The sequence below is a fragment of the Burkholderia sp. JP2-270 genome (assembly GCF_003233675.1).
Lineage (GTDB): Bacteria > Pseudomonadota > Gammaproteobacteria > Burkholderiales > Burkholderiaceae > Burkholderia > Burkholderia pyrrocinia_C.
Window position 1 is genome coordinate 1,207,428 of record NZ_CP029826.1, and the last position, 56,826, is coordinate 1,264,253.

The window sequence follows — 56,826 nt, forward strand, 5'->3', positions numbered from 1 at the left end:
AAGTCGACCCGGCGGGGTGGCTCGAGGCGGCGCGCGTCGCGCGCTCGGAGCGGAGCCGGCTCGTCGCGATGTGGGGCGGCGACGCGCGCGACGCGGGTTTTGCGGTGAACGCCGCGTACGAATGCGACGACGGCATCCTGTGGGTGCGTCTCGCGACCGGGCGGCAGCCCGACGCCAGCGGGGATTTCCCCGATCTGGCGCCGCTGTTTCCGTCCGCCGCCCGGATGCAGCGGGCGATCTTCGACCTGACCGGCCTGAGCGCGCGCGGCGCGCAGGACACACGGCCGTGGCTCAATCACGGCAACTGGCCCGACGACTATTTCCCGCTGCAACGCTCGGCGAGCGGTGTCGAGGCGTTCGAATCGAACGAGGCGAACTACCGGTTCGTGCCAGTGGCCGGCGACGGCGTGCACGAGATCGCGGTCGGGCCCATCCACGCCGGCATCATCGAGCCGGGACATTTCCGCTTCTCGGTCGTCGGCGAGAAGGTGCTGCGCCTCGAGGAGCGCCTCGGCTACGTGCATCGCGGCGTCGAGCGACTGTTCGAGCGGACGGCCGCGTCGAACGGCCATCGGGTCGCGGGCCGGATCGCCGGCGATTCGACCGTCGCGTTCTCTTGGGCCTATTGCATGGCGCTCGAGCACGCGTGCCGCACCGCAGTGCCGAAGCGCGCGCTGTATCTGCGCGCGCTCCTGCTCGAACGCGAACGCGTGGCGAACCACCTGGGCGATCTCGGCGCGCTCGGCAACGACGCCGGGTTCGGGTTCGGTCTCGCGCAGTTTTCCCGGCTCAAGGAGGACTGGGTGCGGATGAACGATCGCGCGTTCGGGCATCGATACCTGATGGACCGGATCGTGCCCGGCGGCGTGGCGGTCGACGTCGGGCCCGACAGCGTCGCGAGCCTGGCGGACACGTGCGAACGCATCGAACATGACGTGCGCGTCATGCGGACGATCTACGAAGACCAGTCGGGGCTGCAGGACCGGTTCGTGGGCACCGGCCGATTGACCGCCGAGGTCGCCGCGCATTTCGGCGTGCGCGGCCTGGCCGCCCGCGCCAGCGCTCACGCGTTCGACGTGCGTGCGGCGATGCGGCCCGCGCCGTACGACGAGGTCGCCGTCAACGCGGCGAGCGATCCGCGCGGCGACGTCGCCGCGCGCGTGGCCGTGCGGTTCGCCGAGATCGACGAATCGGTGCGCGTGATGCGCGTGCTGCTGGCGAATCTGCCGGCGGGCGAGGTTGCCGTCGACATGGCGCCCGCCGCGGCGCCTGCCCGCGGGATCGGCTGGGTCGAGGGATGGCGCGGCGATATATTCGTCGCGCTCGAGACGGAAGCGGGCGATGCGATCGCGCGGTGCCATTGCCACGATCCGTCGTGGCAGAACTGGCCGGCGCTCGAACATGCGATCATCGGCAACATCGTTGCCGATTTTCCGTTGATCAACAAATCGTTCAACCTGAATTACGCGGGGCACGACCTCTGATGTGGCAGCTTATCCGGCAGTTTGCGCGCACCGATTTTCCCGACGAGCCCGTGCCGGCGGCGGAGGATGCGTGGCGTCGCGAGGAGGGGCGCATCCGGCAGGACATTCTCGATCTGCTCGGGCGCGCGCTCTGCATCCGGCAGATCGACGCGGGATCCTGCAACGGCTGCGAGCTGGAGATCCATGCGCTGAACAACGCCTACTACAACATCGAGGGGCTCGGCATCAAGTTCGTCGCGAGTCCCCGCCATGCGGACCTGCTGCTCGTGACCGGGCCCGTGACGCTGAACATGCGGGCGGCCGTGCTCGCCGCATACGACGCGACGCCGGCGCCGAAGCTCGTCGTCGCGGCCGGCGAGTGCGCGTGCACGGGCGGCATCTTTGCCGAAAGTTACGCGGTGTGCGGCCCGGTTGCGTCGATCCTGCCGGTCGACGTGACGATTCCCGGCTGCCCGCCGCCGCCTCGCGACTTGTTGCGCGGGATCCTGACGGCCTGCCGGGCGCGCGGTGTTTGACGTGGCGGGGCCGTGGCGACTTTCAGCGCGTTCGTTCGGAGGTCCTGCGATCATCGTGCCGCGACCGGGCCGTGCGGCGCGACCGGCGCCGGGAGCGCGGCCGAATCCTGTGTTTATCCCCGCTTTTATCGGCTGACGAGCCGGATATCCGGCTCGCTCGCCATGACTTCGACTCCTGCTTCATGACACCCATCAAATTCATTCTTCGCTACACGGCGATCCCTTTCACGGCCATCGTGGCCGTGGTGATCTGGACCGTCATACCATCGTCGAAAGAGATCGATGCGAGACAATATGCGGCGCTGTCGCGTTCGTATGCAAGTTTCCCGCTGCCGTTCCGGCACGAGATCTCGGAAGCGATGGACCACGGCCGGATCAACGACCGGCGCTACCAGGCACTCGTGCGCGATTCGCTGGGCAACGGCGTCGCGCTCGACTGGCCGGCATCAGGCGTCGGCGGCATCGCGGACGAACGACAAAAACTGGCCGAACTGATTCAGGCCGATTCGGATCTTCAAAGGCAACACCCATGAAAACTCTGCTGGTCTCCGTGGCATTCGCGATGATCATCGCGAGCCTGATTTTCGCGCTGTATTTCATGAATCACGATCGCGGCAAGTCCAAGCGGATGGCGTGGTCGCTTGCGGCACGCGTCGGGCTGTCGGTCACGCTGTTTCTGTCGCTGCTGATCGCGTACAAGCTCGGCTGGATCGAGCCGACCGGGTTGCCGATCGGGCGTTGAGCAGGACACGCCCCGCTGCATGCGGGGCGTTTTCTCAAATGCAAGTTTTATTCTGGAATAGAGGTGTTGTGATAAGAATACTTATCCCGATACGGTTGATGCGGATGAATGCGGTCAGTGGGATTGCAACGTCGAAACGGTCATTTCGTATCACCGGGCCGCGATGAAATCGCAGCCCGGTGTGCGTGCGCCGGCGAGGGCAGCGGCATTCTGCCGACGCGCTGTCCGCGTGCAGCCGCTCATCCGCGCGCCTGACGAAGCGCGCGGCTCATCTCCGCGATCGGCATCGACGCAATCGAGTTCAGCAGGCGGATTTCCCCGGCATCGGGGCGGGCGATCTCGCGCACTTCATCGAGCGTCTGCGCGACGCTGCGATCGAGCGGTTCGAGAAAGCGCCGGAGCTCGCTTTCGGCCGCCTTCTCCTTGAGCCCGAGCGCGTTGCCGAACGCGATCAGCGCGCCCATGTCGATGTCGGAGAAGCGCGTCGCCGTGCCGAGCGGCATCGTCAGTTCGCAGTGCGGCCAGTGGTCGCCGCGATGGTCTGGCCGGTGCGTGGGCGTGTGATAGACGACCGTGCTGACGATGTCGTAGAACGGCGCAAGCCGGTAGCCGCGCGCGTCGACGAAGAACGACAGGTTTTTCAGGTGCGCGTCGCCATTGCCGACCACCACGTTGAAGATCGTCCAGCGGAACACCGACAGGCGCGCGAGTGCGCGCGTGCTGGTCTGCCCGATCGCGCGGCCGAGCTCCTCCGCATTCGCGCGCTGGTACTTGAAGCCGCGATCGTAGTTCAGCAACTGCATCGCATCGATCGTGTGCAGGCGTCCGGCCGGCTCCGACGCGGTGTCGCGGTCGAAGCGGTCGATCACGTAGCACGCGGACGGCGCGCGAAGAAAATGCACGTCCGGAACGTCGAGGCCCATCCGCTTCGCGAGCTTCATGCAGAAGAACTCGTTGATCGCCGAATGCGGATAGCCGGCGGCGCGCATGTCCGGTTTCAGCAGATGCATCGACGGCTCGCTGCCCACCGGTTCGAACAGCGCATAGTTCGGCGCGTCGCCGCGCAGGATCAGCAGCAGTTTCTGCTGCGCGCCGGCCGCAGACATGCGCTTGGGCGCGGTGGCCGTCAGTGCGTGCTCGGGCATCGCCTGGATGCGGCGCTCGAGCTCGTCGAGCCCAAGCGGCTGCATGCTGCCGGCCGCTTCCTGCTCGCCTTCGGCCAGCAGCGTGAGCGCGCCGGCCGATTCGCGCCCGAAGTAGGCGAGCAGGCCCCACGCATCGGCGGCATCGACCTTCGCCTCGCGCGCGAGCGACGTCCGCATGCCTTCTTCGGGCAGCAGGTTGTCGAAGAACCACTGGACCGGGCGATCGGTCGAGCTGTCGGTGAAGGTGCCGGCGCGCAGCGCGAAAGCGGGCGACAGCGGGTACGCGTGCGGCGAGGTGAGCCACTGTGCATCGTACGTGAACGACCAGATGCCTTTGTCGTCGGTCAGCCTGCCCATGCGCAGCCCGTTCGCGGACGCGATCAACGTTCTAGCCGCCATGGCTGCTCCTGCGGCGTCGCGCGGCCTTGAGCGCGTTTTCCGCCGAAATCTCGATCGACGACTGCGCGAACAGGCTCACGCCCAGTTCGCCGAGCAGCAGCAGCACCTTGCCGATTTGCGCGGTCGGCTTCCCGGCTTCCACCTGGCTGATGAATTTCGGCGAGAGCCCCGTGGCGTTCGCGAGTTCGTCCCGCGTGAACCCCTGCTGGAGCCGCACGGCGCGAATGAGGTTGGCGAGGGCGCCGATCGTGTTGACGGACCGAGTCTCCGGCATGACGTTCTCCGTGCTTCGTATCTGAGCGGGAACAGTATTGCACAATTTACGGGTTCGGGCATTGATTCGTATCCGTTCGGAAACGGAAGCGCTCCGTGGGCGGCTGGATGATCGTTCCGTTCCCGATCGGGAACCGGATGGCGTGGAATTGCGGACAACGGCATTTCCGTATCCGAACGGATACGTGAATGGCGTGCGGGCGGAGCCGGCCGGCCGCGCGTGCAACCCGGGCACGGGACGGCGTGCATCGACGCTGACGCTACCGTTGTGCGCGTCCGGACCGACACGTCTGTCCGACGATCGTACGGCGCGCGTCAACGCCGCTGTGCAGCGGTCGGCAGCGCGCGTCGACATCGTTAGAATGACCGCGGCACAGCGGTCCATTCCGTGGCCCGTCACCCGATCGACATGAACCCATGACCGTACAAGAACTCGAAAAACTGATGCGAAGCCTGTTCGACGACGACAGTCTCGACGTCTTCGGCGAGACCGGCTACAGCCTCTCTTTCGTCGTGCCCGGCAAGGTCAAGGACGTCAAGGCGGCGCTGCTCGCGCGCACGGACCCGGCCGGATGGGACGGCGAGGCGGGGCACTGGTTCTACCGATGCGACGACGAGGACTGGGCACTGTATCTGCGCTCGATCCCGCATGCGGTGTCCTGCATCGCGACCGTGCAGTCGCTGCATGCGCTCCACATGCAGCGGCATCTGGAGGCATCGGCGGTCACGCCGGAGCAGCAGGCGAGCTACGACGCCGAGGAGGCGCAGCGACAGCAGGAGGCCGAAGCGCGGCATGAGCGCGACACGCGGACGGAGCCGCTTGCGCCGCTCGGCGGGCCGTTCCATACCGATGGCGAACGCGTATGGGCCCGCATCGGCAGCGGGCATCGGTATCGTGCGCTCAACAATTTCGATCTCGGCAGCTTTCGGCATCTGGTCGACAACTTTGCCGTCGATGCGTCGGGGCTGCGCTACTACGCGAGCGGCGCCGCGTTCGGCTACGACGACGAAGGCGAAGGGCTGATCACCGATGGCGATGCCGCGACGCTGGAATCGCTGGGCGGCGACTGGTATCGCGATGCACGGCAGGCCTACTATTTCGGCCCCGATATCTACGATCGCGGCGAATGGCATCTGACCGTGGTCAAGGCGGACGTCGCCAGCCTGACCCATATCGGCGGCGCGTACGCACGGGATGCGAAGCACCTGTTCTGTGCCGGCGTGCGCAAGCGCGGCATCGCCGATCCGGCCCGCGTGGTCAGCCTCGGTTACCGGTATGCACGGCTCGGCGCGCAGATTCTTTACGACGGCAAGATCGTGACCAAGCCGGGGGGGATCGACGTCGAGACGGCGCGCGCCGTCTTTCACGACGTGCTGGTCGACGATGACGGCCACGTGCTGTGGGGGCAGAGCTATCGCAAGCCGTTGCCGGGGATCGACGCGAAAAGCCTGCGCTTTCTGACGCGGTTCTATGCGGTCGATGATCATCGCGTCTACTACCGGACCAACACGAACCTGGCCGTTTGCGACGGCGTCGACCGCGCGAGCGTGGACGTCGTGTCGTCGATGAGCATCCGCGACAAACACGGGTTGATCGACCTTGGATATCCGGATGGCGTCGTGCGCGTGCCGGATTCATCGACGCAATCCTGAAAGTCTCGATCGGACGGTTTCGCGCGCGGCGCAGCCGCCCGTTGCTGTAGAGCAAAGCAAAGATGTCAATTCGAGGTACCCGTCGCACGTGGCTCTTGGCGCCCGAGTTGACGACATTATCGACAATCTCACCGAAATAATGTCGTCACTTCGTCTATGTCCGAAGCAAAGTCGTCAATTCGCGTCGTACACTCCCCTGCACGACCGTAGAGGCATGATTTATATACGATTCTCGGTATGCGAATCGTTCAGTCGCGACGCCCCGCCCCGGACACGCCCTGGACGACTGCATGGGCGGTGTCCATTCCATCTCGGCCAACAAGAGCCGGTCGAGTTTGCATACAAAACGGTACAAAACTGTCGATTGCGTTGCGCCGCAATCGAAGACGCCAAGATGCCCCGGATGACAGTAATACGACGACGTTGCAAATCTCACACACAAAAAAGAATACGGGGTTGACGGTTTTTTTACGTCGATGATGCTTCATCATACGAATTTCGCACCCCACTCAAGCCCTCAAACGCGCCAGATCGGCACAGTGGCGGCATGACGGTGACGGAGCCGCGGAAATCGGCCATCGATGTGTCGCCTATATCGTGGTCGCCGCGGCGGCTGTTGTCGGTCCGATCGAGGTGCGGCCCTTCGTGCGGGATGCGTGACCGCGTACGCAACGTACTGGGCCGAGCGCATTGCACAGCCGCGACGAACGGCAAGGTTTCTCAGCAAGTCGTCCTTTCGCTCGACGTCCGTTTCATTCGCTATGCCACAGGAGGTATCACGATGAAATTGCATCCTCGCCTCGCCATTACCGCTCTTGCGCTCGCTGCTGCCCTAACCCATGCCGCGCTGGCCGCTGATGCGCTGCCGTCGTACCACGGTGACCCGTCGCAGACGTCGGTGTCCGGCCTGTCGTCGGGTGCCTTCATGGCGGTCCAGTACCAGGTCGCGTACTCCGGTTCCGTAGTCGGGGCTGGCGTGGTCGCCGGCGGTCCGTACTACTGCGCGGCAGGGAACTTGTTTAACGCCTCGATCTGCATGGGGCAGGTACCGTTCGTTCCGCCGAACTCGACGCTGATGGTAACCGCCGCCGCAGGCTTTGCTTCGCTGAATCAGATTGACCCACTATCGAACCTTCAGAAGGCGCGGATCTACGTGTTCAGCGGAACGAAAGACACAGTTGTCTACCAACAGGCAGTCGACTCGACAGTGTCGTTCTTCAAGGAGGCCGGCGTCCCTGCGTCGAACCTGAAGTACGTGAATAACGTGCCGGCTGGTCACGCATTCATTACACCGTCGTTCGGCAACGTGTGTGCTGACAATGCGCCTCCATACATCAGCCACTGCGAGGTCGGCAAGCAGAGGTACGACCAGGCCGGCGCGTTGCTGCAGTACATCTACGGCCCTTTAAAGCCGCCAGCGAAGAGCCTGACCGGGAGAATCGTGCCGTTCAGTCAGCGCGAATTCGCAGCATCTGCGACCGGCATGGCGGACACGGGATTCGTCTACGTGCCTAAGTCGTGCGATCAGGGAGCGGCGTGCAAGGTTCACGTCGCATTCCATGGATGCAAGCAGTCGGCAGCTGTGGTTGGCGACGATTTCTATGAGAAGACCAACTACAACTACTGGGCCGACACGAACAACATCCTCGTTCTGTATCCGCAGGTGAATGCGTCCACGATCCCGTTCAATCCGCAAGGTTGCTGGGACTGGTTCGGTTATACGGGTCCCGATTACGCGGTGAAATCGGGTTCCCAGCTTACTGCGGTTAACGCCATGGTCGGCCGACTGCTCTCCAAGCCGTAACGCGCGAGCACGTGTGTGCTCACACGGTGAGTTCAATGCCATACAGAAGAATCCGGACACGGCGAGATTTACGATTCTCATGAATCCTTCCGCGCCGCGACGTCAGTCATCTGTACGACCGCATCGGAGCGGATTGACCGTCGCTTGTGGGTCGATCTGCGCCGGTCGCGCGTCACAGGGCGGCGGCCGGCGGCGTTCGGCCAAAAAGGGACCTTGACTCGATTAAGGCGCGAGACATTCAGGGGGCTCGTCAAGCCAACAAGCGGTCTTTCAGCACAGAGCGCCGACCTGAGCTGTCGACCTTAGCCGACGTAGTCACGGGGCCGCAGCACTTTTCAATGCGCTTCACTCTCTCCGACGCTGCGGGACTTTCACTTCTGCATTCGAAATACGCCCGCCTGCTCCGAGCGCTGGCGAAGTTCTGCGAGCGTGTATTGGACAGAGCGTGCCTGCTCGGTTGGATGGGCGCTCGTGGTGTTCAGAATGTATTTCTAAGAGGTCCCGCGGCAAAGAAGTATCGCGCTCATTTCGCCCGCGAGACGTCCGGAGTCAGCTTGACGATTGCGTCGAGCGCACCATTCACCATGCCGCGTACCACCGGCTCCACTTTCTTCGCGACCTCGGGCAGATAGTCGAACGGCGCGTTCTCGCTCATGTAGGTGGACTGGCACATCTCCAGTTGCACCGCATGCACGCCGTCATGCGGCGCGCCGGCGTGCCGTGTGATAAAGCCGCCCTTGAAGCGGCCGTTCGCAATCCACGTGAACGGACTCGCCGCGGCGACGCGCTGCACCGCTTCCTGCACGGAAGGCGCGGCGGTGCGGCCATCCTGGGTGCCGATGTTCAGGTCCGGCAGCTTGCCTTCGAATAACCGTGGCAGCACGCTCGCGATCGAGTGCGCTTCCCACAGTAGCACGTTGCGATGCTGGCGGCGCAGGCGCGTCAGTTCTTCATGCAGGGCGTCGTGATACGGCTGCCAGTAAGTGGCCACGCGGCGATTGCGTTCGGCCGCGTCCGGCGCGCAAGCGTCGCGATACAGCGGCTCGCCGCGAAAGGTCTCGGTCGGGCACAGCGACGTGGTGGTCTGCCCCGGATATAGGCTTTCGTCGTTCGACGGCCGGTTCAGGTCGATCACGTAACGTGACACGCGCGCACCTAGAATCGTTGCGCCGAGCGCGCGGGCGAATCCGTAGAGGCGGTCCAGATGCCAGTCAGTGTCAGCGACGGTCAGCGCGATATCGGTGTACCGGTCGCGCAGCGCAACCGGGATGTGCGTGCCCAGATGGGGAATGGAAATCATCAGCGGCGCATCGCCGCGGTCGAGTGAGAAGAGATCGTTCATGGTGCCTGGGATCGGTTGACGGTTGCGCTCAGGCGTCGGCGAGAAGCTGCGCCAACGCCCGGCGATAGTCCGCGTAAAGCCTGGCTTCGTCGCGATGACGGCGCTCGTGGATCACGCGCTCGCCGCTGACGAAGACGTCGCGCACCGGTGTTTCGCCGTGCTCGCAAAAGACGGCGGACGACAGCCACGTCGCGCCGGTCTGCTCCGCGAGATCGGGATGGTCAGGATCGAGCACGATCCAGTCCGCTCGCGCGCCCTGCTTGAGGGCGCCGGCCGCGCGGCCGGTCGCACGTGCGCCGCCCGCAAGCGCGCCCTGGAACAGGCGGTCGGCGACATGCGATGCCTGCGGCGAGGCCAGCACGTTGCGCTGACGCCGCGCGAGCCGCTGGCCATATTCGAGCAGGCGCAGTTCCGCGCGCCAGTCCACGCCGATATGGCTATCCGAGCCGACGCCGAATGCGCCTCCTGCATCGAGGTAGTCGCTTGCGGGGAACAGGCCGTCGCCGAGATTCGCTTCAGTCGTGAGGCACAGGCCCGCTATCGCGCCGCTCTTCGCGAGTGCAAGCGTTTCGCGTTCGTCGACGTGCGTCGCATGCACGAGGCACCAACGCGCGTCGACGTCGAAACGCTCGAGCAGCCATTGCACGGGCCGTGCGCCGAGCGCCGCGACGCAGGCATCTACTTCCGCGGTCTGCTCCGCAATGTGGATATGCACCGGTGCGCCGGGCGACATCGCGTCGAGTCCTTCGAGCGCGGCGCGCAATGAATCCTCCGATACAGCGCGCAGCGAGTGCGGCGCGATTCCGTAACGCAGCGCGCCGTGTTCCGGACGCGCGGCGCGCAGCGCGCCGAGAAGCTCCAGAAAGGCGTCGGTCGCGTTGATGAAGCGGCGCTGGTCGGCGCGCGGCGGTTGTGCGCCGAAGCCGCTGTACTGATAGAGCACCGGCAGCATCGTCATGCCGATGCCGGTCTCGCTCGCGGCATCCACGACGCGCTGCGCGAGTTCGGCCGGATGCGAGTGACGGCCGCCGTCCTGCGCGTGGTGCACGTAGTGGAACTCACAGACGGACGTATAGCCCGCCTTGAGCATCTCGACATACAGCCAGCGCGCTATCGCACCGAGCATCTCGGGCGTGATGCGTGCGGCGAAGCGGTACATCAGGTCGCGCCAGCTCCAGAAGCTGTCCGTGGGATTGGCGCGGTATTCCGTGAGGCCGGCCATGGCGCGCTGAAACGCGTGCGAATGCAGGTTCGGCATGCCCGGAATGACCGGCCCCGCTGCGACCCCGGCATCCGCCGGCGCGGTGGTTGTGTCGGGCGTAACGGCGACGAGCGTACCCGCGTCGTTCCACTCGATCAGAACGTTGGTGCGCCAGCCGTCAGGCAGCAGCGCATGGGCTGCGAAGAGCGATTTCGGGGATAAATTCAAGAGTCGGCTTCCGTATTCAGCGACGTGCACACCAGCACGCCATCTCCTTCTATGGCGATCTCGACGGGATTCGCCCGGTCGATGCGCAGCGTGTCGAGTGGCGTCAGCGCGATGCACGCCGGCCCGGCCCGCACCTCGACCGATCCCTGCGCGCAAAGCAGCAACGCCGTATCCGCGGCGAAGGTCCGGCGCCCCGGCGCGCGCACGATGTCGACCGAGGCGCGCGCCGCGCCGCGGTACGTCATCAGGTTGAACACCCGCACCGTGCCGTTTGCGAGGTGCGCCGTCACCGGCGCTTCGCCGGTGAAGTGCGCAACGTCAAACGCACCCAGGACGCCTGCGCCACCGAGCGTCATCCCTGCGCCGTCGAGAACCATCAACAGGCGGTCGATGCCGTCGAAACGCGAGAACGGCCCGTCGCGATCGATATCGGCAATGCTCACGCGCCACGCGTGCGCACAGGACGCGACTTCGCGCGTGATGCCGCCGCCGTTTTTCCACGGCGACGCCACGAGCGCGGCGCCGCGTATCAAGGTCGAGTTCACGCGCGCGACAGCACGGCCTGCAGGAACGAGCGGGTGCGGGGTTGCGTGGGCGTCGAGAAAATCTGCGCGGGTGGCCCCGCTTCAACGATCTCGCCGCCATCCATCACGACCACGACATCGGCCACTTCCTTCGCGAAGCCCATCTCGTGCGTAACAACGAGCATGGTCATGCCTTCGGAGGCGAGCAGCTTCATCACCTGCAGCACTTCGCCCACGAGTTCGGGGTCGAGCGCGGAAGTCGGTTCGTCGAAGAGCATGACGCGCGGCTGCATCGCCAAAGCCCGCGCGATGGCGACGCGCTGCTTCTGGCCGCCCGAGAGGCTCGCAGGCATCGCATCCGCCTTGTGCTCGAGACCCACCTTCTTGAGCAGGGCAAGCGCAGCGGCTTCGGCGTCGGCTTTCGAGGCGCCGCGCAGCATGCGCGGACCCACCGTGATGTTGTGCAGCACCGAGAGATGCGGGAACAGGTTGAACGACTGGAACACCATGCCCACTTCGGTGCGCAGCGCGTTGAGTGGGCGGTCCTTGAGCATCGTGCCGTGATCGACGAGCCGTTGGCCGCAGATATCGATCGTGCCGCGCTCGGGCTGCTCCAGCCCGTTGCAGCAGCGCAGAAACGTACTCTTGCCGGAACCGCTCGGTCCGATCACGACCACGACCTGGCTCGGCTGGATGTCGAAGTCGATGCCGTTCAATACGCGATGCGCGCCGAACGACTTCGTGAGTTCGCGAATGCTGACGATAGGTTGAGCGTTGCTCATTGCACCATGCCTCCTGCGCGTAACCGACGTTCAGCGCGATGAAGAATGAAGTTGGTCGTTTGCGTGAGCACGAGATACACGAGCGCGATCACGATATACACTTCGAGCGACCGGTAGGACACGCTGATGATCTTCTGGCCTTCGTGCATGAGATCGTGAATTGTCAGCAGCGACACCAGGGCCGAGTTCTTGATCAGTGCGATGAACTCGTTGCCGAGCGGGGGAATCATGCGCACGATGGCCTGCGGCAGAATGATCGCGCGCATGGCCTGTCCCGACGACATGCCGATGGAGCGCGCCGCTTCCATCTGTCCGCGATCCACGGACTGGATCGCGCCGCGCACGATTTCCGACACGTAGGCCGCCGAATACAACCCGAGCCCGAGCATGCCGCAGACGAACGCGGGCAGCAGGATGTCGAACTGCGGCAGGCCGAAGAACAGCAGGAACAGCTGCACGAGCAGCGGTGTGCCGCGGAAGAAGATCAGGTAGCCGGTGCAAAAGCCGTAGACGAGCCGCCGTTGCGGATAGAGCCGGCCGATGCCAATCAGGAGGCCGAGCAGGCACGAGAGCACGAGCGCGGCGGCGGTCACTTCAACTGTGACCAGCGCGCCGTGCGCGATGTCGGCCCAACCGGCGAATGCCGGCGTGAAGTCGAGTATCATGAGTCAGGTCCGCCGGATTACTTCGCGTTTGCCGAGGTGCTGGCGCCCGTGCTGAACCACTTCTTCACGATGGCGTCGTAGGTGCCGTCCGCCTTGATCTTCGCGAGCGCGGCGTTCATCTTGTCGCGTAGTTGCGGTTCGTCCTTGCGCACCGCGATGCCGTACGCTTCAGTCGTCAGTTCCTTGTCCAGCACGCGGAAACCGGGGCGCGTGCGCACGAACTGGTACGCGGCGGGCTTGCCGGTGACGGCGGCGTCGGCACGGCCGATACCGACGAGATCGAACATCTCCTGGTTCTTTTCAACTTCCACGCGCTGCACCTGCGGATAGTTGTCGCGCAGGAAATTTACCGACTTCGTGCCGACCTGCACGGTCACTTTCTTGCCGTTGAGATCGGCGAGAGTCTTGATCGGCGAGTCCGCCTTGACCAGCGCGGAGAGACCGCCCGCAAAGTACGGCTGCGTGAAGTCGACAACCTGCGCGCGCTCAGGCGTGATGTAGATGCCCGAGATCGCCGCGTCGAACCGCCGTGCCACAAGACCCGGAATGAGCCCCTTGAAGTCGATGTCCGTCCACTGGACCTGCTTACCCATCGCCTTGGCCAGCGCGTTCATGATGTCGATGTCGAAGCCGGTGCGCTGGCCCTTGTCGACGAATTCCATCGGCGGGAAGGTCGCGTCGGTTGCAACGTTGAGCACGTTCGAATCCTGCGCGGATGCCGTGCCGGGCGCGATCGCCGTCAGCAGCGCCATGCCGAGGCTTGCAGCGGAGAGAAGGGTTTTCAGTTTCATGGTGCGGGCTCCAGAGTGTGTGGTCGTGGTTGAGTGAGGTTCAGGCAGATTGCAGTCGGGTGGAAATGCTGTTGGCCGTTCGCACGGTCCAGTCGGCGAGTTGTTGTTCGCGGCCCGCCGCGCGCGAGGACGGGGCCATCAGCGTGATCGATGCGCTCGCGCCCGTGCCGCGCGACATGCGCCGGAACACGGGCGCACTCACGCCCCAGACGCCGGGATCGACTTCGCTGTCGCTCACGGCGTAACCGCGCGCGCGAATGCGCTCGAGCTCCGTTTCAAGAGCGGCGCGCGCCGCGTCGTCGCCGGCGAACTGGCGCTCCAGCGCTTCGTTGCGCGTTTTCTCCGCCATGAAGGCGAGCAGCGATTTGGCGGACGCGCCCGCGCGCAACGGCACCGCGCGGCCTTTTTCGAACGAGCAACGCAGCGAGTGCGTGCTCTCGACCATCTCGAGGCAGATCACCTGATCGTTCACGGCGATGATGAGCCCGACGCTCTCCTGCGTCGCGCGCGAGAGCTCCGCCATGCCGTCGCGGCTCGCTTCGACCAGCATCGAATTGATGTCGAAGCCGAGTGCGAGCTGCAAGCTCACGGGACCGGGGGCATAGCAGCCCGCGTCCTCCGTCACGAAGCCCCAGCGCTTAAGCAGCGTGATTTGGCGATAGAGCGTGCTTTGCGCGAGGCCGGTCACGCCGAGCATGTCCTTCACGGACATGGCTTTACCGTGGCTCGCGAGCGCAGTAAGTACGAGCAGCAGGCGCTCGGCGCCGATGACGCTGGATTCCTGATTCACCTTGAGTCTTGCCCGAAGAGATGCGATTCCGATGGCGCAGAATGCCACGTCGCTCCCGCTGGACAAAAATGCGATTCCCATTCAGTGGGAATGCTGAGTTAGGGTTTACACAATCTCATACCTAAAACCATGTTCAGCCGCAGCAGTACCGCAATGCGAACGTCGCAATCGTTACGCAGGCGAGCAGACGCAACAGCGCCATCGTGTATTAGACGGCAACGCCAACGTCGCCTCGATCGCACTGCGCTAGGCACTGAAGTTAGCTCTTTTGAATTTGGACCTGCCGGCTTGAGCCACTCGCATGGCTCGTCGACTGGTCGGACGAAAGCAGCCATGGTTTCTTCCGACACATGGCCTCGTTTGACGCGTCGTTTGATCAGGGCGCGGCCACCATGACATCGCGTTCTGTGATTTTTTAGATTTCGGCCCTGCGGTTGAATCCGCATTCATTACCCGACGCCAAAATCATGATCCAGCGACCGGCGGTTCAGGGTCGATCACGGCCCTTGATGAAGTGACGGTGAGCAGGCCCATCCGGAACGACGACGGACCCATCACCGACACCGTGACCAGCATCAGGTTGCGCCGAGCGTGCCGCAGATCACCGCGCCGAGCGGACGGGCCGCGAGTCCCGCCCAGAAGCTTGCCAGCGACGCGGTCGGGTCGAGTGACGGAAAGAACAGCTTCGGAGATCGTCGCCGCGACGACACCGTACAACGCGAAGTCGAACCATTCCAGCGCCGTGCCGAAGGTGGCGCGCGCCACCGCGCTACGGACCATCAGGTGAGCCTGGGGGGGGGCGCTCGGGCACAGTTCGAGCGCCGATTGTGGACGCGATCTGCAGGCCAGCCACGCCACAGCCCCCGAAGACGATCCGATAGTGTTGCCCCTTGCTCGCCATAACGTGAAATTTCTCGATGCGCTGCGGCGGCTAGATGACGAGATGCCCATACTCGCGGCAATCAAAAGCTTTTGGTCAGGCCTACCCCCAGGGTACGGCCGCGACCGACCGAAACCAGTTGCATGCCGGAGTACAGGCTGCCGAAGGTTTCATAGCGTTTGTCGAAAAGATTGCGGCCGAACAGATAGACTTCGAGATCCTTGTTTTTCCATCCAATCTGAGCATTCACTAGACTATAGGCATCAAGGTAATAAGATTTGTCGATGTCCGCGGTGCGCTTGCCTGTGTATTGGTATTGAAGGTCGGCGGAGAGCTTGCCGGGCAAATGAATCGCCTTGGCTGAGGTTTCGTATTGCAGCCCGGCCGTCGCCGTCCATTTCGGTGTGTTCGGAACAGGATTGCCAGCGACTATATTGACCGCGGCGCCGTTGGCTCCTAGTTCGCTATGGATGTAGCCGACGCCCCCGGAGAAGCTCAAGCCTTCAGCGATGAGCGCGCGCGCCTGCAATTCGAAACCACTGGTCTTGTAGTCCTGGTATGTTGTCCGAAAGGCGCCAAGCGAAGGATCGAGATAGGACATGACACCGTTCTTGATGTCGTTGTGATAGACGCTGGCATCGATCTGAAGACGATGGCCAAGAAGATCGGCCTTGACGCCCGCTTCGTAAGTCCACCCCAAAGCGGCCGGATAGGGGTTGCCCACGATGCCATCGACCGGATAGCTAAAGAGCGGGTACACCCGTGACGCGTGACCACGAGCAACCGACACGTAGCTTTGAATGTCGTTCGTCCACTTGAAGGACAGTGCTACCCGACCTGTCGGATAGGTTTGCGACGTTGAGTTGGAGCCGGTCAGCGAAGCGAGGCCCAGGGAGTTGTCCTGCTTCATCTCGATATTGTCATGGCTTACCCGACCGCCGATCGAGAACTCCCAGCGGTTCGCAAAGGGGATCGAAACGTCCCCGAACAGTCCTAGATTGGTCGTGTCGAGATTGCTTTTCATCGCGACTGAGCCGGAATACGGAGGCGGCGCGCACTGCGTACTGCTGCACCAGCGTATGCCGTTGGTTCGCATGGCACTGGCACCGACGACCCAGCGAACCGGAGCACCCTCGAGTGAATTCAGCCGAATCTCCTGGCTGAAGATGTTCTCCTGATCCGTCGAGTGGCCCACGTTACTGGATGCGGGAAACCCGATCGCGTCATAGACAAGTTTATCCACGAGATCGAGTTCGCTTTCCAGCTTGTTGTGCTGGTAGGAACTGATGGAAGTGAGCTGGAAATTCTTGAAAAAATGCTCGACGGTCACGGTGGCGCCCGCTTGCGTTGTCTTCAAGTCCGGCTCGGTCAGGATGCCACTGGTCGGAAACTGACTGGCGCTACGCAGGATATAGAGCGGGGAGTTAGCCTGATCATGCAGATAGTTGCCCGTCACTGTGATGAGCGTGTCGTCCAGCCCCGTGAAGCGTAGTCCTCCACGGAATGCACCGATGTCGCGCTTGCCCAGCTTGTCGGTGTAAAGGCTGCGTATATCGCCATTCTCATGGCCATAACGGATCGCCATCCGTCCGTCAAGTTGTCCGGGCACGATATTGCCGCCAAGAACTGCCTCGCCCATGCGATAGCCGTGTTCGCCGACCTCGGTTGTCACGTGAACATCCCGAGTTCCGTCAGGCTGCTTCGTGACAACGTTGATGGCGCCACCCAGCGCATTGGTTCCCCATAGCGTGCCTTGGGGACCGCGCAGCACTTCGATATGGTCGACGTCGAGCAACATGTTCGACGCGCTCATCATGCTGTTCGGCACACCATCGACATTGAATGCGATCGTGCCATCGGAGTAGTTGGCAGGCGTCCCAAGTGAACTGACACCGCGAATTGAGAACCACTGGGAGCCTGTGGCGCGGCTGACCCATTGCACATTGGGCGCATGGCCGGCGATAGCCACACCTGGATCGAAGGGCGATTCCTTCAAGGTCTTCGCCTGCAGAACCGTGATGCTTTCAGGCACATCCTGAAGGCGTTCGGTCGTTTTCCGGGCGGTGACCGTGACGGGCTCAAGGACCGTGCTCTCTGCGCTCGATGCCGACGTGCCGCTATCCGGCGACTCAGTGATTGATTGCGCTTGCTTTCCTTCGGTAGCGAACACGTCTGGAGCAGCGACGGCGACGGCTGCGGCAATCGTTGCGTTGAGCAATGTATGTCGGACGGTACGGACGACACGCAAGCCACACGCCGGGAGCCCTTCGCGCATCGCATCGATCGAGCCTGAACTTCTGCCAAGGGATTGATGAAAGGGAGAGCGATGTACCGCACATTGCCCTTCAATATGAGGCGTGTTAGACATTAAACGAGACTCATTTGCATTATCGGGATCGTCAATTTACCGATTCGCCGACACACCTCCGTAGCGAGATTTGGCCAATTCCTTGTTCAATCAGGCCAAGTGGATGTCTTTCCATCGAGATGGCCGTATTGCGAAATAAATTGACTAGATTTCGCAATGTAGAAGTGTGGCCGCACGGGTAGGCTGCGCCTCATCGTTGCCTGCCATGCCTGTTCTCTGGCCGGCCGAGTACTTCGTCCTTCCCGAGGAATACCCGTGCACTCACATATCATCGGTAGATCGGCCATGCGCGGCCGTTCAAGCGCCATCTCGATCCCCTTTGCTCAAGCGGGGCGCGCATGAGCACCGCCGCTATCTCCCGTACCAAACCCATTGTCATAAGCGTTGTTGGGCTGGTCGTGGTCTTCGGCCTGCTGTATGCCTGGCGCGCTACTCGAAGCGGCGGCGCAGAACAACAGGCCATGCCGCCGATGCCTGTCTCGACGATCCGCGCAGAGCCTCGCAGTGTGGCCGACGAGTGGCAGGCCGTGGGCAGCCTGCAAGCCGTGCATGAAGTGCTGTTGGCTCCCGATACCTCGGGGCGGGTGACTGCCATCAATTTCGACGCAGGCCAGTCCGTGAAGGAAGGGGCGGTGCTAACTCAGCTCTACAATGCCCCCGAACAAGCAGATCGTGCCGCTGCCGTGGCCAAAGCCGATTTCGCCCAGTTGCAACTCAGGCGTTCGCAAGCGTTGGCGCCTACCGGCGCGGAACCGCGCGAATTGCTCGAACAACATAAGGCGGACGCCGCCCAGACTGCCGCGGCAGTCCGGCAACTGGACGCACGCATTCAGCAAAAGTCGATTCGCGCGCCGTTCTCCGGTCAGTTAGGTATCCGACGGATCAACCTGGGTCAGTATCTCAATGCCGGTGACGCGATCGCCACGCTGACCCAGCTCGATCCGCTCTATGTCAACTTCACGTTGCCGCAGCAGGACATGCCCAGGCTGACGTCGGGCGCACCGGTTCAGGTAACGGTGGATGCCGTGCCGGGGAGGGTATTCACCGCCAGGATCAGCGCCATCGAACCGCGTATCGATGGAGAAACCCGCAATGTGGCCGTTCAGGCGCTGTTGCCCAATGCCGACCGGGTGCTGAAACCCGGGATGTACGTGACGGCGCGGCTGGTATTGCCTGCCACGACCGACAATATCGTATTGCCGCTGACGGCGATCCAGACTTCGGCCTCTGGTGACAGCGTGGTGGTCGTGAAAGGGGCCGACGCGCAGGGAGTCGGCAAGGCGGTTGCCGTGCCGGTCGTCACCGGCCGCCGGCTCGGGGAGGAGGTTCTCGTATCCCAAGGCGTCAAGCCTGGCGACATCGTGGTGATGGCTGGCCAGAACCGTCTTCCGCCCGGTGCGACCGTAAAAATCAACAGCACGCCCCCTTCGGCAACGGCGACTCCTGACGCCCCGGCCGTTGTGTCCTCCAGCGCCAGCGCGCGGTAAAGGAAACCACGCCATGCGCTTTACAGACATCTTCATCCGTCGGCCCATCCTGGCACTGGTCGTCAGCCTGCTCATTCTGCTGATGGGCGCCACGTCGATTTTCCTGTTGCCGGTGCGGCAATACCCCTATCTCGAAAACGCCACCATCACGGTCAGTACCACGCTTCCGGGGGCAACCCAGGACGTGATGCAGGGTTTCGTGACCACGCCGATCGCGCAGTCCATCGCCACGGCCAGCGGTATTGAATACCTGAGTTCGACTACCACGCAAGGCAAGAGCGAGATCAAGGCGCGATTGGTGCTCAACGCCAACGCCGATCGTGCGATGACCGAAATCCTTGCCAAGGTGCAGCAGGTCAAGTACCAATTGCCGGCGGGCATCACCGATCCGGTCATCAGCAAGTCCACCGAGGGCGGTACAGCGGTGCAGTACATCGCCTTCTACAGCAAGACGCTGTCGATCCCGCAAGTGACGGATTTCGCATCGCGGGTTGCGCAACCTCTGCTCACCAGCATTCCGGGGGTGGCCTCGGCGGACGTCTATGGCGGCCAGACGCTGGCCATGCGCATCTGGATCGACCCGGTGCGGTTGGCCGCGCGCGGGCTGTCGGCCGGCGAGATATCGGCCGCGCTGCGCGCGAACAACGTGCAGGCCGCGCCGGGCCAGCTCAAGAGCGCGCTGACCGTCACCAACATCAGCGCGGCCACCGATTTGCGCAGCGTCGAGGACTTCCGCCAGATGGTTGTGAAGTCCGGTCCCGGCGGCGGCGTAGTGCGGTTGTCGGATGTTGCCACCGTGGAAATAGGCGGCCAAAACTACAATAGCCTCTCGTTCGCTACCGGCATACCCGCGATCTTCGTCGCCATCCAGCCCACGCCGGCCGGGAACCCGCTGGAGATCGTCAAGCAGGCCAACGAACTGCTGACCAGGATTCGTGCAATGGCGCCCCCGGGACTGACGGTAGCGCCGAACTACAACGTAGCGCGCTTCGTCAATGCTTCGATCGAGGAAGTAAAACACACGCTGGTGGAAGCCATCGTGATCGTGATCGCGGTGATCTTCCTGTTCCTCGGCACTTTCCGCGCGGTGATCATTCCGGTCGTCACCATTCCGTTGTCGCTGGTCGGTACCGCTGCGTTGATGCTGGTCTGCGGTTTTTCGATCAACCTGTTGACACTGCTGGCGATGGTGCTGGCGATCGGTCTGGTGGTGGACGATGCCATCGTCGTGGTGGAGAACATCCATCGACACATTGAGGAGGGGCTGACACCTGTGCGCGCGGCCCTGCTCGGCGCACGCGAAATCGTCGGGCCGGTGATCGCCATGACTATCACGTTGGCGGCGGTCTATGCGCCAATCGGCATGATGGGTGGACTGACCGGCGCGCTGTTCAAGGAGTTCGCCTTCACATTGGCCGGCTCGGTCATCGTCTCGGGAGTGGTCGCGCTGACGCTCTCGCCGGTGATGAGCTCGATGCTGCTCAGTTCCAGGCAGGGCGAGGGACGGCTGGCGAAGCGGGTCGAGCACTACATGGAAGGGCTGACGGCGTTCTATGGGCGCCTGCTGGCCCGCACGCTAGCCGCTCGTGGTGCGGTGCTGCTGGTCGGTGTGGCCGTGCTGGCCGCCATCGCGGTGTTGTTCACCGGCACCCGCCGCGAACTGGCGCCGACCGAGGATCAGGGCGCCGTCATCGTCGTCACCAAGGCCCCGCAATATGCCGGCGTGGGTTACACCGCCCGCTATGCTCAGCAAATCGAAAAGCTGTTCGAGCAGATTCCCGAGTTCGACAGCAGCTTCATGAATATCGGCGACTCCGCCGGTGGCCAGAACATGATGCTCGGTGGCGCGATCCTCAAGGACTGGTCGAAGCGCAAGCGGTCGGCCACCGAGATCCAGGGGCAGATTCAAGCCGCCGGCGGCGCCATCGACGGCGAGACGTTGACCGCCGTGCAGTTGCCCCCGCTACCGGGTTCCAGCGGCGGCCTGCCGGTGCAGATGGTGCTGCGCTCGCCCGACGACTTCAAGACGCTGTACGAGACCGGCGAGAAGATCAAGGCAGCGGCCTATGCCAGCGGTCTGTTCCTCTACGTGCAGAACGACCTGTCCTACGACAGCCCGCAGGCACACATCACGATCGACAATGCGAAGGCCAGCGAAATGGGGGTGACCATGCAGTCTGTCGCCGATACCCTTGCCGTGCTGGTCGGCGAAAACTACGTCAATCGCTTCAACTTCCACGACCGCTCCTACGACGTGATCCCGCAAGTGCGCGGCGCCGAGCGTATGACACCGGAAGACCTTGGGCGCTTCTATGTCAAAACGACCTCCGGCGCACTGGTGCCATTGTCAACCGTGACGCATGTCGAGATGCGCCCGCAAGCGAACCAGCTCACCCAGTTCGGCCAGATGAATTCGACCACGCTCGAAATGCTGCCGGCGCCGGGCGTGAGCATGGGCGAGGCCGTGAAGTTCCTGCAATCGCAGCCGCTGCCGCCCGGCACCAGTGTGGACTGGCTCAGCGACAGCCGCCAGTTCGTGCAGGAAGGCAACCGTCTGCTGGTCTCATTCTGCTTCGCGCTGGTGGTGATCTTCCTGGTGCTGGCGGCGCAATTCGAGAGCCTGCGCGATCCGCTGGTGATCCTGGTGACCGTGCCGCTGGCGGTCTGCGGCGCACTGGTGCCGCTGTGGCTGGGCTTTGCCACGCTCAATATCTACACCCAGATCGGATTGGTCACCTTGATCGGCCTGATCTCCAAGCACGGCATCCTGATGGTCACTTTCGCCAACCATATCCAGCACCATGAAAACCTGAGCCGCATCGAGGCGATCGAGAAGGCGGCGGCGGTGCGGATGCGTCCTGTCTTGATGACCACCGCGGCAATGGTTGCCGGCCTTGTGCCGCTGTTGTTCGCAGACGGCGCAGGCTCGGCCAGCCGGTTCTCCATCGGCATCGTGGTGGTGATGGGCATGATGGTCGGTACCTTCTTCACGCTGTTCGTACTCCCCACCATCTACAGTTTCATCGCCAAGGATCACCGGGTAACAGCGGAAAGTTCTCGTGCCCGCGAACTCGCTACTGCGGAGGCTCCCGATGTCGCTCTTTAAACCGGTTCCTGCGATGCCTGTTGTGTCGCGTCCGGCGATGCTCCTCTCTCCGCGCGCTGCCTTCATGGCAGTGGCCGTTGCCGTTATCACCGCAGGTTGCGCCAGCGGCCCCGATTACCACGCACCGGCCTTACCGGAAACCGCTGCAGGCCCGTTCGTCAGTCACCCGTCCAATACGGATGTTGCCGAAGCGCTGCCCGTGAACTGGTGGAAGCTGTATGACGACCCCGCGCTCGACAAGCTGGTGCAGGAAGCCTTGTCGGCCAATCCCAACCTGCGCGTGGCGATGGCCAACCTCGATCGCGCGCGGGCCATCTACACGGAAGCGCGCAGCGGGCAATTCCCTTCGACCAGTATGTCAGGAGGCGTGGGATACGGGCGCGATCAGACCACGTGGTCCGGCACCGGCCAGGCCCCCGCGCAATGGCGCTATAGCGCCGGCCTCGACGTCTCCTATGAACTCGATCTGTTCGGTCGGGTCAGGCGCGACATCGAGGCTGCTCGCGATGACACCGATGCAGTCGCCGCCGCCTACGATGCCGCCAGGGTAGTTGTTGTTGCGGAGACGACGCGGGCGTATGTGGACGCCTGCAGCTACGGTGAGTCCATCGGCGTGGCGCGCTCGTCCGTCGAACTGGCACAGCGCAGCCTGGATCTCATCGACAGCCAGGAGCACGCGGGCTCGGCGTCGCATCTGGATGTGGAACGGGCGGGTGTCACGCTGGCCCAGGCCCAGGCCGCCTTGCCGCCCTTGCAAGGCCAGCGTGAAGCCGCACTGTTCGAGCTGGCCGCGTTGACGGGGCGCACGCCCTCGCAAGTGCCGGAACCGGCGCGTGCCTGCACCAAGGCTCCCGAGATTGCCGGTGCGTTGCCGGTCGGCAATGGCACTGCGCTGCTGCGCCGTCGTCCCGACGTGCGGCAGGCCGAGCGCCAACTGGCGGCGGATACCGCCCGCATCGGCGTGGCCGTGGCGGATCTCTATCCACGTGTCACGCTGGGCACCTCGGGTAACTACCTGCGCAACGACTACCTGAAAGGCAATCGCACCTTGTCCTTCTCTTTTGGGCCACTCATCTCGTGGACGTTCCCCAACATGATGGTGGCTCGAAGTCGCATTGCGCAGGCGAAGGCACAAAGCGCGGCGTCGCTGGCCAGCTTCGACGGTGCCCTGCTGAATGCACTGAAGGAGTCGGAGCAATCGTTGAGCGCCTATGGCGCGGCGATGCAGCAGCGCGATGCGCTGGTAGAGGCGCGTGACCGTGCCGAGAATGCCTTCCGGCTGGCCGACCAGCGCTACCGCGCCGGCTCCATCAGCTACCTCGACGTGATCGTGGCACAGACCAGTCTGATCGACGCGAAAGCCCAGGTGGCCGCTGCTGACCAGCGAGTCGGTTCTGCGCGAGTCAGCGTATTCAAGGCGCTTGGCGGTGGCTGGGAACAGGCCAGTACGCAGTAATGCTGAGGGCATCGGCGCGTGGGCGATCTCACCGTCGCGCCGATGTCTGATGCCAACCATTAGCCACGCGGCTCCGCGTTGTCGCGAACAACCGGAAGTTCGGCATAGCGAAGGAATACGGATATGGACCCGCACGACGACCCGCCTCGGATCATTGACCTGATTACATCATTCGGTAGCAAGAGCCTGCCGTCTGGCAAACACACGATGAAGCACACCACAACAGCCTGTCCGGCGACCACACCGCCGATGTCGTCTCAGGAACAACGATTGGCGGCCAGCCGACTGCGACCGACGATCGCTCGCACCCGTGTCCTGTCTGTACTGGAACAGGCGGCGCCGCGCTGTCTCGATGCCAGTCAAATGTATCGCATCCTCTGCACGCAACTCGACAGCCTCAAACCGGCCTCGATCTACCGTGCGCTGAATGATTTATGGACCTCCGGCTTGCTGGTCCGTACGGAGGGCGCTCAAGGCCGCGCACTCTACGCGCTCAAGCCGGACAGGAAGAACCTTCAGAACGACACCGTGCGCTGCCGCTGTGGCGCGCGGTTGGTTTTTATTGAGGATCGGGTATTGCACGAGCATCTCCGATCACTGGCGACCAAGGAAGGCTTCGATCTCGACAACGAGCCAGCTTTTACCATCACCGTGACGTGTGCGGAATGTCGGCCGTTCCGCAGGAGAAGAGAGTAGGTGACCTTAAACCAAGGTTGCCCGATCTGACAGCGCCTCGCCGCTTTTTGCTGCCTGGCCTCCGTGCTCGGTGGACGACGGCGCGCTCCACTCAAGGTGAGAATTAATCGGGAAGCACGATGCCGCGTACGGAATCAGACTGCGCGTTTGTCGTTCGATCGGAAAGGTATCGTGCTGGCGGCTTGCCTACCGCCTTGCGGAACATGGTGATGAACCCGCTGGCATTTTCGTAGCCCAGCTCCAGCGCCACCGTTTGCACGCTTTCGCCGATGGTCAGGCGTTGAAGCGCAAGGATCACATGCAGTTGCCGGCGCCAGCGTCCGAAGCTCATGCCGATTTCGTGCAGCAGAAGCCGGCTCATGCTTCGCTCGCTCATGCCAATGCGGGTAGCCCAATCGCCCTTTGAGGTTTTGTCGGTAGGATCGGCCAACAGCATTTCCGCGAGTCGGCGCAATCGCGGATCACGCGGCATCGGCAAATGCAGGTCTTCTACCGGAGCCGCCGCCAACTCATCAAGCAACGCGGCAATCAGTCGGTCTTCCCGGCCGCCCGACGGGTATGACGCGGGGAAGCCGGCCACCTTCAGAAGCAACTCGCGCAGCAATGGCGAGACGGAGATCGTGCAGCAGGTTTTCGGAAGATCCGGTGCGGCATCAGGCTCCACAAACAGGCAATGACATTCGGTTTCACCGGATCCCCGTGCCGAGTGGGGCAAGTCTCCCGGTATCCATACCGCGCATTGCGGCGGAACGATCCAGACACCGTTTTCAATTTCGCAGTTGAGGATGCCACGGACGGAGTAAAGCAGTTGCGCCCGTCGGTGCCGATGCCTCGCATGTTCCCAGCCCTTGGCTACCGACATGGCACTCAGGGCGACAACGGGCCGGGGCAGGTTATCCACGTCCTTGGCCACGGTCGGATCGGTGATGGCAATGCTTGACATGATGCGTATCGGGCTTCGGATCCAAGATGAGGCGATGGCCTAATTGAAAAACATTATGGCCAACTTGTGCAATGACGTCCAGTCATTCCGTCGGTATCGTGTGATTGACCATGCTGGTCGTTCTGCTCGCCAGGGCTATTGCGCTTCCGGTCCGGAGGGGTATCCCATTTTCTTGACGAAGTGGGGCTGCCAGCTATTTCCCGTGATGCGCCGAAGGAGTATTGGCATGTTGATTGACGCCTCGAAGTTCCCCTTGGTCTGGATGCGACTAAACGCGCCAGGCACCGACCCCACAGTCTCGCCTTTTGCCGAGTTCGAGGGATTGCTCGCACGGAAGGAAGTTTTCGTTTTACTCAACGACGAGGGGCTTGATAAAGGCGAACACGAACATTCGCCGGAAGAAAGGAAGCAAACCTCGCTTTGGATGAAACGCCACAAGAGCGAATTGCGGACCTTCGTCAAGGCAGGGATCTACATCGAACCGAATACCGCCAAGCGACTGGCGACCAAGGCGTTCGCTTTGGTGTACGAAAAATTTTGGGGCTATCCCATGCTCACGGTTGCGACGAAAGACGAGGCGCTGGCCGTGGCGCAGAGGTTGTTGCTGGGCGAGCAAACGGATGCATGGTCGCACTAGGCCCGACTAATGAGGTCGGTCGGAATCTGGAGGCCGGCGCGTTAAGAGGCGGTACGAGCACCGAAGAAATGAGGCAGGTCAATGGCATTGAAAACGGTCGAAACCCAGCGCTCCGTCTCCGTCGGCAGCAAGATTCGCTTGCTGCGCCAGCGCCAGGGTCGCACGTTGGACGACGTCGCGACCGTCTCGCAGCTTTCCAAGCCCTTTCTTTCGCAGGTCGAGCGAGATCACGCCAGCCCGTCGATCACTTCGCTCGCGAGCATCGCGAAAGCGCTGGGCGTTTCCGCCAGCTATTTCATCGATACGCCGACCGAGGAAAGTTGCGTGCGACGCCGTAAGGATCTGCGGTACTTCGCCTTCGCCGATTCCGCCGATCTGCTCGCGCGCCTGTCGATTCGGCCGGGCGACCGCCAACTCGAAGCGATTCTCGTGCGCATGTCGCCCGGCGAGCGACCAGGCAAAGGAACCACGCACGCGTGCGAGGAATTCGTGCATGTGCTCAGCGGTGAAGTGACGATCACGCTTGAAGGCAAAACGTTCGTGCTCGGCGTGGGCGACAGCGCGCACTATGAATCGACAATTCCGCATACCTGGGCCAACAGGCGCGACGACGAAGCCGTGCTGGTCTGGGTGGGCACGCCGCGGCTGCTTTGACCGGCGCGCGGCGCGCACATGGGCGCTCGGCGACTTTTGTGGGGCCGTAGACGCTCTTTGTGCCCCCACCATCGCTTCCGGCCCACCCTCCGATCCGTACCTCGACTCCTTTCCCCGTCGAATGGCGTTTCCGGCCGGAGCGCTCCGTTACCTGCTCTTGCACTGTTGGCACGGCGACCGGCTGGAGTGGGTCGGCTGCTGCTGCCCACGTCGGGCAGCAGTCGGCCATCAAGCGACATTTGCCTCTGCCAGTGACTGGACGTTCGGGCGACCGCTTCGTACCCTTCAACGGACCTCGAAGCGCGGTTCTGTACCAAGACCATTCACAACAAAATGTGCCTCGAAGGCTGCCGTGAGATGGCGGTAGAACGAATGGCCGCAGCCGGTTTAAGCCTGTTGCGGACTGCCGGGACGGCAACCCGCTGGATTCGGCTCGGGCATATGGGGCAATTTTTTTTAAAGGCTGTTTCCGACTCGCCGAGACACGCAAATGCGCACGCTGGACTTCGACAGATTGCACGATTGACTACCGCTGCCAAACTTCATGACAGCCTGGTCGGCAGGCTGATGCGTGCCATAATCCCACACATGCCTTCCGTGTGCGCCATGCGGAAATGGCTGTCATGCTATCAGACGGAAAGGTAACGGCCATGGATCATCCGAGTACCACCGTGACGGTGCCAATCGTCACTTCCGGGCCGACGCTATGGTTTTCGGCATACGCGTTCGGGTGGGGCTATCGCGCCTTTTCACTGAGGTCCGAAGTGATTTGCGAACAACTTGGCGCTGCCGATGGGACATCGAGACAGTTGCTGCTTGCGTTTGAACTGGGCAAGCGGCGGATCTTGCATGCGGTCGAGCGGAAAGAATTGCCGCAGACAGGCGAACGGATCCCGCTCTCGGCGAAGGATCTGGCGCAACCCGGCATTCGTGAGGCGGAAATGACGACGACCACCTGATGGTCGATATCGCGTCCCCCCCACCGCGCTCAATCCACCAGCACTTTACCGGAGGCGTCCTTGATTTTCGCCTTCCATTGCTTGCGGATTTCGGACACGACCGGATCCGGAAGCGAGATGTAGTCGAGATCCGTGGCGGCCTGGTTGCCATTGCGGAAGGCCCAGTCGAAGAACTTCAGCGTTTCCTTGCCCTGTTCCGGCTTCTCCTGCTTCGCGTACAGCAGCACGAACGTCGCGCCGACGACGGGCCATGCGTCCTTGCCCGGCTCGTCCGTCAGGATCTGGTAGAACGACTTCGACCAGTTCGCGCCGGCGGCAGCGGCTTTGAACGTTTCCGTCTTCGGCTCGACCACCGTGCCCGTCGAGTTCTTCAGCGCGGTGTAGACCATGTTGTTCTTCTTCGCATACGCCCACTCGACGTAGCCGATCGCGCCCGGCAGGCGCTGCACGAAGGCTGCGACGCCGTCGTTGCCCTTGCCGCCGGTGCCCGTCGGCCAGTTGACCGTCGTGCCTTCGCCGACCTTCGACTTCCACTCGCCGTTGACCTTCGACAGGTAGTTCGTCCAGATAAAGCTCGTGCCCGAGCCATCCGCGCGGCGAACCACGGCGATGTCCGCATCCGGCAGCTTGACCTTCGGGTTCAGTGCGGCGATCGCCGGGTCGTTCCACTTCTTGATCTTGCCGAGATAGATGTCGCCGAGCACCGGGCCCGACAGCGTCAGCTCGCCTGACTTCACGCCCGGCACATTGACGACCGGCACCACGCCGCCGATCACCGTCGGGAACTGGAACAGGCCTGCCTTCGCGAGCTCGTCATCCTTCAGCGGCGCGTCCGAACCGGCAAAATCGATCGTCTTCGCGTTGATCTGCTTCAGGCCACCCGACGAACCGATGCCTTGATAGTTGACCTTGCCGCCGCCCGCCTTCTTGTACGCATCGGCCCATTTTGTGTAAATCGGTGTGGCAAACGTACTCCCTGCACCGGTGATATCGGCAGCTCGAGCGGAGAGGGCAACAAGCGCGAGGGCGCAGGGAACCAGGATCCGGATGTTCATGTATCACCTCGTGTCTACGGTCGGCATGCTGGCCCACACGCTGGTTCCGATCTAGAAGTCCGATTTGTCGAGCTGGATGTGGCGGCCGTCGTTCGGCAATGCGTGTCGGTTGACCGCGACAGTGATCTTCTCGCGATTGCTTTCAAATGCGGTGAGCAACTGCTCGGGTGTCGCCGTGTGTGCGCCGAGCTTGTCTCGAACGATGTCAGCCGGGAGCTTGATCGCAACGTACCCCCAACCGGTGCCATAGGCAGAGAACGACAGGCTCAGATCGTCGCAGACGATCGGGCATGTCAGACGAGTGGCGAAGTCTGTCATGGCGTGCGGTGAGTGGTCTCGCATCGGAGGGTGATAGGAGTATTGCATCTGGATGTGAAAACTCAAGGAGCGTGCAAGTGCCGGAAACGCTCAGTTCCCGTCACTTGCCGCGATGGAGGCCAACGCTCGATCGCCGTCGCGTTGGGCAGTGTCTTCAACGGAAAAGATGTGCTCGCTGAATGCGATCAGTTTGAAGCCGCTTCCCGTGGAGCGAGGAACCGTGATGCCCCAATGCCAGCCCCCATCTTGTTCGAATACGTGGAGGGCGGGGGATGTCTGGCTCGGTGCTGGCGAAGAAGTCGTCATGGCGTGTTCTCCCGTCATGGGGCGCCTGCGGGGTTGCGACATCGAAGGCGCGAACTCAGTCTACGGGCATTCTTGTTGCACCGCAATATTCCGGATGCTGTAAAAATTCCGACATGTCAGGCGTCACAATTTTGAAACGGCAATATGCAGAGCGAGAGCTTGCTGGCATATTGATGTGACGATTGTGATTCTTCGGAGGCTTTATGGACGGCGGTTCGCTTGTTTGGGCCGGAGTGCCGCACAACAGCGATGGTGTGGTCTTTCAGGTTCGTGTTGGGCGCGGACTTCAGCGTTTTCATATCGCGCGGACGGTTCTTGAAAAGGTGCTCGATCTTGAGCGATTGGCGTCCGATGCGCGACAGCTTGAATGCTTTTATGAGCAACTGAGCCCGATTCTGAGCGTCGCCCGGAAAGCGCGCTCGAAGGCCAAGGCGGATACTGTCTCGCTGCACGTTGCCGATTTCCTGCGAACGAGCAAGGCGCGCGCCGGGCAGGATTCTGTGGCGATAACGCGGTGAGCGCCACAGAGAGGTTGATAAGCGTCAAGCCTTGGAGGCTACCCTCGTCGCACACTATCCTATGACTGCGTTCACTCGGAATTTGCGAAGGTGCTGCGATGGATCTCCCGTCTTCAAGCGCAACAACGCCGGCGTCCGAGAAAGGGCCCAGTTACCGGGCGGCCGGTGCCAGCCAAAGCCTCGAAATTTCGGGGGCCACCGTCGCAGAGGCGTTCGTGCTGTCAGCGTCATCTACCGTTCGCGAAGCAGTGCGATGGGCTGCTCAACTCGATCCACAAGAAGATCCGGAGGTGTTTCATAAGTTGCGGGTTGCCCTGCGGCGCATGCGGTCGCTTTGGTGGGCATATGGTCCGTTGCTTGATAAAGGGGATGCTGCGAACTGGCGTGCCCAATTTAAAACGCTCGCCAACATTGCAGGCAAAACGCGAGACTGGGACATTTTGCAGGGGCTGCTCACCCAATACGAAGCGGCCAAGCATCCTCGCGTATCGTTGCTGATGTTCGTAGCCAGTTGTCGCAGCGACGCGGCGTTATTCAGTTGCAAGGCGATACGAGAGGCCGATGTTAAGCACGTACTTAACCGTGCTGTCGAAAGCGCTCGGCATCAACTGACCACCTCTGCCGAGACGCCTGCATTCGAAAAGTTCATCAGGAGCCGCGTGCTTGTGGCGGAACGCGCCCTGGAAAAGCGGCTCAGGCGTGCAACATCGCACGGCGAGTCGAGCTATGCGGCGCTCCACGAAGTCCGAATTGCGGGAAAGAGATTGCGGTATCTGCTCGAGTTTTTCTCACCAGTTCTTGATATTGGCCACCGCGAGACGATCAAACGATTAAAGGCTGCCCAAGACGAGCTGGGCGAGCTGAACGACGTCGTGGCGAGCGAGGCGCTGCTTCAAGAGTATGGGCCTCAATTTGGCCAGCGCGAAATGGTGGATGCGGCTGTCAGCTATCTTCACGATCAAAAAAAACGACGTGTGCACCGCGCGTACGAAACGCTACGCCATTCTCGATAGCTCGAAAATTACTCAACCAGACGAATCTGCCGCTATCAAGATGAAGCCGTTGCGATATCAGGCGTGATTGATAGCGCGAGATATTCGCAGGACGCCTGTCTGGCTGACGCAACCAAGCGAGCGGCGGTTGCTGCTTGGAAGCGGTCGTTGCGGTAGAAGGAGCCCGAACGGCTGTTGAGGGTCGCAAAGAGCCCTTCGCGCGGCTCCACAACGGCCACTCGATGTCGCGGGTGGCTGCTTGCAGACGTCGCCGAACGGCGTGATAACGAGATAAGCCTTCTTTTATCACTACAGCACGATATAGAGTCGCAAAACTAGGAATTTGGACAACGTGCGACCGTAAGTTTCCTCGTTGCGACAGGGCGACGAGCAGTTGACAAGGTCTTCGCGAAGCCCGCACAGTGTCAACTTTATTGCGCCGCGCGCAACCTCATGAATTCATGAGGGTTTCGCATTCACCGGTCGACGACGACCGGCGAAGTGACATCTTTACTTCGCAAACGGTGACGACTTTATTTTGGTCTACGGTTGCCGCGCCGTATGCCCGAGCAGCGATCTTTATGACCGCAGCAGATAAACGTATCCGAATCGCTTCGTTGACGCAGTCCGGCACGCACTCGTAGATTCGCGTTTTGACCGAATCAGGGGCCGTGCCGTGACGACTACCGCCATCCGCGACGCTGCAACGCTTTCCGCCGGACATCCGCCCGCATCTTGGCCGGGCGGTGCCGCGCAACGCTTCGACATCGTTCCGTTCGACGCGCCGCTCGGCGCCGAAGTGGTCGGCCTCGACCTGTCGCGGCCGCTGGACGCCGAAGGTTTCGCGCGCATCCATCGCGCGCATCTCGACCATCACGTGCTGGTGTTTCGCGACCAGCGCATCACGCCGGACGAGCACATCGCATTCAGCCGCCGCTTCGGCCCGCTGCAGATCCACGTGCTGCACCAGTTCGCGCTCGCCGGCCACCCGGAGGTGCTGATCGTGTCGAACATCGTCGAGCACGGCAAGCCGATCGGGCTCGGCGACGCAGGCCATTTCTGGCACTCCGACCTGTCGTACAAGGAGAAGCCGAGCCTCGGTTCGCTGCTGCACGCGCAGGAATTGCCGGCGGAGGGCGGCGACACGCTGTTCGCGAACATGCATCTCGCGTGGGACACGCTGCCGGCCCACCTGCGCCGCGCGGTCGAAGGGCGGCGCGCAGAGCATACGTATCTCGCGCGCTATGCGGAACTGCAGGCGCGCAGCCGGTGGCGGCCGAACCTGTCGCCCGAGCAGATCGCGCAGGTCGACGCGGTCGTCCATCCGGTCGTGCGCACGCATCCGGAAACGGGCCGCAACGCGCTGTTCGTCAGCGAGCATTTCACGACGCGCATCGTCGGCCTGCCCGACGACGAAAGCCGCGCGCTGCTCGACGAACTGTTCGCGCACAGCGTGCGCGCCGAACACCTGTACCGGCACCGGTGGCGCGAACACGATCTCGTGTTCTGGGACAACCGTTCGCTGATGCATCTCGCCGCCGGCACGCCCGACCATCTGCGCCGCAAGCTGTACCGCACGACGATCGAAGGCGACGCGCCTTTCTGAGCCGCGTGCCGCATCATTCTTCCGCCCCATCCTGACCGGAGTTCCGATGTCGTTTTCGTTTTTGCCGGCGCGCCGCGCGCTGGCGGCCATGCTCACCGCCGCGCTCGCGTTTGCGGGCATGCTCGCACCGCAAGCCGCGCATGCGGAAGGCCGCATCCGCATCGCCGAGCAGTTCGGCGTCGTCTACCTGATGCTGAACGTCGCGCGCGACCAGCAACTGATCGAAAAGGAAGGGCGCAAGGCCGGCATCGACATCAAGGTCGACTGGGTGCGGCTGTCGGGCGGCGCGGCCGTGAACGACGCGCTGCTGTCCGGCGCGGTCGATATCGCGGGCGCGGGCGTCGGGCCGCTGCTGACCGTGTGGGACCGCACGCGCGGCCGGCAGAACGTGAAGGGCGTCGCATCGCTCGGCAATTTCCCGTATTACCTCGTCAGCAGCAACCCGAACGTGAAGACGATCGCCGACCTCGGCGCGAAGGACCGCATCGCGGTGCCAGCGGTCGGCGTATCGGTGCAGTCGCGCGTGCTGCAGTACGCAGCCGCGAAGCAGTGGGGCGACAAGCAGTTCGACAAGCTCGACGCGCTCACGCAGGCGATTCCGCACCCCGACGCAACAGCCGCGATCCTCGCGAACAGCAGCATGATCACCGGCCACTTCGGCAATCCGCCGTTCCAGGAGCAGGAGCTTGCCGGCAACCCGAATGCGCATATCGTGCTGAACTCCTATGACGTGCTCGGCGGCCCGAGCTCGGCGACCGTGCTGTACGCCACCGAGAAATTCCGGGACGACAACCCGAAGACCTACCGCGCGTTCGTCGCCGCGCTGGCCGACGCCGCGCGGCAGATCGCGGCCGACCCCGAGCGCGCGGCCGATACCTATATCCGGGTGAACGCATCGAAGATCGATCGCGCGCTGCTGCTGAAGATCCTGCGCAATCCGCAGGTGCAGTTCAAGACCGCGCCGCAGAACACGCTGCCGCTCGCGCAGTTCATGCACCGCACCGGCGCGATACGCAACGAGCCGAAGTCGTGGCGCGACTACTTCTTCGACGATCCGGCGACCGCCGGCGGCAGTTGAGCGGTGCCGCCGCTTCGACGCCGCGATCGACGCTTATGCGTCGGCGCGGTTTCGATATGCGCAATCGTTGGTTGGTCCGCGCAAGGGCCGGCCGTATGTTGACGCTTTACCCGCAAGAGATTCGATCGTGAACGCCACCTCTCCCCGAACCTGGCTGCCGCCGTATGCGGCGCGCGGCGGCGCGTCGCCCGCCGCCCAGGCCGCGCCCGACGCGCGCGCCGCGATCCGGCCCGCGCAGGCCGGCGCGCACAGCGAACGCCTGCTCGCCATCGACCGCGTGAATCTCGAATACCGGAGCGGCGCGCGGATCGTTCGCGCGACGCACCAGGTGAGCTTCGACGTGTACGGCAGCGACCGCTTCGTGCTGCTCGGCCCGTCGGGGTGCGGGAAGTCGACGCTGCTGAAGGCGATTGCCGGCTTTATCGAGCCGGTGTCCGGTTCGATCGCGCTCGACGGCCAGCCCGTGCGCGGGCCGGGGCCCGACCGCATCGTGGTGTTCCAGGAATTCGACCAGTTGCCGCCGTGGAAGACGGTCGTCGAGAACGTCGCGTTTCCGTTGCGCGCCGCTGCGAAGCTGTCGCGTGCCGAAGCACGCGAACGCGCGCTGCACTATCTCGACAAGGTCGGGCTGAGCGCGTTTGCCTACGCGTATCCGCACACGCTGTCGGGCGGCATGAAGCAGCGCGTCGCGATCGCGCGCGCACTGGCGATGCAGCCGCGCGTGCTGCTGATGGACGAACCGTTCGCCGCGCTCGACGCGCTCACGCGCCGCAAGATGCAGGAGGAACTGCTGCGGCTGTGGGACGAGTTTCGCTTCACGCTGCTGTTCGTCACGCATTCGATCGAGGAAGCGCTCATCGTCGGCAACCGGATCCTGCTGCTGTCGCCGCATCCGGGCCGCGTGCGCGCGGAACTCAACAGTCACGAACATTCGCTCGACAGTGTCGACACCGGCGACTTCCGCGACAACGTCGCGCGGATTCATCGCCTGTTGTTCGATACCGATGCAACGAGCGTGCCGACGACGGAGGAAGCCGCATCATGAGCACGATCGATCCGGTCCTCCCGCCGCTGCCGCCCGTTCGCGCCGAATACGAACGCACGCTCGACACGCTGCCAGACGCGGAACGCGCGGCGCCGGCCCCGTTGTTGCGCCGCATCGTCGACGCAGGCTGGTTCCGCCGCAGCGTCATCGCGCTCGTGCTGATCGCAGCATGGGAGATCGTCGCGCGCATCGTCGCGAACGATCTGCTCGTGCCGACCTTCGGCGCGACGCTGGCCGCGTTCGTGCAGGGCATCGAGTCGGGCGAACTGCTCGTGAAGACGGGCATCTCGATGTCGGTGCTGCTGCGCGGCTACGCGCTGGGCGTGTTCTTCGCGTTCGCGCTGACGTCGCTCGCGGTTTCGACGCGCATCGGCCGCGACCTGCTGACGATGCTCACATCGATGTTCAATCCGCTGCCGTCGATCGCGTTGCTGCCGATCGCGCTGCTGTGGTTCGGGCTCGGCACCGGCAGCCTGCTGTTCGTGCTCGTGCACGCGGTGCTGTGGCCGCTCGCGCTCAGCATGTACACGGGCTTCGCCGGCGTGCCGGCCACGCTGAAGATGGCCGGGCGCAACTACGGCCTCACGGGCCTGCGCCAGATCGCGCTGATCCTCGTGCCGGCCGCGCTGCCGTCGATCCTGTCGGGCCTGCGCGTCGGCTGGGCGTTCGCGTGGCGCACGCTGATCGCGGCCGAGCTCGTGTTCGGTGCGAGCGCGGGGCAGGGCGGGCTCGGCTGGTACATCTTCCAGAACCGCAACGAGCTGTATACCGACCGCGTGTTCGCGGGGCTCGCGGCCGTCATCGTGATCGGCCTGCTCGTCGAGAACCTCGTATTCGACACGCTCGAACGCGCGACCGTGCGGCGCTGGGGCATCCAGCACTGATGCGGCGGTGCGCCGCCATTCCCGGCGCACGCATAACAAAAGCTGAAATCGGTTTTTCGCGCTCGGCGGGTGCGTCCCTATACTTTGCGGTGCCGCGCGTGCGCTGTGTCGTGAATGCCGCGACCACGCCACGCAGCGACGCTCCCGATCTTCTCGCATAAGGAACCGCCGAATGACTGCCCGTGATGCCGTCGACCCGCGCGACGCGTTGCGCGACGCGCTCGCCGCGCTGCCCGATCTCACGAACGCGATCGGGCAGGATGCCGCGCAACGCGAGGCGCGTCGCGAGCTGCCGTTCGAAGGCTTCGCGATCTTCCGGCGCTCGGCGCTGGGTGTGTTGCGGATTCCGGTCGCGCGCGGTGGCCTCGGCGGCACGCTGGTCGATCTGTTCGACACGATCGCGACGCTGGCCGCGGCCGATTCGAATCTCGCGCACGCGCTGCGCATCCACTACGACATGACCGAGACGCTGCGGCTGTCACCGCGCACGCCGTTCAACGACGTGCAGCTCGAACGCGTGCTGGCCGGCGCGATCTTCGGTGGCGCGTCGACCGAGCGCGGCACGTCGCGTCCCGGCGAGAACACGACCGTGCTGCGCCGGGACGGCGCTCACCATCGCGTGACGGGCCGAAAATACTATTCGACGGGCACCGCGTTTGCCGATTTTGCGCGCATCAACGTGGAGAACGAGCAGGGCGACGCGCTTGCCGTGATCATTCCGGTCGCCCGGGACGGCGTGCAGGTACTCGACGACTGGGACGGGATGGGGCAGCGCATGACCGCAAGCGGCAGCCTGCTGCTCGACGACGTGCAGGTGTTCGCGGACGAGGTGGCCGCGCGCGACGGCTCGTCGCTCGTCGGCCGCCACTGCGGCGCGCTGCGGCAGCTACATCTCGTCGCGACGGGTGCGGGCATCGTGCGCAACGTGGTCGCCGACGCGCGCCGCTACGTGCTCGCGCACGGCCGCCCGGCGCTGCACAGCCCGGCGTCGACCGCGCGCGACGATCATTTCATCCAGCAGATGGTCGGCGAACTGTCCGCGCACAGTCACGCGATCGATGGGCTCGTGCGCGAAAACGCGCGGGCGCTCGACCGCTCCGCCGACGCGATCGAGGCCGGCGACGCCGATGCGCATGAACTCGTGCTCGACAGCGCGCTCGCAACCGCGCGCACGCAGTTGATCGTCAGCAAGCTCGCGCTGCATGCGGCCGAGCGGCTGTTCGAAGTCGGCGGTGCGTCGGCGACCGCGCGCGAACACAATCTCGACCGGCATTGGCGCAACCTGCGCACGATCTTCAGCCACAACCCGCTGCTGCACAAGGCGCGCGTGATCGGCGACTACGAACTGAACGGCGTGACGACGCACCTGACCGAAGGGCGCGTGTTCTGATCCTGCCGCGCCGTTCCGGCGGCGACGACGATCGCCCGCGGCGCGCGCGGCCTTCTTTCCGGAAACCCCTCTCATGACGACTCGCACCGGACACCTGCACCTCGGCGCTTTCCTGTACCCGACCGGCCATCACATCGCCGCGTGGCGCCATCCCGGCTCGCAGGCCGACGCGGGCGTCGATTTTCGCCACTACGCGCGGCTTGCACAGGCGGCTGAGGCCGCGAAGTTCGATCTCGTGTTTCTCGCGGACGGCGTGGGTACGCGTGGCGACGACGTCGAGTTCCTGAGCCGCACCGCGCACAGCTACGTCGCGCAGTTCGAGCCGCTGACGCTGCTGTCGGCGCTCGCGGCCGTTACCGAACGGATCGGCCTGGTCGGCACCGCGTCGACGAGTTTCAACGAACCGTTCCACATCGCGCGCAAGTTCGCGTCGCTCGACCACATCAGCGGCGGCCGCGCGGGCTGGAACCTCGTCACGTCGTCGAGTGCGCACGAGGCGCGCAACTTCAATCTCGACGCACATTTCGACCACGCCGAACGCTATGCGCGCGCGGAGGAATTCGCCGATGTCGTGCGCGGCCTGTGGGATAGCTGGGACGACGACGCGTTCGCGCGCGATCGCGCATCGGGCCGTTTCTTCGATCCGGAGAAACGCCATGTGCTCGATCATCGCGGCCGCTTCTTTCAGGTGCGCGGGCCGTTGAACGTCGCGCGGCCGCCGCAGGGGCATCCGGTCGTCGTGCAGGCGGGTTCGTCGCCGGCCGGCACGCGGCTGGCCGCGCGCACGGCCGAGGTGATCTTCACCGCGCAGCAGACGCTCGACGACGCGGTCGCGTTCTATGCGGACGTGAAAGGCCAGCTCGCGGCGTTCGGCCGCGATCCCGACACATTGAAGATCATGCCCGGCGTGTTTCCGGTCGTGGGCCGCAGCGAAAGCGAAGCGAAGGAGAAATTCGACGAACTGCAGTCGCTGATCGACCCGGCGGTGGGGCTCGCGCTCGTATCGGGGCTGACCGGTGGGTTCGACCTTTCCGCGTATCCGCTCGACGGCCCGATTCCTCCGCTGCCGGAAACCAACGCAAGCAAGAGCCGTCAGGCGCTCACGCTCGAACTCGCGCGCCGCGAGAACCTGACGATTCGCGAGCTCTATCTGCGCATCGCGGGTGCGCGCGGCCATTGGCAGCTCGTCGGCACGGCGGAGCAGATCGTCGACCAGCTCGAGGAGCGGTTCGTGCATTACGGCGCCGACGGCTACAACGTGATGGCGCCGACGCTGCCCGGCGGGCTCGACGATTTCATCGCGCTGGTGCTGCCCGAGCTGCGTCGCCGCGGGCTGTTTCGCAGCGACTACGCCGGCCGCACGCTGCGCGACCATCTCGGGTTGCAGCGACCCGTGCGTCGCATCGCCGCGGCGCGCGACGCATCGGCCGCCTGACGTCAGCGCCGCAAGCCTGCGTCGCGCAACAGTGGCAGCACGCGCTCGCCGAAGAAGTCGAGGTCGGGCTTGAAGTCGTAGAAGCTCAACTGGACTCCGTCGATGCCCGCGCGGTGCAGTTGCACGATGATGTCGGCAACTTCGGCGGGCGAGCCCGTGATCGAGATATTGCCGCCGATCGCGCGTGCCGCTACCTGCGAACGCTGTTCGAAGCCGCCGCGCCACGCATGCGCGTCGCTGTCGAAGCGGTGGAAGCTGCCTGCGTCCGCATGTGCGACGATCGCGTCGCGGTAGGCACGCGCTTCTGCACTCGTCTCGCGGCAGATCACGAGCGGATTGAGCAGCGTGCGGATCGTCCGGCCGCGTACCGCGGCGGCCGCCTTCACGCGTGCGGTATGCGCGGGCAGCGCGTCGAGCGCGAGAGCGACGTCGGGGCCGGCCGGGCTCGTGACGAACACGATGTCCGAATAGCGCGCCGCGAAATCGATGCCCGCGTCGGAGCCGGTCGCGTTGATCAGCAGCGGGCGGCCGTAGCGCGGCTTCGGCGTCACGAATGCGCCGCCCAGGCGCCAGCTCGACAGTACGGGCGCGTAGCTGAAATTGTCCGGTTGCGCCCATAACTGCTGGACCGCGTCGAGGAATTCGGCGGCCATCTCGTAGCGCCGGTCGTGCTCGATCCGGTTCCAGCCGAACATCTCGTGCTCGATCGCGCGATGGCCGGTCACGATGTTGATGCCCCAGCGTCCGCGCGAGATGTGATCGAGCGTCGCGGTGAATTTCGCGAAATGCAGCGGATGCCATGGCCCGTAGAGCACGTGGCTCGTCGCGGCGAGAATGATCCGCTCGGTGCGCGCGGTCAGCGCGGCCAGCGTCATGAACGAGTCGAGTGCCTGGCCGTCGAACACGCCGCCGTAGCCGCCCTTCGGCAGCCACTGCGACAGTGCGAACACGAGATCGAAGCCGAGCGCCTCGGCGCGCGCGACCAGGTCGGCGTTGTAGTCGAACGTCCAGTCGGTCGAGCGCGGCAGCGTCGATGCGCTCCATCCGCCGGCCTGGATCGGCAGGAACAGCCCGAGCATCAGCGGTTGCGCGAGCACGCGCGACACCGGGCTGTCGGGGAAATCCGCCGGCGAGCGGACGTCGACGAACGGCGACGGTACGATCGGGGCGGCGAGGGTGGTTTCGCTCATGGCGGGTTCCTTGCGGGGTGTGTGCGCGCCGAAGCCGAACGAAGACGATACGCACGCGCTGCGGCGGTTCGAGCGGGAACGATTGCGGATTCTCCGGCGAGCGGATCGCGCCGCGTCATAACCGGCCCGGCCTCGGATCGGGCACGAAGCCGTCGCGGTTCGGCATCTTCACGCGCGGCAGCGTGCGTGCGTCGAGCCGCGCGTCATCGGGCACGATGCCGTTCAGGTGCAGCACGTATGCGGTGACCGCGTAGACGTCGTCCGCGCTCAGCGATTGCGGCGCGTTGTACGGCATCGCACGGCGGATGTAGTCGAACAGCGTGGTCGCATACGGCCAGTAGCTGCCGACGGTCTTTTTCGGCTTCGCGCCCGCGAGCGAGCCGATGCCGCCGACGAGCGGATCGCCGACGCCGCCTTCGCCGCCGGCGCCGTGGCACATCGCGCACTTGTCCGCGAACACATGGCCGCCGCGCGCGACCGTGCCCGCGCCGGGCGGCAGGCCGCTGCCGTCGGGCGCGACGTCGATGTCCCACGCGGCGAGCGCCGCGCGATCAACAGGCTGCCCGAGGCCGAAGCCGGCGCCGAATGCATTCGGCACGACCACGGACGCAGCGAGCAGGCAGGCGAGCAGCTTACGCATTGCGTACCTCGCCGTCCGTGCCGACGCGCCAGTTCTGGATGCCGTTGTAGTGGTACTGCGAATTGAGCCCGCGCGCGGCGACGAGCGCGTCGCGGGTCGGCTGCACGTAGCCCGTATCGTCGGTCGCGCGGCTTTGCAGGTCGGCCGGCTCGCCGTTCCAGACCCAGTCGGCCTCGAAGCGCGTCAATGCGCGATCGCGCACGTCACCCGCGAGCCGCGCGGGCCGCCACGTGCGACCGCCGTCGGTCGATACGTCGACCGCGCGAATCCGGCCGCGGCCCGACCACGCGTAGCCGCCGATCGGGTGATAGCCGTGCGCGGTGAGCCGATGGCCGGCCGACGGCCGCGTGATCACCGACTTCGCGTCCATCTCGAACACGAACTGGCGCGCGCAGCCGTCGGGCAGCAGGTTCGTGTATTTCGACGTTTCCTCGCGCGTCATCTCCGGCGCGCGAACCAGCTTCAGCCGTCGCAGCCACTTGATGTTCGTGTTGCCTTCGAAACCCGGCACGATCAGCCGCACCGGGTAGCCGTTCTCGGGGCGCAGCCGTTCGCCGTTCTGCGCATAGACGACGAGCGCACGCTCGATGATCCGGTCGAGCGGCAGGCTGCGCGTCATCGCCGCGCCGTCGGCGCCTTCGGCGAGCAGCCAGCGCGCGGACGGGTCGATGCCGGTTTCGTCGAGCAGCGTCGACAGCCGGACGCCCGTCCATTCGCAGCACGACAGCAGCCCGTGCGTGAACTGGACGGGCAGCCCGCTCGGGCCGTTCCATTCGCTGCCGGTGTTGCCCGAGCATTCGAGGAAGTGGATTCGCGATTCGGACGGGAAGCGCAGCAGGTCGTCGATCGTGAACACGCGCGGCTCGCGCACGAGGCCGTGCACGACGACGCGATGGCGCTGCGCATCGATCTCGGGCACCCCGGCGTGATGACGCTCGTACACGAGGCCGTTCGGCGTGAGGTCGCCGAACAGGTCGGCGAGCGGCGTCATCGACGAGCCGGAGCCGGGCAGCGCAGGCGAACGGGCGCTGCGGCGGATGACGTCGCGTTCGTGCGGGCCCGGCACGCCGTATGGCGGCGACAGCAGCGGCGCGCCCGGCGTGCGCGCCCACGGCGGCACGTCCAGCGGGGAGAGCGAAGCGAGCGGCTGGCTCGCGAGCGCGCCGCCGGCAGGCAGCAGCGCGGCGGCCCATCCGCCTGCGAGCTGGCGCAGCGCCGTGCGCCGGCCGGTGCGCGGCGGGCGGGAAGGAAAGCGGGAATCGGTCATGGTCGAACGCATATCGCGTGCAGCGGCCGCACGCGGGGAAACGGACATTCTCGGCAACCGGGCGCGATGCGGCAAACAACGATTCCCGCTTTGCTTATCGTGCCTATCGCGCCGGCCCGATGCGCGTGCCGTCAGAACTTCACGCGCAGCCCGCTGACGAGCGCGACCTGGCGGTTCGTCGACGACGCGCTGCCGATGTTCGAGATCGCCGCGACCTTGCGATAGCCGCCCGACGTTGCCGTGCTCGGATCGCCGGCCGCGAGCTGGTAGATGCCGGACAGGTACAGATCGGTGCGCTTGGACAGCGCGTAGTCGAACCCGAGCGTGAACTGGTGCCAGCGCGGTTTCAGCGTCTGGCCGCCGGTGCCCGGCAGGCCGCTCGCGCGCCCGTCGGTGAACGTATAGACGCCGATCAGCGTGGCCGCCGGCGTGATCTGGTAACGCGCGTTCACGTCGTAGTTGTTGAACTTGCGCGACGAGCCGTCGACATAGTCGAGCTGCGTGTGGCTCCACGCGAAGCCGAGCGTCGCGCGGCCGAGCGCGTAATTCGCGCCCACGGCGCCGATCTGCTGCTTGAGCACGCCGCCGTTCAGCCCGTAGAAGAACGCGCCGCTGTAGTCGTTGCCGGTGGTCGAGGTCGCGCCGCCCACCGCGCCGCTCGTATTCGACGTCGCATTCGGATGATTGAGCCGCACGTAGCCGCCGCCGACCGACAGCGGGCCGTTCACGTAGTTCGCCGACACGCCCCACGCGTTGTTGTTCGAGAAACCGGTGCCCGCGCCGCCGTTCGCCTGGTTGCTGAACGCATAGAGCAGGTCGGCCGTGAAGCCGGCGATCGTGTCGCTGCGGAACTTCACCGCGTTGTTCAGCCGGAAGCTCTGGTTCAGGTTGTCGTTGTCGCCTACGTGCGTGGCCGGCGACCAGAAGCCGGACCCCGAGTACTGCGCGACGAGATCGGTGATCGGCTCGTACTGGCGGCCGAACGTCAGCGTGCCGAGCCCCTTCTTCGCGAGGCCCACGTATGCGGAGCGTCCGAACAGGCGGCCACCCTGGCCGAGCCCGCCGTCGCTCGGACGGAATCCGCTTTCGAGCGTGAAGACCGCCTGCAGGCCGCCACCGAGATCCTCCGCGCCTTTCAGACCCCAGCGGCTGCCGCTCAGCTTGCCGCTCGTCTGCTGGATGTTGCTCGCGCCGCCCTGATTGTTCGTATAGGCGATACCGGCATCGACGACGCCATACAACGTGACCGAACTCTGCGCATGCGCGCTGACCGAACCGATCGAAACCAAACCCAGGACTACCGATTTTTTGATCATGACCATCCTCTGTTTTTATGACTACGTCTGCGAGGATCACGATGCTATTGACGACAGGCGCCGCGCTGAACGGTCGATCCGTGGTTTGTAAATCGCTGCGCGGCCGATTTGCAATGTGCGTTGCCGCACGCTCGACACGTGCATCGCGATCGCGTCCGGCCCGCATGCTGCGGCGAACGCATCGCACCGACGGCGGACGTCGAGCGCCGGAAACACGCGGCCGCCGTCATATCGATCGATGAAATAGTTCGATATCCGGAATGCATGCGGCTCGGCTCACGATGCTTTTATGCAACGGCATCTTGTGCGGCGAACGGCCGATGCGCTATGCGCGGCCGCATATCGATTTCGCAAAACGTTGGTAGGGCAGTGCGGTGCGTGACGGTAGAGTCGGGCATCCGGTCGCGGGCCGGCATGCTCCGGGAACACGAGGGCGCCGACGTGCGCGTTCGCCCCGGTCGTACAACGAACACGGGAGCCGTTTACATGAGTCGCGATGTGCTGTTTCTGCTGGAACCGGGCTTTGCCGATCCGAAGCATCCGGGCCGACGCTTCGTCTGTCCGCACGGACTGTCGATCGAAGGGCTGCTGGCGAGCGCGCCCGATCGCGCCGGCCGCATCGACGTAAAGCGCATCGGTTTCGAGCGGCCGCGGCACGCGGTGATCGACGCGCTCGACGACGCGCACCAGGGCCTGCCGGTGCTCGTGCTCGGCCGCGACCAGCCGGCGCCCGACGACGCGCAGACGCTCGGCGACGTGCGCTTCGTCACCGACGCGCGGCGCATCCTCGAACTGCTGGCCGAGCGCCACGGGTTTCCGGTGCTTCATTGATGCCGTGGTTTTCACTTCCTATCCGTTTCCTATCCGATTGACAGGAGCATCCGATGTCGTCAATTTCGGCGGCACGCCGCCGCCTGCTGCTTGCCGGTGCCGCGGTCGTGTCGGCCCCGTTGGCCCCGTTTTTCGCAAGGTCCGCGTTCGCTGCGCCGGCCGTCAATGCCGATCTCGCCGGCACGACGTTGCGCGTCGCGACCTACAAGGGCGGCTGGCGCGCGCTGCTGCAGGCGGCCGGCCTTGGCGACACGCCGTACCGGATCGAATGGCGCGAGCTGAATAACGGCGTGCTGCACATCGAGGCGCTCAATGCGGATGCGCTCGATATCGGTTCGGGTAGCGAAATTCCGGCGGTGTTCGCCGCGCGCCAGAAGGCCAATGTGCGGTTCATCTCCCGCGCACGCGAAGATCTGAACAACCAGGTCACGCTCGCGCGCAAGGACACGCCGATCCGCAGCATCGCGGAGCTGAAGGGCAAGCGCGTCGGCTACGTGCGCGCGACGACGTCGCACTATTTCCTGTATCGCCAGTTGGCGGAGGCAGGCCTGAGCTTCGACGACATCCAGCCGATCAACCTGTCGCCGACCGACGGGTTGTCGGCTTACGATCGCGGCGACATCGACGCGTGGGCGATCTATGGCTACAACGGCCAGCTCGCGCGCAATCGCTACGGCGCGCGCGTGCTGAAGACGGGGAAGGGTTATCTGTCGGGCAATTTTCCGGTGTACGCGAACCCGCGCACGCTAGACGATGCGCGGCGTCGTGCCGCGACGGGCGATCTGCTGCTGCGGTTCCGGCACGCGTATGCGTGGGCCAACGGGCATTTCCGCGACTATGCACTCGTGCAGAACCGCGAGACGCGCGTGCCGGTTGCCGATCTCGTCGCGATGTTCGAGCAGCGCAGCGACGACTATGCGCTGCTGCCGGTGACGCCCGACGTGGTGGCGCAGCATCAGCAGGTCGCGGATGTGTTCGCTCGCATCGGCGTGCTGGACGGGCCGGCCAATGTCGGGCCGTTCTGGGATACGTCGTTCAATTCGCTGGTCGCGACGGGTTGAGGCAGTGCGCAGGAAGACGCCCGTGTGGCTTCACGGCTTCAAGCTCGACGTGGGCCTGGCCGGGGCGGGAAATCCGGCGCGACCGGATCAGGAGAACGTCGTCGCGTTCGAATGAAATCGGCGCCCGGTTCGAGCATCTGAAAAAAGTAAAAGGTTCGCCACCGCTTCGCCGGTCGACAGCAACGTGGCGGAAACCCTCGCATGATCGAACCATGCGCCGTGCATCCGATGGCCGGTCACGCGCGTCCCATGATCCGGTTGCCGAGCGAGATGCCGAGTTCGGACAGCGACGCATTGGCGGCAAGCTGACGGGCTTCCCAGCGCGACAGCGCCGCGTCGAACGCAGGGCCGTGCACGACGCCGCGCAGCGCGTCGGCGAGACCGACCGCATTCTCAGCCGCTTTCGCGACGCCGGCGGCCGTGTGCGGCCGGACGAGGCAGGCCGCGTCGCCGAGCAATACCGTGCGGCCGAAAGCCATGCGCTCGACCGCGAGATCCAGGATCGCCTGCGCGAACGGTGCCTGCGTCGCGTCGACGAGCGCGGCGAGCGTCGGCGCAAGCATCCGACGGCCGGCATCCACGAGCTCGAGCCGGTTGTCGTCCCGCATCGCGCCGGGCGGCAGCGACCCGTCGCGCTGCGTGCCGTCCTGCGCGAGGAACAGCGACGACAGGCGATCTGCTGCGAGCCGCCGGTACCAGACCCAGTTCACGCGCCGTTTGCCCGGTTCGATCGCACCGTCGCGGCCGGGTACCAGATAGGTCAGGAACAGATGCGCGTCGCCTTGCTGAAACGTGAAGCGGTCGTGCAGCACCCGCAGCACCGTGTCGGGAAGCAGGTGCTCGTCGACGAGCCCGCGCCACGCGACATAACCCGCGTACGCGGGCCGCGTTTCGGGAAGCAATTGCGCGCGGACGTTCGAGCGGCCGCCGTCGGCGCCGACCAGCAGGTCGGCCTGCTCGACGCGGCCGTCCGCGAAATGCGCGATCACGCTGTCGCCTTCCTGCGCGAACCGCTCGAACGATACGCCGGCATGCACGACGCCGGCGGGCAGCGCGCGCTTCAGGGCCGTGTAGATCACGTTCCACGCGGTCTGCGTCTGCGGCATGTACAGGCGTTGCACGATCTGGTCGTGCTCGTCGAGATAGATCCGGTCGACCGAATCGACGCCCGCATCGCGCGGCACGGGCACGCCGCCGAACGTAAATGCGCGTTCGATCGGCGCTTGCAGCACGATGCCGCCGCCGCGGCTGTCGAGGTCGTTCGGCGATTGCTCGAAGACCTTGACGCGCCATCCGGCCGCACGCAGCGCGGTGGCCGTGAAAAGCCCGCCCACCGATCCGCCGATGACGACCGCCAGCGGGCCCGAAACGTCGCTCATGATTGCTTCCTCCCGGTGATCCGTCGCGCGCGCGGCGATTCAGCCTTCCCAGTGCTGCAGGAAGTCGAGCAGCAGCGCGTTCACGCGCTCCGGCTGCTCCTCCTGCGGCAAGTGCCCGCACTGCGCGATCGGCTCGGCACGCAGGTTCGTCGCCATGCTTTCCCACACGGATTTCATGTCGAACATCTTGCCGACCGCATAAAAATCCTCGCCCCAGATGGCCATGGTCGGGCACGCGATCCTGACGTCCGCATCGACGAGATCCTGCTTCACGTCCTCCGCGTTCGCGCGATAGTCGGCCAGCGCGCCGCGCACGGCGCCCGGACGCCGATACGCGCGCACGTACGTGTCGAACGCTTCGCCGGAGATCGCATGCGGGTTGTAGCACCAGTCGGAGAAGAAGTAACTCAGCCATTCGGCTTCCTTGCCGGCGATCAACGCCTCGGGAAGGTCCGGCACCTGGTGGAACAGGAAGAACCAGTACGCGCGCGCCGTTTGCGCGGTCATGTTCTGCACGACGATGCGCGTCGGCACGTTGTCCATCACGACGAGCCGGTCGACGCGCTCGGGGAAGTCTTTCGAGAAACGCGTCGCGACGCGTGCGCCGCGGTCGTGCCCGACGAGCGCGACGCGGCCGATGCCGAGCGTGTCGAGCAGTTCGGCGAGGTCGCGCGCCATGTTGCGTTTGTCGTAACCTGCGGCCGGCTTGTCGGTTTCGCCGTAGCCACGCAGATCGGGCGCGATCACGCGGTAGCGCTGCGCCAGCGCGGGGATCTGGAAGCGCCACGCGAAGCTGGTTTCCGGGAAGCCGTGCAGCAGCACGACGACGGGCCCGCTGCCGGCATCGATGTAGTGCTGGCGGATGCCGTTCGCGGTGACGGTGTGATGGGTGATCGAAGGCGTGGCGATGGTCATGTGGCGGTCCCTGTTCGGTTCGGCTTGCGCGCAGCAGGCGCGGGCCCGAATGCCTATCGAGGATAGGCGAAGCGCGCGGCGCGCCGGATAAATTGTTCTGAATTCGTCTGGTTGCGCGGGGGCGGCATCGACCGCTTCATAACGATTAAGTTGTGGACGGGCGGCCGTCATCCTCTAATCGTCACGTGAATCGTGCGGCAAGCGGCGTAGCGGCGCGGCGTCCCGCCACGTGCCTGCGATCTGCCCGACCGACGAAGGAGCCCGAGCGTGAAAATGCCAGATGTCGATTCGAGCGTCGTCGAGCGACGCCCGACGATTGCACGCGATCTGCGCGCGATCGTCGGGGACGAGTGGGTGCTCGACAGCGAAGCGGAACGGCGGCCGTACGAGTGCGACGGGCTGACGGCATACAGCGCGTTGCCGCTGCTGGTCGTGCTGCCCGAAACGACCGCGCAGGTGAGCCGGGTGCTCGCGTATTGCCATGCAGCGCACATCAAGGTCGTGCCACGCGGATCGGGTACGTCGCTGTCCGGCGGCGCGCTGCCGCTCGAGGACGCCGTCCTGCTCGGCACGGCCCGGATGAACCGGATCCTGGAAGTCGACGCCGCGAATCGCGTGGCGCGCGTACAGCCGGGCGTGCAGAACGTCCGGGTGACCGAGGCCGTGCGTTCGCTCGGGCTCTGCTATATGCCGGACCCGTCGAGCCAGGCAATTTCGACGATCGGCGGCAACGTGGCCGAGAACTCGGGCGGCGTGCATTGCCTGAAATACGGCGTCACGTCGAATCACGTCACCGGGATGGAGATCGTGCTGATGACGGGCGAGGTGCTCACGCTGGGCGGCGCGTTCGTCGGCGGCGCCGACGGCGAGTTCGATCTGTGCGGCGCGCTGATCGGCTCCGAAGGCCTGCTCGCGGTCGTGACCGAGATCGTGGTGCGCCTGACGCCGGAGCCGCCGCTCGCGCGCGTGCTGTCGCTCGGCTTTGCCGACGTCGAGCGGGCGAGCCGCTGCGTCGGCGCGATCATCGGTCACGGCATCGTGCCGGCCGGGCTCGAATTCGTCGACCGCAAGGTCATCGGAGCGGTTTCGTCGCTGCTCGGCGAACTGCCGCCGCCGGGCGTCGAGGCGCTGCTGCTGTGCGAACTGGACGGCATCGAAAGCGAAGTGAACGCGCTGGCCGCCGAGGTCGAGCGCATCGCGCGCGACGCCGGCGTCGTCGACCTGCGGATCAGCCGGACCGAGGCGGAGCGCGAACAGCTGTGGCGCGCGCGCAAGCTCGCCTTCGGCGCGATGGGCAAGGTAGCGCGCGACATCTATGTGACGGACGGCACGATTCCCCGCGGGCAGCTCGCCGAAATCCTGAGCCGCATCGACAGCCTGTCGAAGCGGCACGGTCTCGACTACGCGAACTGCTTTCATGCCGGCGACGGCAACCTGCACCCGATGGTGCTGTTCGATTCCGCGAAACCCGGCGACCTCGAGAAAGCCGAGGCGTTCGGTGCCGACATCCTGCGCGCGTGCGTCGATCTCGGCGGCGTGCTGAGCGGCGAGCATGGCATCGGCGTCGAGAAGCGCGACCTGATGCCTTACCAGTTCGAGCCGAACGACCTCGCGCAGCAGCAGCGGCTCAAGTGCGCGTTCGATCCGGACGAGTTGCTCAATCCGGGCAAGGTGTTTCCGACACCGTGCCGTTGCGTCGAACTCGGCCGCCTGCGGATGCGCGACGGCAACCTGCGGTTCGCCGATGTTCCACGCTTCTAGGAGGCCGTCATGCACGTGACCGACGATCGCACGGCGCAGGCGCGCATCTGCCCGCGTGACGCGGCGGAACTCGTCGACGCCGTCGCCGATGCCAACCGTCATGGCCGCTCGTTCGAGGTCATCGGCGGCGGCACCAAGCGCGGGTTCGGCGAGCCGGTGCACGCGCGCGCGCTGCTCGATCTGTCCGGCCTGTCCGGCATCGACTTCTACGAACCCGAGGAACTCGTGATCAAGGTGCGCGCCGGCACGCCGGTCGAGACGGTGCGCGTGGCGCTGGCCGAACATCGGCAACAGCTTGCGTTCGAGCCGCCGGACTACGGCCCGTTGTTCGGCGGCGAACCGGCGCGCGGCACGATCGGCGGCATCGTCGCCTGCAATCTGGCCGGGCCGCGGCGCGTGCTGTCGGGCGCCGTGCGCGACGCGGTGCTCGGTGTAGAAGGCGTGAGCGGCCGCGGCGAGGCTTTCAAGGCCGGCGGGCGCACCGTCAAGAACGTGACCGGCTACGACGTGCCGCGTCTGATGACGGGGTCGTTCGGCACGCTGGCCGCGCTGACGGCCGTCACGCTGAAGCTGCAGCCTGCCTGGCCGGACGAACTCACGCTGCTGATCGACGGGCTCGACGATGGCGCGGCGACCGGCCTGCTCGCCGACGCGTTGGGGTTGCCGTTCGAGGTCAGCGCCGCCGCGCATGTCGGCGGCGTGCGACGCGATGCATCGATCATGCCGACGACGGCGTTGCGCCTGGAAGGCCCCGGCGCATCGGTGGCGGCGCGCGAGGCGGAACTCGCCAAGCGGGTCGGCCGCTCGCTGGCGATTCGCACCATCGGCGGCGACGAGAGCCGGGCGTTCTGGCGCGCGTTGCGCGACCTGCGGGTATTCGCGGACGATCGCGACGCATGTATCTGGCGGCTGATGCTGCCCGGCACGCAGGCCGCACGCGTGGTCGCTTCGATGGGCGGCGACGCGATCTACGACTGGGGCGGCAGCCTCGTCTTCGTGCGCACCGACGCGGCCGCCGTCGGGGCCCAGGCGGCGTCGCTCAGGCAGGCCGTCGCGGCGGCCGGCGGGCACGCGTGCCTGCTTCGGGCGCCGGCGACGCTGCGGTGCGCGGTCGGCGCGTTCCATCCGCGTCCGGCCAACCTGCGCGCACTCGGCGAACGCGTGCGCGGCATGTTCGATCCGAACCGCGTGTTCAATCCGGGCCGGCTCGACCCCATCGACACGGGAGCAGCGTGACATGAGAACCCGCATCGGCGACGCGGCACTGGCCGACCCCGACATCGCACTGTCGAACGACATCATCCGCAGCTGCGTGCATTGCGGCACGTGCCTGTCGCATTGCCCGACCTATCAGGTCCGTCACGACGAGAACGACAGCCCGCGCGGCCGCATCGTGCTGATGCGGAACATGTACGAGTCCGGCGGCGCGCCTGACCCGAAGACGGTCGCGCACCTGGATCGCTGCCTGACATGTCTCGCGTGCGAGGCGATCTGCCCGTCGGACGTCCAGTATTCGAAGCTGATCGCGCACGGCCGCGAATACGTCGAGACGCATTATCGCCGGCCGCCGGTGCAGCGCACGATCCGTCGCGCGCTGACCGTGCTGATTCCGAGCAGGCGGCTGTTTCGCGCCGCGCTCGCCGCCGGCCGGCTGTTCCGCCCGCTGCGTTCGGCATTCGGCGGCACGCTGCGCGCGATGCTGGAGATGGCGCCCGCGGCGCCGTTGCCGGCTCAGAGCCCGGTCGATCGCGTGCAGGTGTTTCCGGCACAGGGGCCGCGTCGCGCACGGGTCAGCTTGCTGAACGGCTGTGTGCAGACGGTGCTCGACCCGGCGATCAACGAAGCGACGATCCGGTTGTTGCAGCGCCACGGTGTCGAAGTCGTCATCGCGCGCGGTGCGGGGTGCTGCGGTGCACCGGCAGAGCACATGGGGCGCGAGGCGCAGGCGCTGCCGCTGGTGAAGGCGAACATCGATGCGTGGCTGCGCGAGGCCGACGGGCCGGCGGGGCTCGATGCGATCATCGTCAACACGTCGGGATGCGGGACGTCGCTCAAGGCCTACGGTCACGCGCTGCGGCTCGATCCGGCATGGCAGGACAAGGCGGCACGCGTCAGCGCGCTCGCGAAGGACATTTCCGAATTCATGGTGCAGCTCGGCTTGCAGACACCCGTCATCCGGCCGGGGCTGCGGGTCGTCTATCACGCGGCGTGTTCGATGCAGCACGGTCAGCGGATCGTGCATCCGCCGCTCGACCTGCTGCGCGACGCGGGGTTCGATGTCGTCCAGCCGTCGGACAGCTACATGTGCTGCGGGTCGGCCGGCGTCTACAACCTGTTGCAGCCGGAGATCGCGGGCGAGTTGAAGCGGCGCAAGGTCGCGGCGATGCGTGCGACGGTCGCGGATATTGCCGCGACCGGCAATATCGGTTGCATGACGCAACTGGCCGGCGCGGTCGGCATGCCGTTCGTGCACACCGTGCAGTTGCTCGACTGGGCAACGGGCGGACCGGTGCCGGACGCGTTGCGCGACAGCGTCGCGGTGCGCCGCAAGCGCGATGGCGCGTAACGGCCGCACAGTTGCGTGACGAAAGAGGGCGCGCCGCCGCTTCCGGCGGCGGCCAGCCCGGCGAGGATATCGACGAGTAACCGACGCCATCGTGGACGTCGAACAAGGAGCGTGCCATGCGATTTGCAGTGTATGAATTGGACGGACGCCGCGGTTTGGCGGTGGAGCACAACGGCCGCTGGTCCGGGCTGACCACCGGGGACACCACCTATCCGGGCGATCTGGATGCGCTGCTGGCGCAGGGCGCCGATCTTGCCGAGGTGGGCGCGCTTCTCGCGCGCGGCGCGCCGGTCGATCTCGAGTCGGTGCGCTTGCTGCCGCCGTTCGGACGGCCCGGCAAGATCGTCTGTGTCGGATTGAATTACCTCGACCACTCGACCGAGACCGGGTTTGCGAAGCAGACCTATCCGACCGTGTTCGCGCGGTTTGCGTCGAGCCTGATCGGCCACGGCGACCCGATCGCGCTGCCGACGCAGTCGTCGCAACTCGACTACGAGGGCGAACTGGTGGCAGTGATCGGCAAGGGCGGACGCAGCATCGCGCGCGAGCGGGCGCTCGATCACGTCGCCGGTTATTCGCTCTTCAACGACGCGACGCTGCGCGATTACCAGTTCCGCACGCCGCAGTGGACGATGGGCAAGAACTTCGACGGGACGGGGGCATTCGGGCCCTGGTTCGTCACGGCCGACGAACTGCCGCGCGGCTGCAAGGGGCTGCGGATCCAGACACGCCTGAACGGCGCGGTCGTGCAGGAGGCGTCGACGTCGGACATGATTTTCGATGTCGAGACGCTGGTCGTGCTGCTGAGCGACGTGATGACGCTGCAGGCCGGCGATGTGATCGTCACGGGCACGCCTGCCGGTATCGGGATGGCGCGCGAACCGCAGCTCTGGATGAAGGCCGGCGACGTGTGCGAAGTCGAGATCGAGCGGCTCGGCGTGTTGCGCAATCCGGTCGCGCCGGCGGCTGCGGTGCGACGCGACACGTAGCGGACGCGCGTGTCGCGCTCGTCGGTCGGCGGCGTCACGCGCGCCGGCGGCGCCGGCCGGTCGCGCCCGACGCGAGCTGCTTCAGCGCGGCGGGCGTGCCGTGCAGGAACGCGTCGATCAGCCGCTCGATCTCGGTGTCGAGATCGTCGGGCACCGGCAGGCCGTAGACCCATTTGCGGACGCCGAAATAGAAGATGCTCGCGTGCAGGCTCCAGACCAGTTCGATTTCCGCATTGCGCTGGGCCTCCGTCGCCGGCGTGGCGATGTCGTATTCGTACCGCAGCTCGCGCAGCACCGGCAGGAATACGCGTTCGCGCAGCCGCGACAGGTAGCGCGTGTTGAACCCCTCGCGGATGAGCCCCGCGAAGATGAAGGTGCGGATCCATTCGCGCCGCAGGATGGTTTGCGCGTACGCGCGGTAGAACGCGACGAGCCGCTCCTGCAGCGGGACCGAGCGATCGGCGATCAGCTTTTCCCAGTCGGGATCCCACGTGTAGATCTCGTCGTAGACACGATCGATCAGCGCTTCCTTGCTCGGAAAGTACCGGTACAGCAGCGGCTGGGTGACGCCGATCTGCCGCGCGAGCTCGCGCGTGCTGCCGGAAAAGCCGTGCGTCGCGAAGTGCTCGATCGCCTTCTCGACGATCTGACGCTCGCGCGCTTCCGGCGCGAGCCGGCGGCCCGGCGTGACGGCGTTGCCGTCGGCGTCCGTCCCGGGCTCGCGGGCCGGCGTGCTGCGTTTTCTTTCGGTCATTCATCGGCTCCTGATGGCGCGCATGCCTAAACTATCGATCGAAAAATAGCACGATCGGGGCCGCAAATACGGTTTGCGGCGCGGCTTTTGTTGTGGCGCCGAATGCGTTGCGGGATCGTCCCGCATCGAACCGGGCCGGCGACCCGGACCTGCGCCCGTGCGGCGTATTCAGAAAAATTCAGGCCGACGCCATGACATTAAGGCCGGCCTTCACTAGTCTTGCTTCCGAACCGCCGCATGGGCCGGATGCCAGTCGGCAAGCCGGACCGGTCGGCGAAAACGGAGCGGAACATGCGTTATCAGATCTCGCCGGGCGCAGGCATGGCGGGCGCCGGCGCCATCGACACCATCGAGGAAGCCGGGTCATGCCGTCGCAGCCGGTAACCGCGGGCGCCGCCGCCGCGCCCGATCACGTGCGCGGCGAGGACGTGTTTCTCGCGTCGATCGCGGGTTACGTCGACACGCTCGGCTTCGTCGCGCTGTTCGGCCTGTTCACCGCGCACGTCACCGGCAACTTCATCCTGATCGGCTCGGGGCTGGCCGGCGTCGGGCAAGGGCTCGTGATCAAGTGGCTCGCGTTTCCGGCCTTCATCGCCGGCATCGTCGGCGCGCGCGTGCTCGATCATCGGATGCGCGTGCTGGGCCACGGCGTGCGCGCACGTTCGCTGTATGCGCTGCAAGCCGTACTGCTGGCCGGGTTCATGCTGGCCGGCGTGATGGCATCGCCGATCGCCGACGCCGACGCACCGAGGACGATCCTGTGCGGCCTGCTCGGCGCCGCGGCGATGGGCGTCCAGAACGCGCACGGCCGTTTGACGGCCCGCTCGGTCGTCGCCAACACGGTGATGACGGGCAATGTCACGCAGGCGGTGATCGATGCGTTCGACTGGCTCGTGCCGCTCGCAGCTCCTGCCGAACGGGACGCCGCGCGGGCGCGGCTGCGGCGCACGCTGCCGCCGGTCGCGGGCTTTGCGCTCGGGGCAGGCGCGGGCGCGGCGGCCTATGTGTTCGCCGCCTTCTGGGCACTGGCGCTGCCGCTCGCGGCGCTGTGCTTCCTCGCCTATCAATCAGGTCGGCCCGACGCGCGGCCGACGTCACGCTGAATGCGCGCGCAGCATACGGCTGCGCTTGCCACTTTCAAGGAGAACTCGATGATTGCACTGAAGTTGCGACAGGTATTGCGGATGACGGCCGCGTCGACGGCCGTGCTTGGCGCCTTGCTGGCGACCGCGCCGGCCCATGCCGATGAGACGCGTCTGCTCCAGCCCTCGTCCGCGCGTGTGCCGGCCGTCGCGGTCGGCCCGCAATACGACACGACGCACGTGTGCGTCGCGCCGGAAGATTTCGACCGTTTCACCGACAGCTTCGTCGCGACCTTCGGCGGCAAGAAGTCGAAGCAGGGCGTGTTCCAGGTCACGCCGACGCCGAGCCAGACGATGTCGCAGCTCGTGCTGACGCCGGTCGGCACGGTCTCGGTGTTCGGCTTCAAGACGCCGATTCCGTATCCGTTCTGCGAGGAGCGTACCGGCTATCTCGTCACCGACATGGACGTTGCGGTGAAGTCGGCGCGCGCGCACGGCGCGGACGTGATCGTCGACACGTTCCCCGATCCGATCGGCCGCGACGCGATCGTCCGCTGGCCGGGCGGCGTGAACATGCAGCTGTACTGGCACACCCAGGCGCCGAACTACGATCCGCTGCAGACGGTGCCGGAAAACCGCGTGTACGTATCGCCGGAGAGCGCGAACAAGCTGGTGCACGACTTCGTCGCGTTCTCGCGCGGCAAGGTCGTGTCCGACGTGCGCAAGGCGCCGGGCGTCGAGATCGGCCGCCCGAACGACACGTACCGCCGCATCCGCATCGAGTCGGGTTTCGGCAAGATGACCGTGCTGGCCACGGACGGCCATCTGCCTTACCCGTTCGGCCGCGAGATGACGGGCTATGAAGTGCAGGATCTGGCCGCGACGCTGAAGCAGGCGCAGGCCGCGGGCGTGACCGTGCTGGTGCCGACGTTCACGTCGGACGGGCGCGATGCGGCGCTCGTGCAGTTCCCCGGCGGCTACGTCGCCGAGATCCACGCGCGGTCGAAATGATGGACCGCCGGCCGATGAGACGGGCGTGGCGGCGCGTGCTGCCGGCCGCCGTGCTGGCGGGCGGCGTCGCGACGTACGCCGGGACGGCGGCCGGCGCCGAGGAATCCGCGGCGGCCGATGCCGCGGCGCCGGCCTCGACCGCCGGCGCGACGTGCACCGCAAAGCGCCCCACGTTGCTGTTCAACCGCTGGCAGGAAGACTGGTCGGTACTCGCGGATCCGTGCGTGCCGCGCCAGCCGCTCGACGCGCTGAAGTACATCCCGCTGGGCGCCGACCCGTCGACCTACCTGTCGCTCGGCGCGAACCTGCGCGAGCGCTTCGAGCTGAACAATGCGCCGCTGTTCGGGCTCGGGGCCGCGCATGACGACAATTACGTGATCCAGCGCGCGACGGTGCATGCGGATCTGCGTTATGCCGGGCATTTCCAGGCGTTCGTCCAGTTCGTCGATGCGCGGCCGTTCGGCAAGGACACGGTCGGGCCCGTCGACAAGGATCAGCTCGACATCGAGCAGGCGTTCGTCGCGTATGTCGATCAAATTGGCGGCGGCACGCTCAAGACCCGCATCGGCCGGCAGGAGATGGCGTTCGACTTGCAGCGGTTCGTGTCGGTGCGCGACGGGCCGAACGTGCGCCAGGCGTTCGATGCGCTGTGGGCGAACTACGAAATCGGCAAATGGCGGCTGATCGGCTATGTGACGCGCCCGGTGCAATATCGCGACGACGCGGTGTTCGACGACGTGTCGAACCGGCACCTGAGATTCGACGGCGTGCGCGTCGAGCGCAGCGGCACGGGCCCCGGCGACCTGTCGGCCTACTGGTCGCGCTATACGCGCGACAACGCGCGTTATCTCGCCGGGGCCGGCACCGAGCGGCGCGACGTGTTCGACATGCGCTACGCGGGCAAATCCGGCCGGCTCGACTGGGACGTCGAGGCGATGCTCCAGACGGGGCACATCGGACAGGACACGATCGGTGCGTGGGCGTTCGGTGCGCTGGGCGGCTACACGTTCACGAAGACGGCGGGCACGCCGCGCATCGGCATTCAGGTCGACGGCGCGTCGGGCGACAAGCATCCCGGCGACGGGCGCATGGGCACCTTCAACCCGCTGTTTCCGAACGGCTATTACTTCACGCTGGCCGGCTACACCGGCTACAGCAACCTGATTCACGTGAAGCCTTCGCTGACGTTCAAGCCGGCCAGCAACGTGACGGTGCTGACCGCGGTCGGTTTCCAGTGGCGCGAGACGACGGGCGACGCGATCTACGGGCAAGGGATGTCGGCGGTGCCGGGCACGGCCGGCAAGGGCGGTTCGTGGACGGGCATGTATGCGCAGGCCCGCGTGGACTGGCTCGTCAATGCGAACGTTGCGCTGGCCGTCGAGGCCGTGCACTTCCAGGTCGCCAACTCGATCCGCGCGCTCGGTGCGCGCAATGCCGACTATGTCGGCATGGAAGCGAAGTTCGGCTGGTAATGCGACGCGGCGCGCCGCGCCGCTCAGTGCTGCGTGCGCGCCAGCGCTTCGACAAAATCGATGAACGCCGTGACGCGCTTCGAGCCGCGCTGATTCGGCAGGTAGAGCGCGGTGACGACCGAGCGCGCCGCATCGGGCGTGACGTCGTACTGTTCGAAGAGCCTGCGCAGGCGGCCCGATTGCACGTCGGCGTCGACCAGCCAGTCGGGCAGCAGCGCGATGCCGGCGCCGTCGAGCACGGCATCGCGCAATACTTCGCTGTGGTTCGATTTCAGGCGCCCGGCGACGAGCACTTTCGTCGTGCCGTGCGCGTCGGCAAACGTCCACGCCTGCTGGTCGCCGCCGAAATGAAAGCGCAGGCACCCGTGATCGACCAGCTCGCCCGGCGCCGATGGCGTGCCGTGCGCAGCGAGGTAGTCGTGGCTCGCGACCACATAGCGC

General features: G+C 65.2%; 52 protein-coding genes and 1 pseudogene (2 of these 53 running past the window's edge). 30 read left to right on the forward strand and 23 right to left on the reverse strand.

Going from position 1 to position 56,826, the window contains the following annotated elements; all coding sequences use genetic code 11:
- The 4 genes from DM992_RS38230 to DM992_RS38245 form a co-directional block, all read left to right on the forward strand.
- Positions 1–1,484, forward strand: the 3' portion of a protein-coding gene (locus tag DM992_RS38230; RefSeq protein ID WP_111021413.1) for an NADH-quinone oxidoreductase subunit C. It extends 79 nt beyond the left edge of the window; only the last 1,484 of its 1,563 coding nucleotides appear in the window; the start codon falls outside the window, past its left edge; its stop codon occupies positions 1,482–1,484.
- Positions 1,484–1,999, forward strand: coding sequence for a formate hydrogenlyase (locus tag DM992_RS38235; RefSeq protein WP_111021414.1), 516 nt, complete (start codon positions 1,484–1,486; stop codon positions 1,997–1,999). The genes DM992_RS38230 and DM992_RS38235 overlap by 1 nt, the downstream gene beginning before the upstream one ends.
- 182 nt (positions 2,000–2,181) lie before the next feature.
- Positions 2,182–2,532 carry a hypothetical protein gene (locus DM992_RS38240; RefSeq protein WP_111021415.1) on the forward strand — a complete coding sequence of 117 codons (351 nt, stop codon included), beginning with the start codon at positions 2,182–2,184 and terminating at the stop codon, positions 2,530–2,532.
- Positions 2,529–2,741, forward strand: a complete 213-nt coding sequence (locus DM992_RS38245) for a twin transmembrane helix small protein (RefSeq protein WP_006489184.1) — start codon at positions 2,529–2,531, stop codon at positions 2,739–2,741. Before DM992_RS38240 ends, DM992_RS38245 begins: the two co-directional genes overlap by 4 nt.
- 239 nt (positions 2,742–2,980) lie before the next feature.
- Here DM992_RS38245 and DM992_RS38250 read toward each other — a convergent pair whose 3' ends face one another.
- Both DM992_RS38250 and DM992_RS38255 read right to left on the reverse strand, forming a co-directional pair.
- Positions 2,981–4,285 (reverse strand): HipA domain-containing protein, encoded by a 1,305-nt coding sequence (locus DM992_RS38250; protein ID WP_111021416.1) that lies wholly within the window; start codon positions 4,283–4,285, stop codon positions 2,981–2,983.
- Positions 4,275–4,559, reverse strand: coding sequence for a helix-turn-helix transcriptional regulator (locus tag DM992_RS38255; RefSeq protein ID WP_034184404.1), 285 nt, complete (start codon positions 4,557–4,559; stop codon positions 4,275–4,277). The genes DM992_RS38250 and DM992_RS38255 overlap by 11 nt, the downstream gene beginning before the upstream one ends.
- Positions 4,560–4,975: 416 nt before the next feature.
- Between DM992_RS38255 and DM992_RS38260 the strand changes: the two genes are divergently transcribed.
- Complete coding sequence (locus DM992_RS38260; protein WP_111021417.1) at positions 4,976–6,211, forward strand: DKNYY domain-containing protein; 1,236 nt, start codon at positions 4,976–4,978, stop codon at positions 6,209–6,211.
- A 781-nt stretch (positions 6,212–6,992) separates the two neighbouring features.
- Complete coding sequence (locus DM992_RS38265; RefSeq protein ID WP_111021418.1) at positions 6,993–8,015, forward strand: PHB depolymerase family esterase; 1,023 nt, start codon at positions 6,993–6,995, stop codon at positions 8,013–8,015.
- 523 nt (positions 8,016–8,538) lie between these two features.
- On the opposite strand, the gene hutG is transcribed toward DM992_RS38265, so the two are convergent.
- The 9 genes and pseudogenes from hutG to DM992_RS38310 form a co-directional block, all read right to left on the reverse strand.
- Positions 8,539–9,357, reverse strand: coding sequence for an N-formylglutamate deformylase (hutG, locus tag DM992_RS38270; RefSeq protein WP_111021419.1), 819 nt, complete (start codon positions 9,355–9,357; stop codon positions 8,539–8,541).
- A 28-nt stretch (positions 9,358–9,385) separates the two neighbouring features.
- Positions 9,386–10,786, reverse strand: coding sequence for a formimidoylglutamate deiminase (locus DM992_RS38275; protein WP_111021420.1), 1,401 nt, complete (start codon positions 10,784–10,786; stop codon positions 9,386–9,388).
- On the reverse strand, positions 10,783–11,331 hold the full coding sequence (locus tag DM992_RS38280; RefSeq protein WP_111021421.1) for a HutD family protein: 549 nt from the start codon (positions 11,329–11,331) through the stop codon (positions 10,783–10,785). Before DM992_RS38280 ends, DM992_RS38275 begins: the two co-directional genes overlap by 4 nt.
- Positions 11,328–12,092 carry an amino acid ABC transporter ATP-binding protein gene (locus tag DM992_RS38285; RefSeq protein WP_111021422.1) on the reverse strand — a complete coding sequence of 255 codons (765 nt, stop codon included), beginning with the start codon at positions 12,090–12,092 and terminating at the stop codon, positions 11,328–11,330. Before DM992_RS38285 ends, DM992_RS38280 begins: the two co-directional genes overlap by 4 nt.
- Positions 12,089–12,757, reverse strand: coding sequence for an amino acid ABC transporter permease (locus tag DM992_RS38290; RefSeq protein ID WP_111021423.1), 669 nt, complete (start codon positions 12,755–12,757; stop codon positions 12,089–12,091). The genes DM992_RS38285 and DM992_RS38290 overlap by 4 nt, the downstream gene beginning before the upstream one ends.
- Before the next feature lie 17 nt (positions 12,758–12,774).
- Positions 12,775–13,548, reverse strand: coding sequence for a transporter substrate-binding domain-containing protein (locus DM992_RS38295; protein ID WP_111021424.1), 774 nt, complete (start codon positions 13,546–13,548; stop codon positions 12,775–12,777).
- Between the two features lie 40 nt (positions 13,549–13,588).
- On the reverse strand, positions 13,589–14,338 hold the full coding sequence (locus DM992_RS38300; RefSeq protein WP_111021425.1) for an IclR family transcriptional regulator: 750 nt from the start codon (positions 14,336–14,338) through the stop codon (positions 13,589–13,591).
- A 522-nt stretch (positions 14,339–14,860) separates the two neighbouring features.
- Positions 14,861–15,118, reverse strand: a pseudogene (locus DM992_RS38305) (MFS transporter); the annotation flags it as partial.
- Between the two features lie 182 nt (positions 15,119–15,300).
- On the reverse strand, positions 15,301–17,586 hold the full coding sequence (locus DM992_RS38310; protein ID WP_111021426.1) for a TonB-dependent receptor: 2,286 nt from the start codon (positions 17,584–17,586) through the stop codon (positions 15,301–15,303).
- A 338-nt stretch (positions 17,587–17,924) separates the two neighbouring features.
- Here DM992_RS38310 and DM992_RS38315 point away from each other — a divergent pair, with 338 nt between their 5' ends.
- The 4 genes from DM992_RS38315 to DM992_RS38330 all read left to right on the forward strand — a co-directional run bounded on the left by DM992_RS38315 (position 17,925) and on the right by DM992_RS38330 (position 24,331).
- The gene (locus tag DM992_RS38315) at positions 17,925–19,073 is read left to right on the forward strand and encodes an efflux RND transporter periplasmic adaptor subunit (protein ID WP_111021427.1); all 1,149 of its coding nucleotides are present in this window, start codon (positions 17,925–17,927) and stop codon (positions 19,071–19,073) included.
- A 13-nt stretch (positions 19,074–19,086) separates the two neighbouring features.
- Positions 19,087–22,179 (forward strand): efflux RND transporter permease subunit, encoded by a 3,093-nt coding sequence (locus DM992_RS38320; protein WP_059813069.1) that lies wholly within the window; start codon positions 19,087–19,089, stop codon positions 22,177–22,179.
- The gene (locus tag DM992_RS38325; protein ID WP_239511492.1) at positions 22,166–23,635 is read left to right on the forward strand and encodes an efflux transporter outer membrane subunit; all 1,470 of its coding nucleotides are present in this window, start codon (positions 22,166–22,168) and stop codon (positions 23,633–23,635) included. Before DM992_RS38320 ends, DM992_RS38325 begins: the two co-directional genes overlap by 14 nt.
- A gap of 123 nt (positions 23,636–23,758) precedes the next feature.
- The gene (locus DM992_RS38330) at positions 23,759–24,331 is read left to right on the forward strand and encodes a transcriptional repressor (RefSeq protein ID WP_111021428.1); all 573 of its coding nucleotides are present in this window, start codon (positions 23,759–23,761) and stop codon (positions 24,329–24,331) included.
- A 103-nt stretch (positions 24,332–24,434) separates the two neighbouring features.
- Here DM992_RS38330 and DM992_RS38335 read toward each other — a convergent pair whose 3' ends face one another.
- A complete protein-coding gene (locus DM992_RS38335; RefSeq protein WP_111021429.1) occupies positions 24,435–25,274 on the reverse strand; it encodes a helix-turn-helix transcriptional regulator in 840 nt (279 codons plus the stop codon).
- A 226-nt stretch (positions 25,275–25,500) separates the two neighbouring features.
- Here DM992_RS38335 and DM992_RS38340 point away from each other — a divergent pair, with 226 nt between their 5' ends.
- The 3 genes from DM992_RS38340 to DM992_RS38350 all read left to right on the forward strand — a co-directional run bounded on the left by DM992_RS38340 (position 25,501) and on the right by DM992_RS38350 (position 27,524).
- The gene (locus DM992_RS38340; protein WP_111021430.1) at positions 25,501–25,911 is read left to right on the forward strand and encodes a hypothetical protein; all 411 of its coding nucleotides are present in this window, start codon (positions 25,501–25,503) and stop codon (positions 25,909–25,911) included.
- 81 nt (positions 25,912–25,992) lie between these two features.
- Positions 25,993–26,565 (forward strand): cupin domain-containing protein, encoded by a 573-nt coding sequence (locus DM992_RS38345; RefSeq protein ID WP_111021431.1) that lies wholly within the window; start codon positions 25,993–25,995, stop codon positions 26,563–26,565.
- A 650-nt stretch (positions 26,566–27,215) separates the two neighbouring features.
- Positions 27,216–27,524, forward strand: coding sequence for a hypothetical protein (locus DM992_RS38350; RefSeq protein ID WP_111021654.1), 309 nt, complete (start codon positions 27,216–27,218; stop codon positions 27,522–27,524).
- Between the two features lie 29 nt (positions 27,525–27,553).
- Here the strand turns inward: DM992_RS38350 and pstS are convergent, their stop codons facing one another.
- The 3 genes from pstS to DM992_RS38365 form a co-directional block, all read right to left on the reverse strand.
- Positions 27,554–28,579, reverse strand: coding sequence for a phosphate ABC transporter substrate-binding protein PstS (gene pstS, locus DM992_RS38355; protein ID WP_111021432.1), 1,026 nt, complete (start codon positions 28,577–28,579; stop codon positions 27,554–27,556).
- Positions 28,580–28,630: 51 nt separating this feature from the next.
- The gene (locus tag DM992_RS38360) at positions 28,631–28,897 is read right to left on the reverse strand and encodes a hypothetical protein (RefSeq protein ID WP_162631845.1); all 267 of its coding nucleotides are present in this window, start codon (positions 28,895–28,897) and stop codon (positions 28,631–28,633) included.
- A 90-nt stretch (positions 28,898–28,987) separates the two neighbouring features.
- Positions 28,988–29,203, reverse strand: a complete 216-nt coding sequence (locus DM992_RS38365; RefSeq protein ID WP_111021655.1) for a hypothetical protein — start codon at positions 29,201–29,203, stop codon at positions 28,988–28,990.
- Between the two features lie 203 nt (positions 29,204–29,406).
- Between DM992_RS38365 and DM992_RS38370 the strand changes: the two genes are divergently transcribed.
- From DM992_RS38370 to DM992_RS38405, 8 genes are all read left to right on the forward strand, one after another.
- The gene (locus tag DM992_RS38370) at positions 29,407–29,721 is read left to right on the forward strand and encodes a hypothetical protein (RefSeq protein WP_111021434.1); all 315 of its coding nucleotides are present in this window, start codon (positions 29,407–29,409) and stop codon (positions 29,719–29,721) included.
- A gap of 98 nt (positions 29,722–29,819) precedes the next feature.
- Positions 29,820–30,734 (forward strand): CHAD domain-containing protein, encoded by a 915-nt coding sequence (locus tag DM992_RS38375; protein ID WP_111021435.1) that lies wholly within the window; start codon positions 29,820–29,822, stop codon positions 30,732–30,734.
- Between the two features lie 655 nt (positions 30,735–31,389).
- On the forward strand, positions 31,390–32,319 hold the full coding sequence (locus DM992_RS38380; protein ID WP_111021436.1) for a TauD/TfdA family dioxygenase: 930 nt from the start codon (positions 31,390–31,392) through the stop codon (positions 32,317–32,319).
- Positions 32,320–32,365: 46 nt separating this feature from the next.
- Positions 32,366–33,397, forward strand: coding sequence for an ABC transporter substrate-binding protein (locus DM992_RS38385; protein WP_111021437.1), 1,032 nt, complete (start codon positions 32,366–32,368; stop codon positions 33,395–33,397).
- A 67-nt stretch (positions 33,398–33,464) separates the two neighbouring features.
- Complete coding sequence (locus DM992_RS38390) at positions 33,465–34,442, forward strand: ABC transporter ATP-binding protein (RefSeq protein WP_111021438.1); 978 nt, start codon at positions 33,465–33,467, stop codon at positions 34,440–34,442.
- The gene (locus tag DM992_RS38395) at positions 34,439–35,326 is read left to right on the forward strand and encodes an ABC transporter permease (RefSeq protein ID WP_111021439.1); all 888 of its coding nucleotides are present in this window, start codon (positions 34,439–34,441) and stop codon (positions 35,324–35,326) included. The genes DM992_RS38390 and DM992_RS38395 overlap by 4 nt, the downstream gene beginning before the upstream one ends.
- A gap of 172 nt (positions 35,327–35,498) precedes the next feature.
- Positions 35,499–36,716 (forward strand): acyl-CoA dehydrogenase family protein, encoded by a 1,218-nt coding sequence (locus DM992_RS38400; protein WP_111021440.1) that lies wholly within the window; start codon positions 35,499–35,501, stop codon positions 36,714–36,716.
- 73 nt (positions 36,717–36,789) lie between these two features.
- Positions 36,790–38,151, forward strand: a complete 1,362-nt coding sequence (locus tag DM992_RS38405) for an LLM class flavin-dependent oxidoreductase (RefSeq protein WP_111021441.1) — start codon at positions 36,790–36,792, stop codon at positions 38,149–38,151.
- A gap of 2 nt (positions 38,152–38,153) precedes the next feature.
- Here DM992_RS38405 and DM992_RS38410 read toward each other — a convergent pair whose 3' ends face one another.
- The 4 genes from DM992_RS38410 to DM992_RS38425 form a co-directional block, all read right to left on the reverse strand.
- A complete protein-coding gene (locus tag DM992_RS38410; RefSeq protein ID WP_111021442.1) occupies positions 38,154–39,341 on the reverse strand; it encodes an LLM class flavin-dependent oxidoreductase in 1,188 nt (395 codons plus the stop codon).
- A gap of 115 nt (positions 39,342–39,456) precedes the next feature.
- Complete coding sequence (locus DM992_RS38415; protein WP_111021443.1) at positions 39,457–39,981, reverse strand: cytochrome c; 525 nt, start codon at positions 39,979–39,981, stop codon at positions 39,457–39,459.
- The gene (soxC, locus tag DM992_RS38420) at positions 39,974–41,248 is read right to left on the reverse strand and encodes a sulfite dehydrogenase (RefSeq protein WP_111021656.1); all 1,275 of its coding nucleotides are present in this window, start codon (positions 41,246–41,248) and stop codon (positions 39,974–39,976) included. The genes DM992_RS38415 and soxC overlap by 8 nt, the downstream gene beginning before the upstream one ends.
- A 131-nt stretch (positions 41,249–41,379) precedes the next feature.
- The gene (locus tag DM992_RS38425; protein WP_111021657.1) at positions 41,380–42,564 is read right to left on the reverse strand and encodes a porin; all 1,185 of its coding nucleotides are present in this window, start codon (positions 42,562–42,564) and stop codon (positions 41,380–41,382) included.
- A 486-nt stretch (positions 42,565–43,050) separates the two neighbouring features.
- Between DM992_RS38425 and DM992_RS38435 the strand changes: the two genes are divergently transcribed.
- Both DM992_RS38435 and DM992_RS38440 read left to right on the forward strand, forming a co-directional pair.
- Positions 43,051–43,395, forward strand: coding sequence for a DUF3088 domain-containing protein (locus DM992_RS38435; RefSeq protein ID WP_111021445.1), 345 nt, complete (start codon positions 43,051–43,053; stop codon positions 43,393–43,395).
- Positions 43,396–43,448: 53 nt separating this feature from the next.
- Positions 43,449–44,456 (forward strand): ABC transporter substrate-binding protein, encoded by a 1,008-nt coding sequence (locus DM992_RS38440; RefSeq protein WP_111021446.1) that lies wholly within the window; start codon positions 43,449–43,451, stop codon positions 44,454–44,456.
- Between the two features lie 236 nt (positions 44,457–44,692).
- Here the strand turns inward: DM992_RS38440 and DM992_RS38445 are convergent, their stop codons facing one another.
- Positions 44,693–45,835 carry an FAD binding domain-containing protein gene (locus tag DM992_RS38445; RefSeq protein ID WP_111021447.1) on the reverse strand — a complete coding sequence of 381 codons (1,143 nt, stop codon included), beginning with the start codon at positions 45,833–45,835 and terminating at the stop codon, positions 44,693–44,695.
- 39 nt (positions 45,836–45,874) lie between these two features.
- Positions 45,875–46,750, reverse strand: a complete 876-nt coding sequence (locus DM992_RS38450) for an alpha/beta hydrolase (RefSeq protein WP_111021448.1) — start codon at positions 46,748–46,750, stop codon at positions 45,875–45,877.
- 273 nt (positions 46,751–47,023) lie between these two features.
- On the opposite strand from DM992_RS38450, the gene DM992_RS38455 reads away from it, so the two are divergent.
- The 4 genes from DM992_RS38455 to DM992_RS38470 all read left to right on the forward strand — a co-directional run bounded on the left by DM992_RS38455 (position 47,024) and on the right by DM992_RS38470 (position 52,066).
- Positions 47,024–48,511, forward strand: a complete 1,488-nt coding sequence (locus DM992_RS38455) for an FAD-linked oxidase C-terminal domain-containing protein (RefSeq protein WP_162631857.1) — start codon at positions 47,024–47,026, stop codon at positions 48,509–48,511.
- A gap of 9 nt (positions 48,512–48,520) precedes the next feature.
- Positions 48,521–49,747 carry a glycolate oxidase subunit GlcE gene (gene glcE, locus DM992_RS38460; RefSeq protein ID WP_111021450.1) on the forward strand — a complete coding sequence of 409 codons (1,227 nt, stop codon included), beginning with the start codon at positions 48,521–48,523 and terminating at the stop codon, positions 49,745–49,747.
- 1 nt (position 49,748) lies between these two features.
- A complete protein-coding gene (glcF, locus tag DM992_RS38465) occupies positions 49,749–51,077 on the forward strand; it encodes a glycolate oxidase subunit GlcF (protein ID WP_111021451.1) in 1,329 nt (442 codons plus the stop codon).
- A gap of 116 nt (positions 51,078–51,193) precedes the next feature.
- Positions 51,194–52,066, forward strand: a complete 873-nt coding sequence (locus DM992_RS38470; RefSeq protein WP_111021452.1) for a fumarylacetoacetate hydrolase family protein — start codon at positions 51,194–51,196, stop codon at positions 52,064–52,066.
- Positions 52,067–52,100: 34 nt separating this feature from the next.
- On the opposite strand, the gene DM992_RS38475 is transcribed toward DM992_RS38470, so the two are convergent.
- On the reverse strand, positions 52,101–52,820 hold the full coding sequence (locus tag DM992_RS38475) for a TetR/AcrR family transcriptional regulator (RefSeq protein WP_111021453.1): 720 nt from the start codon (positions 52,818–52,820) through the stop codon (positions 52,101–52,103).
- Positions 52,821–53,185: 365 nt separating this feature from the next.
- Here DM992_RS38475 and DM992_RS38480 point away from each other — a divergent pair, with 365 nt between their 5' ends.
- From DM992_RS38480 to DM992_RS38490, 3 genes are read left to right on the forward strand one after another with little or no spacing between them, the layout of a single operon-like run.
- Positions 53,186–53,923: a YoaK family protein gene (locus DM992_RS38480; protein WP_111021454.1), complete on the forward strand. Its 738-nt coding sequence runs from the start codon at positions 53,186–53,188 to the stop codon at positions 53,921–53,923.
- Positions 53,924–53,971: 48 nt separating this feature from the next.
- Positions 53,972–54,913 (forward strand): glyoxalase, encoded by a 942-nt coding sequence (locus DM992_RS38485; protein WP_111021658.1) that lies wholly within the window; start codon positions 53,972–53,974, stop codon positions 54,911–54,913.
- Between the two features lie 14 nt (positions 54,914–54,927).
- On the forward strand, positions 54,928–56,385 hold the full coding sequence (locus tag DM992_RS38490; protein WP_111021659.1) for an alginate export family protein: 1,458 nt from the start codon (positions 54,928–54,930) through the stop codon (positions 56,383–56,385).
- A 23-nt stretch (positions 56,386–56,408) separates the two neighbouring features.
- Here the strand turns inward: DM992_RS38490 and DM992_RS38495 are convergent, their stop codons facing one another.
- On the reverse strand, positions 56,409–56,826 hold the final stretch of the coding sequence (locus DM992_RS38495; RefSeq protein ID WP_111021455.1) for a LysR family transcriptional regulator. 488 nt of this gene lie beyond the right edge of the window; only the last 418 of its 906 coding nucleotides appear in the window; its start codon lies off the right edge, out of view; it ends in the stop codon at positions 56,409–56,411.

Coding starts and splice junctions, on each gene's coding strand:
- DM992_RS38245 (WP_006489184.1), top strand. CDS start 2,529: ATGAAAACTCTGCTGGTCTCCGTGGCATTCGCGATGATCATCGCGAGC.
- DM992_RS38445 (WP_111021447.1), bottom strand. CDS start 45,835: ATGAGCGACGTTTCGGGCCCGCTGGCGGTCGTCATCGGCGGATCGGTG.
- DM992_RS38335 (WP_111021429.1), bottom strand. CDS start 25,274: ATGTCAAGCATTGCCATCACCGATCCGACCGTGGCCAAGGACGTGGAT.
- DM992_RS38440 (WP_111021446.1), top strand. CDS start 43,449: ATGTCGTCAATTTCGGCGGCACGCCGCCGCCTGCTGCTTGCCGGTGCC.
- DM992_RS38415 (WP_111021443.1), bottom strand. CDS start 39,981: ATGCGTAAGCTGCTCGCCTGCCTGCTCGCTGCGTCCGTGGTCGTGCCG.
- DM992_RS38255 (WP_034184404.1), bottom strand. CDS start 4,559: ATGCCGGAGACTCGGTCCGTCAACACGATCGGCGCCCTCGCCAACCTC.
- DM992_RS38310 (WP_111021426.1), bottom strand. CDS start 17,586: ATGTCTAACACGCCTCATATTGAAGGGCAATGTGCGGTACATCGCTCT.
- DM992_RS38325 (WP_239511492.1), top strand. CDS start 22,166: ATGTCGCTCTTTAAACCGGTTCCTGCGATGCCTGTTGTGTCGCGTCCG.
- DM992_RS38240 (WP_111021415.1), top strand. CDS start 2,182: ATGACACCCATCAAATTCATTCTTCGCTACACGGCGATCCCTTTCACG.
- DM992_RS38435 (WP_111021445.1), top strand. CDS start 43,051: ATGAGTCGCGATGTGCTGTTTCTGCTGGAACCGGGCTTTGCCGATCCG.
- DM992_RS38320 (WP_059813069.1), top strand. CDS start 19,087: ATGCGCTTTACAGACATCTTCATCCGTCGGCCCATCCTGGCACTGGTC.
- DM992_RS38400 (WP_111021440.1), top strand. CDS start 35,499: ATGACTGCCCGTGATGCCGTCGACCCGCGCGACGCGTTGCGCGACGCG.
- glcF (WP_111021451.1), top strand. CDS start 49,749: ATGAGAACCCGCATCGGCGACGCGGCACTGGCCGACCCCGACATCGCA.
- DM992_RS38345 (WP_111021431.1), top strand. CDS start 25,993: ATGGCATTGAAAACGGTCGAAACCCAGCGCTCCGTCTCCGTCGGCAGC.
- DM992_RS38395 (WP_111021439.1), top strand. CDS start 34,439: ATGAGCACGATCGATCCGGTCCTCCCGCCGCTGCCGCCCGTTCGCGCC.
- glcE (WP_111021450.1), top strand. CDS start 48,521: ATGCACGTGACCGACGATCGCACGGCGCAGGCGCGCATCTGCCCGCGT.
- pstS (WP_111021432.1), bottom strand. CDS start 28,579: ATGAACATCCGGATCCTGGTTCCCTGCGCCCTCGCGCTTGTTGCCCTC.
- DM992_RS38480 (WP_111021454.1), top strand. CDS start 53,186: ATGCCGTCGCAGCCGGTAACCGCGGGCGCCGCCGCCGCGCCCGATCAC.
- DM992_RS38410 (WP_111021442.1), bottom strand. CDS start 39,341: ATGAGCGAAACCACCCTCGCCGCCCCGATCGTACCGTCGCCGTTCGTC.
- DM992_RS38350 (WP_111021654.1), top strand. CDS start 27,216: ATGGATCATCCGAGTACCACCGTGACGGTGCCAATCGTCACTTCCGGG.
- DM992_RS38490 (WP_111021659.1), top strand. CDS start 54,928: ATGAGACGGGCGTGGCGGCGCGTGCTGCCGGCCGCCGTGCTGGCGGGC.
- DM992_RS38385 (WP_111021437.1), top strand. CDS start 32,366: ATGTCGTTTTCGTTTTTGCCGGCGCGCCGCGCGCTGGCGGCCATGCTC.
- DM992_RS38470 (WP_111021452.1), top strand. CDS start 51,194: ATGCGATTTGCAGTGTATGAATTGGACGGACGCCGCGGTTTGGCGGTG.
- DM992_RS38235 (WP_111021414.1), top strand. CDS start 1,484: ATGTGGCAGCTTATCCGGCAGTTTGCGCGCACCGATTTTCCCGACGAG.
- DM992_RS38295 (WP_111021424.1), bottom strand. CDS start 13,548: ATGAAACTGAAAACCCTTCTCTCCGCTGCAAGCCTCGGCATGGCGCTG.
- DM992_RS38330 (WP_111021428.1), top strand. CDS start 23,759: ATGGACCCGCACGACGACCCGCCTCGGATCATTGACCTGATTACATCA.
- DM992_RS38360 (WP_162631845.1), bottom strand. CDS start 28,897: ATGACAGACTTCGCCACTCGTCTGACATGCCCGATCGTCTGCGACGAT.
- DM992_RS38285 (WP_111021422.1), bottom strand. CDS start 12,092: ATGAGCAACGCTCAACCTATCGTCAGCATTCGCGAACTCACGAAGTCG.
- DM992_RS38455 (WP_162631857.1), top strand. CDS start 47,024: ATGCCAGATGTCGATTCGAGCGTCGTCGAGCGACGCCCGACGATTGCA.
- DM992_RS38265 (WP_111021418.1), top strand. CDS start 6,993: ATGAAATTGCATCCTCGCCTCGCCATTACCGCTCTTGCGCTCGCTGCT.
- DM992_RS38260 (WP_111021417.1), top strand. CDS start 4,976: ATGACCGTACAAGAACTCGAAAAACTGATGCGAAGCCTGTTCGACGAC.
- DM992_RS38425 (WP_111021657.1), bottom strand. CDS start 42,564: ATGATCAAAAAATCGGTAGTCCTGGGTTTGGTTTCGATCGGTTCGGTC.
- DM992_RS38485 (WP_111021658.1), top strand. CDS start 53,972: ATGATTGCACTGAAGTTGCGACAGGTATTGCGGATGACGGCCGCGTCG.
- DM992_RS38290 (WP_111021423.1), bottom strand. CDS start 12,757: ATGATACTCGACTTCACGCCGGCATTCGCCGGTTGGGCCGACATCGCG.
- DM992_RS38475 (WP_111021453.1), bottom strand. CDS start 52,820: ATGACCGAAAGAAAACGCAGCACGCCGGCCCGCGAGCCCGGGACGGAC.
- DM992_RS38315 (WP_111021427.1), top strand. CDS start 17,925: ATGAGCACCGCCGCTATCTCCCGTACCAAACCCATTGTCATAAGCGTT.
- DM992_RS38370 (WP_111021434.1), top strand. CDS start 29,407: ATGGACGGCGGTTCGCTTGTTTGGGCCGGAGTGCCGCACAACAGCGAT.
- hutG (WP_111021419.1), bottom strand. CDS start 9,357: ATGAACGATCTCTTCTCACTCGACCGCGGCGATGCGCCGCTGATGATT.
- DM992_RS38450 (WP_111021448.1), bottom strand. CDS start 46,750: ATGACCATCGCCACGCCTTCGATCACCCATCACACCGTCACCGCGAAC.
- DM992_RS38340 (WP_111021430.1), top strand. CDS start 25,501: ATGTTGATTGACGCCTCGAAGTTCCCCTTGGTCTGGATGCGACTAAAC.
- soxC (WP_111021656.1), bottom strand. CDS start 41,248: ATGACCGATTCCCGCTTTCCTTCCCGCCCGCCGCGCACCGGCCGGCGC.
- DM992_RS38375 (WP_111021435.1), top strand. CDS start 29,820: ATGGATCTCCCGTCTTCAAGCGCAACAACGCCGGCGTCCGAGAAAGGG.
- DM992_RS38365 (WP_111021655.1), bottom strand. CDS start 29,203: ATGACGACTTCTTCGCCAGCACCGAGCCAGACATCCCCCGCCCTCCAC.
- DM992_RS38250 (WP_111021416.1), bottom strand. CDS start 4,285: ATGGCGGCTAGAACGTTGATCGCGTCCGCGAACGGGCTGCGCATGGGC.
- DM992_RS38405 (WP_111021441.1), top strand. CDS start 36,790: ATGACGACTCGCACCGGACACCTGCACCTCGGCGCTTTCCTGTACCCG.